Genomic DNA, 57,671 nt, shown 5'->3' with positions numbered 1-57,671 from the left:
TGTAAAGTGCTGATAGACCCAGAAAACTAAGCCTCCATACGACCCTGCTTACCTTTAATAGTTCGGTTTTCCCCTTCAAATGCGTCTGATAGCCACCAATGATCCCAAAGGCGATGAGCAGCACGAGCGCAATTAGCCAGAAACCAAAATTCGTATGAAATAATTGATTCCACATTAAAGAAACAGAGCCTAGCAGAAATAACGTCGTCACGTCCATGGTAAGTCTTGTTGTCATCTTCTTATCTCTAAGAAAAAGAAAGACTAGAAACCACATCAGGATAAACGTAATAAACGGTGCCACTGCTAAGACCGCATATATCGTAGATATCCAACTGGCTAGCACATTCATCATTAAGGATCACCTACTTATTCTAGTGCTTTCACTAATTGGTACACGGTTTGGTGAGTCGGAATCTCAAGTTTTAATTCTTTTGCCATTTTTACTAGGCTTCCGTTAATATAGTCGATCTCGGTAAGTCGGGACTGTTCAATATCCTGGAGCATAGATGAATGGTTTAAGCTAGTGGCTTCACAGACACTAAGCAGCGTGTCCCATAGCTCATCAGGTAGTAAAATCCCCTTGGCAGCCGCCACCATACGAGTTTCTTGATAAAGGTCATTCATGAGAGAGCGCGTCCAGGTTGAAAGCAGCAGATCTCCGTTCTTTACACGTAAAATCGCCGTAAGCGGATTAATTACTGCATTTATCGTCAGCTTGCTCCAAATCCTCACATCCATGTTCTTCGACATCATTGTTTGAAATCCTGCCTTCTCAAGCATCTCAACTAACAAAATATGTGTTGAATTTACTATATGATCTGAATCTTCCGATGTTCCTATATAACTGATACCATGTCCAGTGTGAGTAACCGCCGTTAAGCCCTCTCGTCTAGCCCCTTCCGTCGTCACAGCGAGCAGCAAGCGATCCCGCCCAAGTTCTTCGCCCAACCTCTCTTCGTGCCCTATTCCGTTCTGAAAACTTATTAGGTAGGTGTCTTTGGACATTTGAGACTTCAAATTGTTTATTAGTTCTTGGGTAATTGCAGGCTGCTTGACCATGAGAAATAGGTAATCAAAATGATGTAAAGACGATTTAGCCGTTTTTGCCTCTTCTATATAATAGCGAAAATCTATGACCCCACTACGAGTAGTCCTAATTGCTTCTGCAGTTCCAACCAATTCGATCCCCTTCTGATCTAGCTTATCTGCTTGTTCTATCGTTCTTGCAATGACAGTCATATGTTCACAAAAAGCAGACAACTTGGCAGCGAATAGCAATCCTAAGGAGCCTGCACCAATAATCATAATGCGCATCTCATATCCCCCTTTACATACAATTCCCATTATACAACAAAAAAGCCCCAGTCCAAGGGCTCTCCTTGTTCTGAAGCTTCTATATGTAAGGACCGACGGGAACTCATTCTACTCTTTCTAGGTTACCATTCGCATCCATCTTGAACCGCGGCTTCTCTTCTTCCTCTTCTTCAACAAGGAAGGCCATTTTCCGAGCACGATCCATAATTTGGATCAATGCTTTATAATCATCATTCACAACACGATAATCCGTCTCAACTTCATTCACTTGTTTATTCAGCTTGTTGTTTTCTCTGCCAAGTCTATCTAGTTCGTCCTCTTTGTCTTGCAGTTCTTTTTCCAAGTTTTTAATATGACGATTCATATCTTGATACGTGTTTCTCCATTGTCTTAGAAACCGGATAACAGCATCAATCGATAATGTTTCTTCAGTGAATGTCTCTACTTTGCCCGTAGACAACTCAGGTCCATCCAGCAGTCCAATGGAAGAAGAACCGGAAATCGAGACGGCTGCATGCTTTTTGAGCTGCGTTCTTTTCTGGCGCTGCGCTTTGGCAATCTGAATAGCCGCTTCATATTTTTTCCTTACAAAACTGTTCCATCGGAATCCACATGCTGCCGCTGTACGCCCGATGCGCTCTCCAACTTCTTCGAATGCTGATAATTGTGTACTTCCCTCTCGTATGTGACGCAGTGTCACTTCCGCTAAGATTAAGTCGTCTTCATCGCTCCAAGCATCTTGTCTAATTGCTGACATATGGTCGAACCTCCTAACATAATATAGGGATCTTTGGCGTAGACAAAGTCTCTCCTTTGTGGGATCTTTGGCCCGTAGACAAAGTCTCTCCTTTGTGGGATCTTTGGTTCTTGCTCAAGACTCACCTATTGGGATGCATCATAATAAAGAATCAATTCGTAGAGAGCAGGGATAAATTGATTCGTGCCATTATTATTATTTCTATGCCCGTACTAGAGTTCATAGAATCTATTTGATACTAAATGGTATTGCCAAATTTTTTGTCACTCATACATGGGATCCCGATAAAAAGACATACTACTACTATCTGATGAAATGTTTTCAATTTCGTCACCGTTTGACGGTTTACACCGCTCATTTCAAACGGTATAATGTGTTGTAGTTAAAGTGCAACGTGGTATGAGAGGGGGATGTTACGAGAATGGATCGCATGTTTCGGGTTCTAGGTTTTTGGACACTTGTTATCGCACTAATGAGCTTAGCTGGCGATATGATACCTATGTCTCTGATTTTCTTTTTTCAAACTGCCGTATTCGTCATTCTAGGCTATATGCGCTTGTCAGAACGAACTTACATATTGTTGTTCTGGGGATATATGATTATTTCCTTCAGCGGATTTACGTATTGGTCATTTTTCAAAATGTCTGTCTAATACCTACAACAATAACAACAAGCAAAAAGGTGAACCGCCTGTTACTCAGCGGCTCACCTTTTTTTCATTGGGAAGAGATTGTTTGCTTGCGATGAACACTTTGAATAGCTCACTCATTTGATCACTTAGAAGCAACTGCCTGATTGAGCGATTTCGCTTAGACACTTCACTGAAAGGATTCGGATCAAAGTGGTCTTGAAGCCTTTGCAATATCCCTTGCTCCACCAGAAACTCCCTTTGCGTCTGAAGTTTGCAGTGAGTAAAGCCACCCTGCCTTGCAGCTATTTGACAAGAACTAAAGTTAACATGAGATGTCACATCCTGCTCACCCTGGTGGATGAATGGGTCATCCTGAGCTTGATGCTTGCGATAGCACATTAATGTTCCATTATACCGGTGAGAAGCAAATAGTTCTTCTGCTGTATCGCCATAATCAATGATTATGCAGCTCCCGCTACGGATCCGTTCAGCTACACGTGAGACCCAACTCTCAGCTTCAAGGTTTATCTCCCCTATTTGACCATCCAACCATTGAACTTCGGAACGTTCTAGGAAGTCTAATATATGTTGGGAGCTGATAGGAAGCCAAATTTCCCGAAAAGTCTGTTCCTCCTCTTGCCATTCCACATAGGACTCTTGGAAAAGCAAGTCTTTATAGCGAATTCGGTGTACTGGGAAAGCATCCAGCAGTTCATTCGCAAGAACATAAACTTGATCTTGCGGCGACTGACCCAACCATTCTGTTTCACTTGTAAAGTGAATAACTTGGGCATGCTCTTCAAGCAATGATCGCTGTTTCTGACGATGATAAGCACTAGATTCAATGATTGTATAGGTTAAACGAGCATATACGGCGGGTTCAACTCGCATTATTTCGCCCATGATGTGAAGGGCCATACGCCCGTTGCCCCCTCCCCATTCAACGATATGAACGGGTTTAGTAGGAGGACTTTCATTATTCAGCTGCTTACAAATAAATGATGCCACCATTTCCCCCATCACCGAACCAATAGAGGAACTTGTATAGAAATCTCCTTGCTTACCGATTTTTGGCCTCTCATTTCGATAGTAGCCATACGGTTCGCTGTATAGACAAATTTCCATATAATCTCTGAATGTGATCGCTTGAAATTCTGCTGACTGAATGGACTCTTTTAAGGCTGTCACAACACTTGGGTGTCCGAGCTGATGATTCAATGAAGAACCCTCCAATTCTTTACTTAAAGACAAAACATAAGGAAACCATTATAATGAAGAAGGATTTATGGAAGGAGAGATAGAAAAGCATGTCAAAGAAGTGGATTACCTTAACAGCGGTAACGGCGATCAGCCTAATATCGTTGACAGCTTGTACAGACAACACGAAGGTCAAAGAAGCACTTGAACAATCACTAAACAAACAAAAAGAAATGAAATCTTACACCTTCGATGGGAGCACAACATTAGCCATAAGCGATGGATTGATGAAATCGTCCAACCCTTTAACTAACGGGTTGTTATCTTTGGTCAGAGAAAGCACAATCGATTGGAAGGGCATTAGCAATGTGGAGCCGCTCCAGTTCCAGACGGACTTGAAAATAACGCCTAAGGGCTCTACATCCCCTTTTGAGATTCCAATTCTCATTAAAGATAGCAAATTGTATTTTAATATGCCAGCATTAAATAAAACAGCTGACGAGTATTATGCAATCGATTTACAAAAATTAAGTCAGAACAGTACTAGTCCATTAACCGTAGACACCTTGAAAAATACTTCTCAATTGTCAACGACACTTGGTAATCTTATATTTAGCGGGATTGATCCAAAATGGTATAAAGAAGCCAAGGAACCAGTTAAGCTAAAAGACGGATCTTCTGCCAAATCCATTAGCGTTGAACTTACCAGTAAAAATGAAAAAGAATTGAATACGCTGCTGCAAACAAAGCTTCCAGAGTTTATTGGGTACTTACAAAACAATGGATTCCTTACAGCCGATAAAGCCGAACAATTCAAAAAAAATCAAGCAAATCTCTTGCAGCTCAAAGCTCCGGGTAAAATGGTTGTGGCCATAGATGACACTGGCTTTATTCGCGACCAAACGATTGATGTTGGCTTCACCATAACCGTTGACGGCAAAGCGCAGGATAACCATATCCAGTTTCATCAAACGTATGACGCTATCAATCAAGCTTCTCCATTAACGAAAGAATTGCCGAAAAACGTTAAAAGCTTCGATGAAATCCTTAAATTAATTACACCGGCAAAAAAATAGATGTAAGGCAAAATACTTATCTCTTCCCCAGAGGTAAGTATTTTTTTGTGCTTCATTTAATAGAAATATGATAATCTGTTCTTAGGGGGAGAATTCGTTCAATGACATATAAATTCGTAGCTATGATATTGTCCATTCTATTACTTACTCAAATAACACTACCACTTCAAACAATTTCAGCTGAAGAAAAGCCCCCTACACAAGACGAGGCGAAGGATCTCGTCCAAAAAGGGCTTACCATTTTCGAAATTGACAAAGAAGTTGGCCGATTAAATGAACAAGATGCAAGCATCGTTGCTCAAATCAAACAAAATGAACAAGATATCATCAAGCAGAACAGCAATGTTGAAAACACCCGAAAACATGCCGGTAAAGTGCTGAGAGCTTATTATACAGGGGATCGAGATTCGATCTGGATGCTGCTGTTTACCGTTAGTTCCTTTACGGATGCATTGCGAATGTTCGAGTATCTGCAAATGATTATTAATAATGATCATCGCGCCTTATCCGCTTTCACCGAATCGTTTAAAAAATTGAAAAGCCTGCGAACCGTACTTGATTCTTCTCGCGTCGAGCTCCAGAAAACGAAAGAGAAATTCCTCACACAGCGTGAGAGACTCGTAAAGCTTCAAGAAGAGCTGGACAAACAACTAGCCGTCAGTGCACAAGCACAAGTCATAGAAGCCCAAATAAAAAGCTTAAATGACCAATGGAAGCAAGAAGGCATCCCTTTATTCCGCGAGTACTTGAATAGTTTATCATCAGCCTTCCGAGAGCTGCCACAGTATGTAACGAAAGAAAATAAATTCATGGACTTATCTTCTATCAAAAATCCAGTCATAACGATTAGTGATACGGATTTCAATGCTTACCTTCATTCAAAAAATGAACTCTTACAGAATTTGAATTTTGAATTTGCCGATGGGTCGATCATTGCAAAAGGTAAAAAAGATCATGTACAAATCACGTTGAAAGGAATGTTTTTGTTGAAGGAACATCCCGACATGAATGAAGTCCGCTTTGTTGTGGATAAACTTGAATTCAATGGCTTCCAACTGCCTGATACCACAATTGAAGACTTTATGAAAGAATTCCAGCTTGGTTTCATCCCGAAAAAAATTGTCAATTATCTCGATGTCGTTAGTGTAGAGACGAAGAATGGCATCGCAGTTGTAAAACTCAAATTATCCCTGTAAAGTAGCAGAGGATAACGAAGTAAAGTGAGGACTACGAATGGAACCAAAAATCGGTCTGATGATGGATCTGCCCGAAGGAAAAATACCTGGATTTTATGCGCAAATCGTTAAAGCTCTAGCAGGTAAAGTTGAATTATTTGATCGCGACAAAGAAATGCTTATTGTCAGCAATAAAGAACAACAGCTTGCTGCACTCGATGTTATGGCTCATTTCAATATCGAGACGAACCTCATGGAGCTTCGGCTGCTGCCGGATGACGCTGAATTGACTGATCTATTCAGCGATTATGGCTTTACAAGCCGCGCAGAACACAATTATTTATACAATAAGCTTGTCGTACAATTCCGATTTACGGCAGATAGTCCTCAAGCTGAAATCGACCAAGCAGCCCTTCAGATCGAAGAGCACCTCCTCGCACAGTACCAGGCTCAGGATCACACTGTGTACGTCGTGGATCGACAGCTCGAAGAGCTCATGCAGGGAATTGCCAAAGCTTATCGATGCCGCATCGAGATGCTGCCTTAAAACACGCAAAGAAGCCCACAACCCCTTATCGGTGGTGTGGGCTTCTTGCATTATTCAGAGCAGATCGGCTGCTAATTGCGCTAGATGCGAGCGTTCACCACGCTCAAGAGTGATATGTCCACTAATACCTTCCTGCTTGAAGCGTTCAACCACATAAGTTAATCCATTACTCGATGCATCGAGATAAGGATGATCAATTTGATCTGGATCGCCAAGAAGAACTATTTTACTGCCCTCTCCTACGCGGGAAACGATCGTTTTCACCTCATGCTTGGATAAGTTCTGCGCTTCATCAATAATAATGAATTGGCCGGGAATCGAGCGTCCTCGAATGTACGTCAGAGCTTCCACTTGAATACTACCGAGACCTGCTAGTATTTTTTCAATGTCCCCTGGTTTTTTGGTATCAAACAGATATTCCAAATTATCATAGATCGGCTGCATCCAGGGACGCAGCTTTTCATCTTTTTCACCAGGCAGATAACCAATATCCTTGCCCATTGGAACAACAGGTCGAGCAATTAGCAATTTTTTATATTTACGATCATCCTCAATCTTCATAAGGCCCGCAGCTAACGTCAGCAGCGTCTTACCTGTACCCGCTTTCCCAGTAAGGGTGACGAGCGGGATGTCGTCATTGAGCAGGAGCTCAAGAGCCATTCGTTGCTGCGCGTTACGCGCGGCAATCCCCCAGATGGGATCGTTACTCATGTAGAGCGGCTCCAGCTTTTTGGCATCGGGCGTCACTTTCAATAAAGCTGATTTGGAAGAACCTAACTCATCCCGTAAAATAACAAATTCGTGAGGATGCAGCATATAGCCCAAATTAAGCGATGTCACAGTCAAGAAACGGTAAGAATAAAACTCATCGATGATAGAAGGATGTACGTATAACGTTATATATCCTGTGTACATATCCGTTTGTGCAACAATGCGATCAGTTAAATAATCCTGTGCAGGTATACCGAGGACATCTGCTTTAATACGAACTAATGTATCTTTACTCACGATTACGACAGGTCTCGGATATTCATTAGCCTGCTCTTCTAGATGATAGTTGAGCGCGACCGCGAGAATTCGGTTATCATTCGTTAATTCTGCAAATGTATCCTGCAGCTTCGCGAAGCTGCGATGATTGAGTTCCACTTTAATGCTGCCGCCACGATCGAGCGTGATGCCATCGGACAAATTGCCTTTGGTTCTTAGTCCATCCAGCAATCTCGAAACATGTCTCGCATTACGGCCTATTTCGTCCGCATTTCGTTTCTTAGAATCGATTTCCTCCAACACCACGGCGGGTATGACTACTTCATTATCTTCGAACGCGAATAAAGCATTAGGGTCCTGAAGCAGAACATTGGTATCCAACACGTAAATTTTTTTCATTGGTGTGTCCCCTCCCAGATTTGGCGTTAGATCATTGGTTATATTAAATACATACAACCTAGCTGTGCCGGACAAACTAAACGCGAGATTTAGGAAAGAAAGGAACGATTCAAGTGAGACTATTGTGCGTAGTTATAGTATTTCTGACCCTCGCGGTTGGCTGTAGTCAAGCGCCGAAAAGTGGTGCCCCCTCTCAAGATCCGAATCAAAATCAAGTAAAAGTTCAACAAATCGCCCCACAAAAGCTCGAGATAAAAGATTCAAAGGCTGTTGCAGAACGTTTGGAAAACTTAGCCACCAGTATCCCTCAGGTTGAAAGCGCGCACTGCGTCGTCTTCGGTGATACCGCCGTTGTCGGTATCAACATTAAGAAGGATTTGGATCGCGCAAAAGTCGGCACCGTTAAGTATTCGGTAGCTGAAGCGCTCAAGAAAGATCCATACGGAGTTAACGCCATTGTTACAGCAGATTTGGACTTAGATCAACGCTTGCGCAACATTCGGGATAACATCCAAGCAGGAAGACCGATTACCGGATTCGCTGAGCAAATGGCAGATATCATGGGCCGTGTAATGCCTCAGCTGCCGCGTGATATTCGCAATATGCCAGATAATGCAGGACCTAAGGACGCGAATCAGGCGGGAAATCCAAACCCGTAATCCACTGAAGATAACAAAAAGCCTGACTGCATACGCAGATCTAGGCTTTTTTTATCGCATCAAAAACTCGGCCGACTGGATTTACAGTGACTCGGCTTGCACAAGTTTTCTCATATTCAGGCTCGGTCATCATTTGGGCGCGATCCATCCATTGCTTCGGTAAAGCTGTGTTGTGTTCAGCCATATCGCTTGCGCCTCCTACTAGGTGGTTGAAAACGCTCCTTACACTTACAGTATATCATAGCCGGTGGCAAGCGTTCCACCCTTATGTATCTATTTTCGATTCATGCGAACACTCCTTTTTCAACCAGATATACCTTAGTGTACGTCGGTTTAAAAAAGTTATGTCGTCAAACATGAACGTCTATTGATTATTGTAAATCGGATTCGAATTAATATCATTAAGCAGCTTTTCCGCCGATTCACGATCAAAGCTTTGTCTGCTCTTGACATTTTCTTGTTCATAGGCGATGTGAATTTTCATCCGATCTGATTCGTCCACAATTTCCACATGACTGACTCCATGATCTTCATGCAATATAAGCGCAAAAAAATCAAGCGTCTCTTTGGCCGCTTCGTCATCCGGTCTTGCTTGACTTACAATATACATTTGCAGCCAATTAAAAAAGGCGTCTTGCAGTTTCATTTTAACGCCCGTCCTCTCTAAGTAAAATAACATCGCAGCCTAATTCCAGCCAACGAAGCCATTGATTTTTCCAAATGATTTGTTGTGCATCTAAAGTGCTATCATCCAACGATGACACCAAATCCAAAGCTTCCTCTCGCTTCAGGAGACGATCTAGAAAGGCTTCTGCACAATGGGATAAATGAAAAGGATCACCATCAAATACAACGTCATCAGAATGCGTTAAATCAAGTTCTACGAGCTCTGAACCACATATCTCTTCATCGTCGCTTAACAGCAGACTAGCTTTAAACATAGATAGCAACCTGGGGTGTCTCCCATTCGCCATTTCACGGAAAGCTTCCAGCTTCGTGAGTGGAGAGCAGTCCAAGCGATCAGCCCCCAACACCAGAGGAGAGTAGCCTGTAATCGGAGTTAACCAGTATCGAGTCATTCGCCCCTCCTAAGAGTTATACTTTATCAAAACTATCATCGTAAGCATATTCTGAGTTTTAGCAAAAAGATCAATTGAAAAGCATTAAGTTGGTCTATTGCCGCTTCTTTTCTCGATGAAATACCGAATACGAACAAGAAACATTAACGATATGGCAACAGCCAGACAGAGCACAATAGGTAGTCCTACAATTTGAAAAACAAGCAGCATAACCGATCCAATGGCCAGAAGCACATAAATGACAGCTGTCTTAAGAACCGGCAATTTACGTGTCCGGAAAACTTTGTTATACACATAAGACATGAATATAAAGATTAACAAGTAAGTGATGTACAGGTGATTTCCAAACCACTCGTTCAAGGCAGTCAACACATACACTCCATTTCATTCAAAAAGTAAATTCAACTACCATTATCCCTCAAAATTACAAATAAATAAAGGGAAATGCGGCATTGTTGCCCACATTTCCCATATTTCGAACACTTTGTGAATTACACGTTAGCTTCAGCCGTTTTGCGGTGTTTCTCAGCACGCTCGCGCTCGCTTTTGTTCAAAATCTTTTTGCGAATACGAACGGATTTCGGTGTAATTTCACAATATTCATCATCGTTCAAATACTCAAGCGCTTGCTCCAAAGAGTACATACGAGGAGTTTTCATTTTTACAGTTTCTTCTTTGTTCGCGGAACGGATGTTGTTTACCGCTTTTTCCTTACAGATGTTAACGATGATATCATTGTCGCGCGTATGCTCACCAACGACCATGCCTTCGTAAACTTCCGTTTGTGGATGAACGAACAAGATACCGCGATCTTCTACGGAAAGGATTCCGTATAATGTAGATACACCAGATTCGCTGGAAACAAGTACGCCTTCATGACGTCCGCCAACACCAGCTCCTTGGTATGGACCATAGCTGTCAAAAGCATGGTTCATAATACCGTAACCGCGAGTTAACGTTAAGAAGTTTGTTCTGTAACCGATCAAACCACGTGCAGGGATTAAGAACTCAAGACGAACGTTACCGCTGCCGTTGTTGATCATGTTGACCATCTCCGCTTTACGGGAACCCAAGCTCTCCATAACGGAACCCATGCTGTCTTCTGGAACGTCGATGATTAGACGCTCGATCGGCTCCATTTTTTGACCGTCGATTTGACGAATGATAACTTCTGGTTTGGAAACTTGCAATTCAAAACCTTCACGGCGCATGTTTTCAATCAAAATACCTAAGTGAAGCTCACCGCGGCCAGATACGACGAAAGCATCCGGGCTATCTGTATCTTCAACGCGCAAACTTACGTCTGTTTCAAGCTCTTTGTAAAGACGCTCGCGAATTTTACGGGAAGTTACCCATTTCCCTTCGCGCCCTGCGAATGGTGAGTTATTTACGATAAATGTCATTTGCAGCGTTGGCTCATCAATTTTCAAGACTGGCAATGCTTCCGGATTCGCAGGATCTGCTACCGTTTCACCAATATTGATATCTTTGATCCCTGCAATGGCAATAATGTCCCCTGCAGCTGCTTCTTCGATCTCGATACGTTTCAAGCCTGTGAAACCGAAAAGTTTCTCGATTCTAGCTTGCTTCTGACCGCCTTCGCGCGTCATAACAGCAACAGTTTGACCTTGACGAATTTTACCACGGTTCACACGGCCTACGCCGATACGACCCAAATACTCATTGTAATCCATCAATGTAACAAGGAACTGAAGCGGTTGATCCACATCTTCCGTTGGAGCTGGAATGTGACTAACAATCGTCTCATAAATAGCTTCCATGTTGTCATCTTGTTTCTCAGCATCAAGACTTGATGTACCTTGTAGTGCGGAAGCATATACAACGTGGAAATCAAGCTGCTCATCCGTAGCGCCTAGTTCAATGAAAAGGTCAAGAACTTCGTCTACAACTTCTTGCGGACGCGCGTTCGGGCGGTCAATTTTGTTAACAACAACAACTGGAGAAAGGTTGCTTTCTAATGCTTTACGTAGAACGAACTTCGTTTGCGGCATGGTGCCTTCGAAAGCATCAACAACCAGCAAAACGCCGTCTACCATTTTCATGATACGCTCTACTTCACCACCGAAATCGGCATGTCCAGGTGTATCCACGATGTTAATCAAGTAATCTTTATAATTAATTGCTGTATTTTTTGCAAGAATGGTAATACCGCGTTCTCTCTCGAGATCGTTGGAGTCCATCGCTCTCTCTTGAATAGCCTCGTTCTCGCGGAATGTTCCGGATTGTTGAAGTAATTTATCTACGAGTGTCGTTTTACCGTGGTCAACGTGTGCGATAATTGCAATATTGCGAATCTTGTCTCTTGCGTGCATGAATGTCAAACCCTCTCTACCCTATAATTTTCGTCTCTGTTCATAAAACAAGCGTCGGACGAAAGCGCCGACGCTTGACATTTACACTTATTATACGCAGTTTCTCGACATTATGCAAGGTAAATGCCGATCTACATAAAACTTTTACAAATAAATGCCTGAAATTACCACGCATTTCGCTTGCGGAAAATCATGACAAGTCCAGCTACTACAAGAATCAAAGCGATTACATAGATCCCTAAATGGATTAGTAGAGTTAACCCGAAACATACAGCAGAAATGATTCCCAGCACCATAGCGCCTATCAAAACACCGCGATCACTTCCACGATCGAACAAGTGCATCTCATACAATCCGATGGCTACACCAAGAATGAATCCCGGCCACAAATAGCTCATTGAACCCCAACCAAATATATTGCAGTAAAAGAACATGATTGCGTAAGTCGTTAATATACCTCCAGGTACAAGAACGCCTGCGGGCAGTGATCGATTAAAGAAGAATACGTGGAACAGCAGCCCAGGAATGAGTAAAACTAGCGGCCAGAAGAACGAAAGAAGAACATGGAAAAAACCTAATTTACCTAGAAGCAATAGGGCGGCCAGGCCAATTAACAGGATACCAATGGAGTAGCTATTTCTAGCCATTCAAATCCCCTCCTAATTCACTTGTCACTAAGGGATCAACTTCGACACCCTTCAACAAATAGTTTATCGTACCTGGCGAGAAATTGCTAGGTGCTTGGCGCTATTTGCGGCCTCGCCGTTTGGCTTCGAGCAAACGGCTCATGCTGTCCGGCGGCGCACTACTCGGCGCCGGGGGTACGGGCTCTGGAGCAGCTTCGCGCTGCTCCAAGGTAGGCCGCGGCGGTGCAGCCACGGCTGGTGATGGAGCGCTGCCTACGGCAAAGCGCTCGGACTTGCGCTGCAGCTTGTGCTCCGCAAGCTGCTTGCGCTCGCGGAGACGCGCCAGCGGTGTCTCCGCCTGTTCTGGCGGGCCCGCAGAAGCGGCCCGCCTCCACGCGAACGCCCGGGCCCACAGGCCGGGCGGCAGCGCCACGCGCCGCGCTGCGATGTCCATCAGCAGCAGCGCGAGCGCCGCCATCAGCAGGTACTCGCTGATGGGGGTCAATCGCTTCTGCGCGGCAGAAGCGAAGGCGAAAGCTTCCTCCGGATGCTCTAACGAGAGCATCCGGCCGCCTGTAAGCTCAGCAAGCTGTTGGAGCTTACTGAGGCCCTGTCCGTCCGTGATCCGATATTCCATAGAATAAGGAATCACGAAGCCGGAAGTCGAGCTGCCGATGACCCGCTTCTCGGCCCCCTCTTCGCTGCCGGCTGCGAGCAGTTCTGTCTTGGCGATATAAACGCCTGACTTATCCACAGATAGCTGTGCTGAATATTCACCAGGTGCTGTGGACGTAAAATGGATCTCTTGCGAGCCGAGAGATTCATCCGTAACGATAGCTCGAAGTTCCCCTTGTTCACCAAGAGAACCATCAAGTGTGATATGTCCACTTTTGGCTTCTAAGGTCATCTCACGACCTGCCAAATGCCCGTTGAGCTCCAGCGGAGACGATTCAAATTGCGGAAACGTCCACTTTATCATGCCAGTAAGCACTTGTGAAAAGGCTGGCCATGTTACCCAGTTCGCCGACCACGCTCCTGTCACATCACCTTTCCATGCGACAGAGCGCCCAGAACCATACTGCCATCTCGCTAGAATAGGATCAGGTTCCGGGCTTGTGAGTACCACTTCAGCAGCCTCTTTAGGGGTTGTGGCAATATATCCGTTTAGCGAAGGCAGTCCTTGCCCCAAAAAGCTATGCCAGTCTGTCCCTCCTGCTAAAGCTGGAACGAAAGGCTGGTTAACCACATACGTACGTGATATCAGAACCGCTTCTCGGCTAAAAATCGCCGGGATTGTGGTCTGATCCACAGCCGCGTAATACCTCCCCTTCGCCAAATCAGCTAGCTGCTTCAGCAGCGATTGATCCGCATCTGTTCCGATGGCAACAGTGGACATCGTGATATTCTCTTTTTGCATATCGGCGGTCAACGCTTCATAGCTCTGAGTCGTGGAGGATTGTCCGTCAGTCAACAAAATAATATGTTTACGCTGAGCTTCCACTTTGGAAAGCTTGGCGAATGCTTCCGCTACGGCTGTATAAATCTCCGTTCCGCCATCAGCGGGTATCGCATTAATCTTCTGGATGACGCCTGATTTATCACTTAGCTTCTGCGGTTCTACATACCAATGTGGGGAAGAATCGAATCCAAGTACCCCAAGCGTATCTTTTTCCCTCAGTAAGTCGACTGTCCGCGAAGCGGCTTCCTGAGCCAGCTTCATTTTTTCACCTGACATACTGCCCGATTTATCCATAACAAGAACAATCCCGAGTGAAGGTATCTCCCGCTTCCCGCGTAGGTCCATATAAACAGGAAGAGCACGCTCGATCGGCGTTTTGAAATAACCTCCCAATCCATAGCTGTTATCTCCCCCAAGCATAACCAACCCTACGCTGTAATCTCGGACAGCCTGCTCCATCATTTCCATTTTCAATTGTGGAATTTGAGTGGCGGCAACATTGTTTAAAATGATACTTTCATAACGGGTATACGTTACAAAATCATTGGAAAGCAGCTCAGGTTCTATCGTTTCAAACGGGATAAGTGCGGACTGCAGTGCTCCCTCCACATTTTTGGAGATACCTGCTTTCCCTTCTACAATCAGTACTTTCGGAGGACCTTCTACTTGACTGAATGCATAATGTGCATTATTGGCCGACTGCTCGTCCCCTTCCAAATATACTTCCGCTCGATACCGATGAAAACCTGGTTCCTTTGCAAGCGATTGAAAGGCGAATCTGTTCTCCCCTTTATTCAGTTGAACCGACCCAGCTGTCATTTCTCGATTGTCCTCAAAAACACGTAATTGAGCCACCCCAGTGCTTGTAGACCGGATGACTACCTCCAACGTATATGCTTCTGCTTGATACAATTTATCTGGAACACGAACCGCTTCAATGGAGGCGTCTTTTCGCTCTTTGGCAGCGAGAGGGACCACATCTACTTGGATACCGCGGTCACGCAGCAGTTTACCTTGTCGCAATACGTCACCCACATTTTCTTCACCATCCGACATTAAAATAATACGGCCGGATTTTCCGTTCGTAAGCAATCCAGAAGCAAGCTGTAAGCCCGAGGCTATATCTGAAAATTGGGTGTTCGTTTGGGCTGTAAACTGAAATCCGTTCATCTCTCTGGCATCCAGCGACTTCTCTACGGAAGCTTTAAGGGCCATCGAAACGACTCCCGCCTCGTCCTTCTCGGAAGAACGTGCTTTGACAGCTTCGCGAATCCACTCAGCTTCCTTCATTTCTTCTTTCACACTATCAGATCGATCGATCGTGAATACGATGCTTTTATGATTTACCCTTGTATACAGTTGGGTTTCCGCAAGCGCGAGGATTAGAAGAAAGAAGACAGAGGTTCGCAGAGAAACAACAAGCTTCTTTCGCCCGCCTTGTAGACGGTGTAAGCTTTTCCATAGCCAGACCACATAAAAAGGAAGAAGTAGAATCAGCAGCAAGGCGGGCAAAAATTCAAACTGAATACCCACGGCGATACACCTCCCATTCCAGTACTAGCAGCACAAGCAAGATCACGATAAGCCAAGGAATTAACATCGTATTCCCTAGTAAGATATCTTTACTGCGATCTACACCGACATCGACTTCACTACCTGGTTTGAAGACCAGCTTGTTTTCCACTTTCCTATTCACATTGGATTCCCTGGCATCCATTACAACTTCAAGTAGACGAGTTTGTACGATATGTCCACCTGTATTGTATTCAACAAATTCATATAGACCCGGAAATTTAGGCGCAGTCTGCATACTGGATAGCGCGTCTCCATTCCGTTCTGCCTCTTCCTCTTTACCAACTTCCATGGTTGTTTTCCAGATCGCTTTCGTCGCTTCCGGATGAAGAACAATTTCTTTTCGATCCCCTGCTGTAATACGACCTAGATTGCCACCATGGTGCTGGGTCAGCCAAGCAACAGCATTTTGAACGAGAATGGGGAACTCCGAACGCAGTGCAAGATCCGATTGCTCAAGCGAGAACGTAAATGCCAGATTTGGTATGCCTTCTTCTGTACCTGCTAGAAGAAGTGGTACGGACGCTGACGAAATGATGGCCTTCTCCCATGGCTTTAGCGCTCTAGTCTGAGCCATAACAACGTTCACGTCCGACAGATGAATGTAACGCGTGATGGGGTGATCCATTATCGAAAAAGGTGATGCTGAAATGGTTTGTTGAGGCTCTAAGTCAGTTTTTGCAGAAGAAGCAAACCGCCAAACTGGTTTTGATGTAAGTAGTCGCTGCCAGTCATCTGATTGTAAAGCTGATTCGGTCACACCATCTACAATAATTAGGTCAGGAGTTAGCCCCAAGGGCGGTGGATAGGTTCCGTCATTGCTTTTTTGTATACGAAGAATATCCGTCTTTGCCAAAGTAAGTGCTTTTTCTAAGAAAAGGTTGCCTTCGCCTACATAAGCTGCTTGGACGCGACCAGTCCCTTCAGGAAAGGCGTAAGCTGTATTATCAGCTTCCAATACATCTTTTCCTTCAAGCTGCAACTTGTACACATCAGCCCGAGTCAGCTTATCTGCGTAGATTGACTTTTGCTCGCCTCCCTTAAGGTTTAGGGAATCCGTTCGAACTGCTTGCGAATCCGCGTAAAGCGTTGCTTTGACAGAAACATTCGTAGCCCCCCAATTTTGCAATACGGCAACAGCCTTAAATTCCGCTGCATCCTGAACTTCTTTAACACCGAATTGAGTAATCGCCACATTCACAGGTTGATTGGTGACATCGTCATCTGCTCGTCTCTGAATCTCAGGTTCCTGAATGCTGACTGGGATTGAAAAGATAATCCCTTCGGCATTATCGACCCATTGGTTATCCGTATAAATACGTACTTCCCCATCGAATTCTTCCCTCGTTAGAGCAGAGGCTAGAGACAAGGCTTCCTGTACATTCGTTTTGCCGTAAAAGGGAGCAACTTTATTCAAAGCGGCTTGTAGTGAGGACAGATTTGATTCACGTTGTAGAAGCAATTCTGGTTGATCTTTCATGACTAAAAGCGAGTAGCTACGATTCTGGGCTTCCTCGCGTGCGTAAGTTAAGATACTTTGCTTCGCTTCTTCTAACCTTGTTCCTCGTTCCGTTGATGTTTGCATACTCGCTGAAGCATCTAATACGAAAAAAATATGTGATTTCGCAGTTTGCTGGCCACGGATAATCGGCTGCATCAAGGCAAGTACCAGTAATGACGCTGCAAGCAGCTGAAGCAGGAGTAATAATTGTCGGCTTAGACGCTGCCATGGCCGATTGGCCTCCTGCTCACGAAGAACACGCCGCCAAAGCATATGGCTGGATACTTCTGTATCGATATAACGGCATTTTAACAAATAAAGCACCAGGATAAAGGGGATTGAAAGCGAGAACCATAACCCGCTTAACGATGCGAATTGCATAAGCACTCACCTTTCCAAGAGCGAAGGACATCGCTTTATCTTGCGTTCAAATTCCTTAGCATGGGCATACTACTACGCGTGCAACCCGTATTCCCCCTGTCAAACAGGTTTGCTTATGGATAACTTGGGAGGTAACATGGAATCGTTATTCGTCGATGAAAAGAAAAGAAAACCGCTTTGGACCAAAGCTTTTCTAATTACATCTCTATCCAACTTACTGCTTTTCTTTAGTTTTCAAATGCTCATACCAACAATACCTACACATGTGTCGCAATTAGGCGGAAATGATATTCATGTCGGTCTCGTCATTGGCATTTTCACGATTTCTTCACTGCTTACCCGCCCTTTTGCTGGTCGAGCACTAGATTTGTTTGGAAGAAAACATGTGCTTCTGGTTGGACTCGCGATCTGTGCGCTAACCATTGCCGGGTACTCTTATATGGCTGTTGTTACGCTTATTCTTGCTGCACGCTTTGTTCATGGTATCGGTTGGGGTATGTCCACAACCTCCTTAGGCACTGTTATAGCCGACATCATCCCGGCTGAGCGCCGTGGAGAAGGTATGGGTTATTACGGGTTGTCCAACACGTTCGCCATGGCACTCGCACCGCTTACAGGCCTATGGTTGATGCAAACCTATGGTTTCCCCCGCGTACTTTTAATCTCGACCCTATTAGCACTACTTTCTTTGTTTAGTTCTCTTTTTATTACCTATACCAAGCCGATGCCTGTGAGAAAACCTCTATCGAGGCCATCCAAAGATGAGCGACCGCGTTTAGAGGTAGATTTTATCGCCAATAAGAAAGCGGTTTTCGGGAACCGAAAACTTATATCTTATGTGGACGAAAAGTCGGCTCAAAGGCCGAAGCTTATGGATCGTTTATGGGAACGAACCGCGATGCTTCCCTCCGTTTTATTGCTATGTACAGCAATTTGCTATGGAGGAATTGTGACCTTTATTACGCTGTTCGGCCACGAAGCCGGCATTTCAAATGTCGGTTGGTTTTTCCTATGCAATGCCTCCATGGTGCTTATTGTTAGACCTATAACCGGTATGCTGTTTGATCGAAAAGGACCCGAATGGGTGCTCCTGCCCGGCGCTCTCTTTACCCTTGCTGGTCTCCTGCTTCTTTCTTATGCTCACTCAGAGGCCAGTTTGGCCGCAGCAGCGATATGCTATGGCATAGGCTTCGGATCCTTGCAGCCGGCGCTGCAGGCTTGGACCATTGCACGTGCTGCTCCGAATCGCCGCGGTGCAGCCAACGGTACCTTCTTCTCGGCCAATGACCTCGGCATTGGGTTAGGAGCGATGGTTTTGGGAGCTCTCGCTAACCTAAGCGGGAGTTATGCGTTGATGTACCGTTACTCGACTGTACTTATTCTTGTTTTCATCCTTATTTATGGATGGTGCTTTTGGCAAGCTCGACGAGGCGTTCAGGTGGCACAGCACTAACATGATTATCGTCATCTGACGTTGACTAAGATAGTTCTGAAACGGGAGTAAACATATTACGTCAACGAATCAATCCGCTGCGACGAAGCTCACCAAGTAGAAAATCACCTGGAGGAACATTGGTAACGGCTAGCAGATAAGTGATGCCGCGTTCATAACAAAATGCCCTTAGCGTTTGCGTATATTGCAAAGCAGCTTCTCTGTAGGCTTGCAGCACTTTACTGCTCATCGCTACTTCCCTGGCTGCTCCAGACTCACTGTCAATTAAGCGCAACTCCCCTGTAAGGTTTGGGTTAAGTTCCTCGGGGGCAAGGACTTGGACGGCAACCACTTCTTGCTTCGCAGCAAGCAAGTATTTTAACGATTCTTCAATGCCCTGCTCATACAAAAAATCTGAAAATAACCAAGTCATCCCCGCTTGCCGCGGTAAAATGGATGGATTTCGAAATACAGCCCCAATATCTCCGGTTCCCTCCGTTTGACAACTAGCCAAGAATTCAAAAAGCCTTAAAGAGCTGCCTTTTCCACGAAGTCGTTTCTGTTGCTTGGTCATCTGTGTTGTAAAAGCAGCCGCGCTTACACGGTCAAAACGGTTCAATGACATATAACCAACTCCTGCTGCCAATTGTCTTGCATACTCCCATTTGGAGAGCCGAAGGCTGGCTTCCCCCTCTCCTCTGCCAAAATCCATCGATTTGGATGCATCTAACCACAAATTGACCTGCAGCTCCTGTTCATCCATAAAAAGCTTGATAAACGGCTTACCCGTTCTACCAAAAGCATGCCAATCTAGCTGCCGTGTATCATCACCAGGCGTATATAAACGATAATCCGCAAACTCCATGGAAGTACCCATATCCCTTGATCGCCTTTTCCCCTGCATCGTCCCACGTATTCGGTTTTTTGCAGCTATACTCATTTGATCCAGCCGACGCATAAGCGTAGGGTCAAGTAAATTCGCTCCACTGCTCATGGTCTATTCTCCATCGAACTGATAATTGCTTGAATGATCTTATCTGGTGAAATCCCCATAGCTTGACCTTCAAAGTTCAGAAAAAGACGATGACGCAAGGCAGGAACAGCTACCACATTCAAATCATTTTTGGAAACATGAAAACGACCCGCTAGAAAAGCTCTCACTTTCGCTACCGCAATCATAGACTGAACGCCTCTGGGACCTGAGCCAAAACGAATATATTGTTTGACCTCTTCGGGCGCCGTCGCTTCTTCAGGATGCGTATTCATCAGCAGTTGAACCGCATAATCAAGTATGTCTTCAGCGACAAGAATTTCTTTCAACCCCAGTTGAATATCTCGTAAAAGAGCGCCATCCGCCACTTTCTCCGCTTGCTGCTGCTTCGCTGATGTTGTGCGCAGGACAATTTCTTTCAACTCGCTTTTAGTTGGATAGGTTACGTTAATTTTTAGAAGAAACCGATCAAGCTGTGCTTCCGGCAGCGGATAAGTACCTTCCTGCTCTAGCGGATTTTGCGTAGCTAAGACGAAAAAAGGAGAAGGCAGCTGGTAGGTTTCTGAACCAACGGTAACTGTTTTCTCCTGCATTGCTTCAAGGAGGGCACTCTGAGTCTTCGGTGTTGCGCGATTAATCTCATCAGCGAGCACAACATGGCCGAATAGAGGACCTTTTTGAAATTTATAGGACGTCTCGCCTTTCGTACCAAACTGAATGACATTCGTCCCCGTAATATCGGCCGGCATCAAATCAGGCGTAAATTGAATACGTGTAAAGCTAAGGTCTACGGTATCTGCGATCGTTTTTATGAGCATCGTTTTGCCGAGACCGGGAATTCCTTCAATGAGAGCATGTCCTCCTGCCATTATGCACCATAGCAACTGTTCCACAACCTCTTGCTGGCCAACGATGACACGACCGATCTGTTCCTTCATCTGGGTGACTGCTGATCCCCACGCATCTAATTTTTCTTTCGAATCGACCATCTATTACTGCTCCCCCTTCATCGTTCATTCCTCTTAACGCTGTGGTTGAATTTCAAGGAAATAGTCTCTTACTAAATTTTGCATATGCTGTGGAAGTTCGGAACGATTCAATGCACTGGAAGCCTCTGCCGCGTAATCAGCATAAACATCTTCATACGGCCGAGACGCTCCATCCAACGCCGGTGCTGAGCCGCCTTGGCTCACTTCTCCGCCACTGCCACGCGTTGGCCCGCCGTCGACGTACGTGCCGCCGGTGCCTGAGCGCTCGCGCGGTGTCGCCACGAGCCCTCGCGAGCCCGCTCCGGTGCCGCCCTGCGTGCCGCCTGTTCCACTGCCACCGCCCGCACCACCACCGGGGCTGCCGTTGCCGTTGCCGTTGCCATTACCACTTGCACCAGCGCCCGCGCCGCCTGCTCCTGCACTCCCTGTACCTCCGCTACCCGCACCCGCGCCTGCGCCTCCAGTTCCTGCACTGCCCGCACTGCCCGCAGCTGGCGACGTGCTCGGCGCAGCAGCGCCAGCCGCGGCAAGCTGCTCCGCTCGGCCGCCGGGCGCCCAAGCTTGCCCGGGCTGCGCGCCGCTCGCAGCAAGCTCGCGCGCATGCGGCAGCGCACCCGCGGCGAGGCTAGCCGCGGCCTCAGCAGCCTGCGCCTGCTGCTGCGCTAAAGCTTGCTGCGCGTTGCTCGCGGCAGCTAGCCCGGCTTGCAGCTTGGCCAGCGCAGCACCAGCGTCTTCGCCGCTTCGCAACGCGCTGGCGGCCTGTTGGAGCTGCTCGCGAAGCTGCTGCTCGTCTTCTGGCGACGCGGCCGCAGCGGAGGCCGCGAGGCGCTCCAGATCACTTGCGAGCTGCTGTTTCTGCTGCGGTGTCATCTTCTGCACCTGCTCGCCAAGCTTCGCTGCCTCGCGCTGAATACTCTCCGCGCTCTGCTGTTGGAGCGCTTTGCCTAATTCACGAAGCGCTTCCGTTCGCTGCATCGACTCCGCCCATTGCTCCGAGCGTTGTTTTTGTTTCTCCATATGCCCAATACTCGTTTCCATCTTCTTCAATGATTTTTCCAGTTCATCCAAAGCCTTGGCTGAAGTTGGCGTTTGACTTAATCTACGCTCCAGCTCTTTTAGATCCTCTGTCATCTGCTTTATGACTGGGAGTGGAGACGGCTTCGCTGCCAATTGCTTAACAAGTTCATTCACCTGTTTTTTCTGCGCTTCTACCCAGGCTTTATCTTTTACCGCATCACGTAGAATCGCATCTTTAGGATTAGTCAGAAGGAACAGCAAAACCAGTACAAACAACGCGCAGGCTCCGGGCAACCATCTATTTCTCGGAACCCTCATGGAAACAACCTTACTTAACTTTTCCTCTACAAAAAGATTCCCTTTCTCAAGGGCATCCTGCCTTTGAAGAGAAGCTACCAATGAAGTTTGATCCTGATGAATGAGAGCTGTTAATATCCGATCTTCCAACCCATGCTGATCAAGCAGTCTTGCCGCATCTACATCAGTAGGTCGACGAAACAACAACCAAATGATCCCAATCCCAATGATTGCTACCAAGCTGAGCAATGCGCCATAACGATACCCACTAATCAGGAAGAGGCGTCCACACACCATCCACATGCAAGCAAGCTCTATACCCATTGTCAAACTACGAATGAAATAGTCCAGTCCCTTTGCTTTTAACAACCGCATTCGTACAGGCTTTAGCAGCATATCTAATGTTGCAAATTTCAAGTGCTGACAGCTCCTCTCTGATCAGATCAGATCATTTTCAATGCATTTCTTCATCATTTCATTCTTATCAAATCCTATTTCTTCCGTTTCATAATCGGCCTTAAATACCTCACACTAAGCCAGATTAGGAAAATCAGGAGAACCGTGTAGCTGCCAACGAAAATATGCCACATTTGCAGCAGCTTATGCCCTTTAAACAATTCCTTGGCAAAATCAGGAACCATCAAACTTGCCAGGACAGCCATCGGGTTAAAACTCAGGAAATAACCAAGTATTTCCTCATTCATCCCTTGCCTTCCTAGATTACCGAAGAAAAGGCCAGCAAGAGCTGTAAACCCAAAAACAAAAAGTACAAAACCATAGGTCGCTATCACAGAGATAACCGTCTTCTTTAGAATTGTAGAGAAGAAAATCCCAACAGCACCAAAGAGAAGCATAACAAATACATAAAAAACAAATACAGAGAGAACTTGTTTTGGAGAGACGCCCCCATATAAGAAAACAATACTGTACAATGGCATCGTAGCCACTACCGTCAGCAACATGAAACTAAGGGAAGCAAACAGCTTACTGAGAATAATCGTCCCCGAACTCTGCTGTGTCGTAAGCAGCATGTTTAATGTCTGTTTTTCACGTTCTCCGCTTACAACCCCAGCTGTTAAACCAGGCGTCATAAAAGCGATCAAGACAAGCTGCGCTCCGCTTAGAAAGTAAAATAGTTCACTGCTTCTCGCTGCATTAAGCACCCCTGCCTGCTGGTTACTCATGTTTATATAAGCAAATCCAAGGGCAAACAGGCCAATGGCTATCAGATAAACCAGAATTGAGATCGGAGATCGAATCGTCCGCATGCGCAAGCGAAATTCTTTTTCCATGACAGGATTAATCCAAATTAACTTGCTGTTCATCGTGCGCTCCGCCTCCTTTCGTTATTTCCAGGAAGACATCTTCCAAATTCGTCAAAGCTTCACTAAACGAAAGCAGAGGAAAGCCTTTTTCAACCAATCGTACAAGTAACAGAGACTGGTCCTCGTCCGTCCCGCCAAAGTGAACGTGCAAACCTTTCTCGTCGTTAAACACCATAGTGACATGAGGCTGTTGTTCAAGGTAGGCCAATGCTTCTTCCGTCCTATTCACCATACGTACTTGAAGTACACGATTGGCTTTCATCCTGCTTTGAATCTCTGATACTTTCCCTTTTGCGATAAGCTTCCCATATTCGATAACACCGATTTCATCAACCATTTCAGCCAACTCCGGCAAAATATGTGATGATATAATGATGGTTTTACCCATCGCTTTGAGCTCTTTAAGTATTTCTCTCATTTCGATTCGAGCTCTAGGATCAAGTCCTGAGGCCGGTTCATCGAGAATCAGCACCTCCGGCTCATGCACCAAGCATCTAGCTAAGCATAGACGCTGTTTCATACCTCTAGACAATGAATCCACATAGAAGTCTGCTTTTTCCGATAAATTGACAAGGTCAAGGAGCTGCGGAATCAGCTTCAATCGTTCGGATCTAGGAATACCATAACTTGCGCCATAGAAATCCAAATACTCTGTAGCTTTGAAATTGTCATACACGCCAAAAAAATCCGGCATATACCCAATCAGCTTTCGAACCTCTTTCGGCTTCTCCGTAACATCATATCCACCAACCTTGGCTGTACCCGATGTCGGGTTTAAAAGAGTCGCAAGAATGGACATCGTTGTCGACTTACCCGCCCCATTAGGGCCTACAAAACCAAATACGGTTCCTTTATCGATTTGCATGGTCAAAGAATCAAGAGCCGTGAAGTTACCGTATTTCTTCGTTAGTTCCGTAGTCGTAATCATCGTTTCACCGATCCTTCCAGAGAAACTGCAGGAATTCGGAACATGGTATGATTTTGTACCGTGGTTACTTTCATGCGAATCGATTTCCCCTCTAGCAAGTATGGCTGCAGTTTGTCTCCCTCCCAGGATTGGAATGATTTTAAGGTGAATGGCTCCCAGGCCTTGGACTGTGAATTCCATAAATCCAAGGTTACATCGGGATTGGGATCGCCCGTCATTTCCATCGTTTGATAACTGGCACCCGCAATGAAAGGCAATTGATAATTGAGCGTAACATCTCCGCTGCCCATTTCCATGAAAGGACCATTTTGGATTTGAATGGCGCTCATTTTCAAATGATTATCGATCAATTCAGGTACCATCGTCGTGCTTGGAATTATTATTTTACCGTCAGGTGTCACATAATCAATCTTCATGTCCTGGGCTATAAGCGTTAACTGCTCAGCAGGTATACTGCCGTTTGAAGGTAGGTTTAAGGAAGTCTGTTCCATTAACCACCCGATAATCATCGGATCAAACCCTCCCGAAAACGTGGACTTGCGATGTAAATACGCACTTAACATGGAACGCTGATGCAAGCCCGTATCATACCCGTTATTCGTACTAGGATGTGGATAAGCAAGCTGCGCAACATCGGGACCGTTGGAGATTGCCAAACCATTCGCCGTATCAAAGCTGGCTGAAGCTCCGGCCTTTACGGAACCGATTTTGATAAACGATTGATTCACCAGCACGGCTACATCTGTCAAATCCTTTTTCGTATTGTTCGTTATTTGCCCTTTTGCTCCTTTGGCAGATAACTCCGAAATATTGTAGTCAAGCATCCCTAACTGAACTTGCTGCTCATCGTCCATTGCCAATTTGCTGATCGAAGAGTAAGGAATATCCTGTAATTCTACGATTGATGCTTCCTGCTCTTGTCTAATAATGAGTTCACTTCGATCATGAAGCTGTAAGCTAGGATACACTTCTCCTTGCATATAAGGAGATACGGCTGCTTTTCCAGGGAATTTAAACTCCATGCTGCCCCCCTTAGGTAAAAATACAGACAACGTGGACTGCTTTATCCCTGTGCCAGAGCCATTTAATGTAATCGTATTAAACGTTTGAGCCATTGTACTCCCACGATTGGACGCCCCAAATTGAAAGATTCCGATACTTGTCACGATAGCAGCAATTGGAATGACGAACCAAGCCCATTCCCTTCGATCTAGCCGACGTAAAATCATATAGAGTAAAGGTCCAACAACAATCGCATAAAGCAGTAAAACCAATGCCAGAATAGCCAATTTAGGCGGCTGCAAGGATGGGAAGTATTCTAATGCCCGGTCCAACTCATAGTAGGGATCATTGCCGTACTTTTGATTTATATTAGAGGCATTCGCAGTTTCTAATGGTCCAGACAGCATTTGCTCCCATAATCTAGCATTCCCGTTCCATGAGGCAAGTGGATTTAGAGATAAATCATACGCCACGTAGGTCACGAACCCGCTCCCATACGCACCTCTCGCATATATAGGAAACGCTCCTTCAGTAACAACCGATTCTGCTCCTTTAACAAGATTTGCTTGTGAAAGCGTAAACGGCTGTGTGAGGATCAGCTCCTTCTCCCCCAACTTCGCGAGCTCAGTAAGCTCTTTCACTGTCGTTGTACCTTGATATGTCACAGGAGAAGCTTCTACGAAAGGTGCAGCAGTCTTCGGATAGCCAGCACCGCCAGCTAACAGAAGGGTACCACCCCTTTTTGTCCATTGCAGGATGGCTTGTACTTGCTCCCCAGTCAGTGTATCCGAGGCAAAATCGTTCAAGGCAAGAACATCTAATCCATCTAAACCCAAAGCTTCACGCGGAATATCTGCTTGTTTGAGATGAAGAAGATTGAGCTTCTTGCCCGACTGGCCGAGCAGCGAAAGGAAGTTCAGTGTATCTATATCTCTGGCTAGAACGCCAACCTGCAAAGTCTCTTTAGGTAAATGGAAGGCTTCCAGATAGGTTTTGCCATCTAACGTTTTTTTCTTTCCGTTTTTTAGTGATTTTTCATAAAAGGCAATTGTATTATTGCTTTTTGTATACGCGTAACCAGGTATGAGCATGGTTACCATTTTCGTGCTGCCTTTTGGAAGCTCGATATGCTGTACATAGCTAAAATCCTTACTCCGATTCGGATTGGCTACCTGTATCACGAGATCGCCGGATAAATCTTCTCCTTGATTATGCAGTGTCATTGTAACAGGCGTCCAACGCCCCTGTTTGACATTTGAAGCTCCGAATCCAACTTCCGATTGAATCTCAATCATCGCTTCATCTGCACGAACTACGCCGGAAAATGGAACAAAAGCTTGGAAACATAAAGCAAGGATCGAACACACTAGAAAACAAGTGAGACGAAATGTACGTGTCTTAAACGAACTCAATTTCACGCTGTGAACTCCCTTCTATTCATAACCTACTTCATAACTAGACGACAGAATTGGAAGAAAGTTTCAAATTCTAACATAAAAAAACAAACCGCTTCGCTGATTACTTCAGCTTGGCGGTTTTCCATATCGTCTATTCATTTCTTGCCTTGAATTGCAGCAATCGTACCCATTTGAAGGTTAAGCCAATCGTAATAACAAGCGAAGCCGCTACAATAGGGATCCATACATGCAGCATTTCATAATCATGCAGCAGCCAATCAATCATTTTCTCATCTTTAACAAACATTTCTCCCGCTGTATATCCGAGAATGCCTGCACCCATAAATACGAGAATCGGAAATTTCTGCAGCAGTTCCATCACTAGCGTACTTCCCCATATAATGATGGGGATACTGAGCCCTATACCGAGAATGATGACTGTATTGTTCCCATTCCCTTTAGCTGCAATCGCAAGAACATTATCCAAACTCATAACGAAATCCGCTACAACAATCGTCCATATCGCTTTACCAAGCGTCGAGGCTTCTTTCACATTTGAATGACTGTCATCATCCGTAAGAAGTTTTATTGCAATCCAGAACAGCAGAAGGGACCCCACGGCTTGAATATATGGGATATCGAGCAGACTTACAGCAACTAAAGTCAAGATCAACCGCAAGGCAATTGCCCCGAAAGCTCCCCACCATATTGCAAGCTTACGCTGGGCAAGCGGCAAATTTTTGCTCGCCAATGCAATGACAACGGCATTATCACCGCTAAGCACAATATTGATCAACATAATTTGTAAAAACAAAATGAGCGCATCAATCATGCTTTACAACCTCCCAAGATGCATGGCAAGCAGGTGACGATATCTGCGATCATAGCGGCGAATAAGTTAGAAGCGGAGAGACTTTGAGCTACACTCAAAGATCCCTATATTAAGTCCGACACCTTCTTCATTTGTCCATGAACAATTTCAATCGTTTCTGTTTGTAAAACAGCTTTCTCAATTAATTCAGGTAAGAAGTCCATGCTGTTCTCGATTTTCTCAACCATACGCAGGTTAGGATTGGTACTTGGAGATGGAGGAAGAAATAAGGAACAGCAATCCTCATAAGGCAAAATCGAGATCGGGAAAGTGCTGATCGATTCAGCTATTCGAATAATCTCTTGCTTGTCCATCATCATGAGCGGCTGTAAAAGCGGCAGCGTTACAACGCGCCCTATGACGTTTAGGCTCGGCAACGTTTGACTAGCCACCTGTCCTAAGCTTTCACCAGTCACTAACGCACTTAGACCTTCTCGGTCTGCAATCTGTTCGGCAATGCGATACATCGCTCTCCGTATAAGCGTTACTAATAAATTATCTTGATACTCACGGTGGATAGATGTCTGTACTTCCGTAAATGGAACTAAATGAAGCTTCAAGGAATCTGTATAAGCAGACAACTGGTGTGCCAGTTCAATCACTTTATCCTTTGCACGCTCGCTGGTGTACGGATAACTATGAAAGTGAATGGCTTCGATGGAAAGTCCCTTACGCATCGCTAACCAGCCGGCAACCGGACTATCAATACCCCCAGATAGCATCAGCAGCGCTTTTCCACTCGTTCCAGACGGGAATCCTCCTGCCCCCTCAATAACCTCTACATACATGAGTACTTGTTCTTCGCGAATCTCCACCCGCAGCTCAACCTCAGGATTATGAACATCCACTTGAAGACCCGGTGATGCTTGGAGTACATAGCCTCCAACCAAATAATTCATTCGCTGTGAATCAAATGGAAATGATTTGTTCACTCTGCGAACGGTCACTTTAAAGGTTGCTGGTTGTTTCGGCAATGCCTGCATCATGCGCAGCGCCATCTCTTGAATGGCTTCGACCTCCATAGGAGCATGATAGGCAGGACTGAACGACGCAAGTCCAAAAACGCGCTGCAAAGCTGCTGAAGCTTGTTCATGAGCTGCTCCCCCTAGCTCCACATATACGCGTCCAAACTCGGGAATATACCTTAAATCAGGAAATGGGCCTAAAACTTTACGAATTTGAGTCATGACGCTTCGTTCAAAACGCTTACGATTTTTTCCTTTGAGCATCATCTCGCCAAAACGCAAAATTAAACAATCCGGTTTCATCTACGGTTCCCCCTTCTGACTGATGATTTGCCGAGCATGGGAGCGAGTTCCTTCACGACCTCCCGCAATGCGAAAACCAATAACTCTATCTCTTTTTCTTGCTGTTCGTCAGAGAAGCTAACTCTAAGTCCACTGACAGCTCTTTCTCGACTACAGCCTAAAGCTAGCATCACCGTGCTTGGATCTGATTCCTCTGAAGCACAGGCTGATTTCGTAGAAATGTATATTTGCCTCTGTTCGAGAGCATGAACAACAACCTCAGCCTTCATACCCGCGAAGGCAAAGTGAACAATATGGGGAGCCATCTCCTCTTGCTGCTCGGATCCTGTAAGGGTGAGCTCAGGGATTGATGAGATACCATCCACAATCATACGTCTTAACCGATACATATGCTCTGTTTTCGCTGTAAGGTTCTCTACGGAAAGTCGGAGCGCTTTGGCCATTCCTACAATAAGTGGAACATTTTCCGTACCGGAGCGAATGCCATATTCTTGACCGCCCCCTACAAGCAAAGGCTTGAGCTGCACACCCTCTCTGCGGTATAGAAACCCAACTCCCTTAGGACCTCTGAATTTATGAGCAGATGCACTGCATAAGTCTACGCCCCACTCTTTAGGGTGAAAAGGAAGCTTTGCAATGCCTTGAACGGCATCAACATGAAATAGCACCTTTGGATATTGAGCTAACCATTGGCCAATTTCTTGGATAGGCTGAATCGTACCTACTTCATTATTGACATACATCACACTAACAAGAATGGTATCCTCTGTTATTGCTTCTTGAAGGGTCTCTAGCTCAACACACCCCTTACTATTCACAGGTAAATAAGTAACTCGAAAACCCTCACGCTCCAGTTCAAGAAAAACTTCCTTCACCGAAGCGTGTTCGATTTGCGTTGTAATGAGATGCTTGCCGCGGTTTTGATAGCTGTAAACGGCACCTTTAATCGCCAAATTATTACTTTCCGTCCCGCCGGACGTACATATAATTTCAGCAGGCAGCACACCTAATGCTCCGGCAATCACCTCTTTGGAGCTGTTTAGGAGCTTCTCCGCTTGTATCCCTAATCGATGAATCGATGATGGATTTCCATAATGTTCCTTCATCACTTCGGCTATCGTATCAATGACTTCTTTATAAAGTGGCGTTGTCGCCGCGTAGTCCAAATATAGCATTTTTTGCTGATTCCCCTTTATCACGCTCTTGCTGCCGCGCACAATCAAATTAAATTCCTTTCATCATTAAAGCTTAAAACAGGGCATAACTCAAGCATCCTCGGGTAACACAAAAAGCCGACCTCCGCTTAAACATTCGGAAATCAGCTTGTTAGCTAATGATTATAATGAAAAATTCTGCCTGTGACCCATCACTTTAGAGATGTAGCCTTGCGTTTCCCTTGGCAGTAAATGGAGCTTGTTAGCCAGATCCTGATCGGTCTTGATGCCTAATCGGTCAACACGTCCAGGCCCGGCATTGTAAGCTGCAAGAGCAACCCCTTCATTTCCGTTGTACTTCTTAATTAAGTTGCTAAGGAAATGAGTACCTGCATCGACATTTTGCTTAGGATCAAATGGGTTCGTTACACCGAAGCCTCTGCCTGTCCCATCCATCAGCTGCATCAAACCTTTGGCACCTGCCGGCGATACGGCCTGGTGATTGAATTCTGATTCTTGCTGAATGACCGCCTTGACTAGCGAGGTATCCACACCGTATTTATGACTTGCCTCTTGGATAAGACCGTCATACTGCGAGACCGAGGATGCTTTACTCACGGTTTGTATGGGTGTATAAGCCCTATTCAAAGCCCCCAAAGAACTTGGCATACTGTTAGTCGAGTTACCTAGCATGGAAGATAAAGTGTCTTGGTTTGTAACGCTAGTTCCACCAGATTGTCCCATAATCGTGTCGAGCAGCGCACTAAAATCGCCTGAATCATCCGTACTTGATGTCGCGGTTTCACCGGATAGCAAACTCATTTTACCCATCAACTGAAGCTGGAGCAATTCTTTCATTACTCTAGGATCAATGCTGTTCGTGCTGTTCATCCGTCAGACCTCGTTTCTATCCATTCATCGTTGTCTTCATTGTACACGTTTTGTGCCCTGACGACCATCCCCAATTTATAAGGAATCATTAAAAAAGAGACCGTCATTTGACAGTCTCTCTTCCATCTCAAGAAATGTTTTGCTGCAGTAACTCATTCTCATCCGACAATTTTCTTACCATGACACGAGAAATCCGTAGATGATCTGTCTCTTCAACAATAAATATGAACTCATCGTTGTAACTGACCTGCTGGTTCTTGCTTGGCGGTATCTCCGTTTTCGAGTAAATCCATCCGCCGATTGTATCATAATCATCCGACTCAATTTCAAGTCCGAAATATTCATTCACTTCATCAATTAGCAGCAATCCATCAATGGAATAGGTGTTTTCATCCTTGATTTCAATTGTAGGACGCTCTTCATCGAACTCATCTTGAATTTCTCCAACAATTTCTTCCATAATGTCTTCCAGTGTCACAAGACCTGATGTTCCACCGTACTCATCAATGAGCAATGCCATCTGGCTTTTCCTTTTCTGCATCATTTTTAACAAATCACTGATAAGAATCGAATCTGGAACTGTCGTTATCGGTCGGATAATCTTCTTGATCCCTTTCAGGTTCGCATCCGGCTTGAGTAAATCCTTGATGTGGACGAAGCCAATAATATTGTCTTTGTCCGGATCACATACCGGGTAGCGCGTACGCATTTCTTTAATGGCAATCGCAAGATTCTCAGAATAGGTAAGTCCGGCATACAAACATTCCATTTCTGTTCTTGGGATCATAATTTCCCTGGCAGTCGTCTCTGCAAATCCAAATATATTATCAACAAGCGTAAGCTCTGTATTATCTATAAGTCCGTTTTTGTGACTTTCTTTCATAAGGACACGAATCTCGTCCTCCGTATGCGCCGATTCATGTTCAGTTGCAGGCTCGATTCCTGCACGTCGTAACATCCAGTTCGATATACCATTCAATAACCAAATAAACGGATACATCACTTTGTAGAAAAATACCATGGGCCCTGCAGATAGCAGAGTTATTTGTTCAGCTTTACGAATCGCATACGTCTTAGGGAACTGTTCGCCTAATGTAATATGCAATGTGGTCATTAAGGAGAAAGCAATAATGAAGGTAATCGTGTGGAACACCGTATCTGGCAAATTCAGCGGAGCAAATAATGGCTCCAGAATTCTGGCGAACGTCGGCTCCCCGACATAACCAAGTCCCAACGAAGTAAGTGTAATCCCGAGCTGACAAGCTCCTAAGTAGGCGTCGAGATTATTCATAATTCCTTGTGCAAATTTTGCATTGCGTCGGCCTTCACCAACAAGAGAATCAATGCGACTACCTCTTACCTTGACCATCGCGAATTCAGCTGCGACAAAAAAACCATTTAATAACACCAGTCCAAACATTAACAGAAAACTGATTAACGTTCCGGGCAAAGGATCTTCCAATACCTTACCTATCCCCTATCAAGCGCGATTACTGCACCAAGGAGAATAGGTACACCTCCCTTTATTTCGATTTAATTTAAATATCACTTTTCATTATATAATAATACTGTAATCATTCAAAGGTGCGAATATGACTCCTGAAGCCAAATAGTACGAGCAAACGGGAGTATACACATTAAAACGGTGGCTTAATGAGTCTCTACCTGCTATTTATCCCTCTGAAACGCGAATTTACGCGTTTTTTTCATAAAAAAAATAAAAACAAGCCGATCTCTCGGCTTGCTTTTAATCAGTCAAGCAAAATAGGGTACTAACAAAAAATAGGCGGCGACGGCAATAAAACCAAGCGCGACTGACCAAGACCCTAGTCTTTTATTCCCCATAAGAAACGCAATAACGCCAAGCACAATACCCGAAACACCCAATAGCACTGGCCATACAAAAAGAGAAGCCAATGCAACGAATAGTGCAACATAACCTACAGCTTTGTTACGCGTAACTGCCTCAACCAATTCCCCTATCTCTTCATCTGACACATCAGAGTGAGTCTCTGGTTTAGCCTTATACGGCTCGGCATAGTTGATTCTTCGTGTAGGTACGACAATCTCGGCTGCGTATTCTTCCTTATGGTTCAATCCGCTCTCAATACGGAGCTGATCCTTTTGGTACCGCTCCTTGGTGGCATGATCCAGAGGGACATCGTCTTTATTCATGCTGCCTCCATGTTACGCACCTTAATGTTTTTTCTTAGCTTTGAAAGTGTGGCAGCAAGTATTAGCGACTTTGTTTGCTGCATCTTGATGATCCGTATCAAATGATTCCCCTGCAAACTCTTCATTATAATTGGCGGCAGCATGCTGATCGACTTCAATCATAATCGTTCCTGCACTACAGTTGTTGCCTTGCGCCCAGTATTCGCAATTGGCAACTGCACATTTTACATCCGGCATAATCATCACCCCTTTAACAATTTGCCCGCTGTCAGGGTGATCTATGCTTATTTTAAGCTGTCAGATAGCACCAAGAACATCGCTTGAGACCAAAGCAATGGCAGCGCTGGCTCTCCCCATTTGGCAATCCATTCCGGGTGCGATGAGGGATCTCTAAGACTTTCAGCCACTTGTTCCGGTAATCGACCCAGCTTATCTGCTTTACTCATGACCCAATCTAAGCATCGCTGAGCCTCTTCACGATTACCAAGCTCTGCCTGGTACCATCCATACCATGCCGTTAGCAGCAGCCATTCTCCGCCCCCATAGTAACGGTCATCGACATATCTTTGGATGCCTTCATGCTTTAGGTCAGCTTCAATTGCTTGTACCGTCTTCAACATAACAGGATCATTAACCTCACAGACTCCGAAAGGAACAGCAAGCCACAACAGACTTGCATCTACACCATTTAAAGCCGGCTGCCATACTTCTCCCAAGCAATGAATGGATTTAACGAAACGCCCCTCATAGACTGCGTGATCCATGATAAACTTTTTAATCAACGCCGCTTTCTCAAGTAATGGAGCACGATTCTCCAGCTCACCAAGTGCCTTTAAACCGCCATATACACAAGCTAATGTTGCCGGGTGAACATAATCTGGAAACTCTTCCCAACAATCGAAATTCGGAAAATGCCAGAACGTCATCAAATAATCAACGGTAATCTCAATACTCTCACGCAATTCATACAATAGTGCGGAATGACCTGTTATACGAATATGTTCCGTAAGACCCCACAGCCACGCTCCATAACCATCCAGTTGAAAATGTCCCCACTCTGATAAATCATCACGGCCATCCAAATGATAACGTGTCCCAAAAAATTCGGAGCGGTCTATCCATTCTTTGGCTTCCTGTTTACGAATTAATGCATCCACACGCGGACGCTTGTCCTTCAAAACAAGATGCACCCAGCGATAAAAAAGCTCAGCACTTTCGGTTTCCATCGAGCGATCCATCGCATTCGCGATAAAAGTCCCATCTCTGAGCCAACTGTAAGAGTAAGGTGGGAATAACGGTGAAGCTACATAACCCCCGCTTGGATGCTGATTCAGCTTAATTATCGAGATACTGCTTTTGATTAATTGTTCACGCTCCATGCACCAAGTCTCCTTTTAAAAGAAAAAGGATGCGCTTTTAGTCGCATCCCTTTTGTATTTTGCAAAATCGATTAAAATTATACTTTTTCGCCTTGCATACGACGTTGAGTGATGTAGTCTGTTTCATAGTAAGCCAGATCTTCACGAAGTTCTTCGAATACTTTGGACAGCTCAATCGTCAAATCACGCACTTCGCGCGATGGCTTTTTGCGGAAACGAATAGCATCTTGTCCAGTATAAGCGTAGCGACCATCTTCGGAATAGCATTCATTTTTAGGGTAGAAAAATGTATTGACGCATGTATGATAAACCTCATACAGTACTTTTTCCGAAAAATCCACATTAAAAGTAGGACGTCTCAAGCTAACGCCTAATTTCTCATAAGCCACTTCACAAAATACTAATAGATGGCGAGTATCCTGCAAATAACCGCGGTAAAACTCATCCATAGCAGGATCATTCTCCACATTTAACTGTGCGAGCGAATTTTGATTCAGAAACAGCTCCATTTTAGCAGTTGTTTCTTTTAACTTCGTACGCGTTGAATCACAAATATTTTTCACATTAAAAACAGCCATTTATGAAGACCTCCTATAATTGCGCTATTCCTATCCTACCATAAATTAACCCGAAGTGGTATATGCAAAACTCCAGTTTCCATGTATAAAACAATCCTCCGCGCCTCACCCTAGTCAAAGGTAAATCATTTCGTCATTTGAAAACAAGTTAGTAAAAAAGGAGGGCCTGAGCATGTGGCGTTATCTAACTTCTATCTCTCTCATTCTTGGTTTAGGTGTCATCCTATTTCCTGATCAACAGAACCCCCAGACGAAACCAGGACCGGAAGTGTACAGTACAAAGTATGAAACAACATCCAAGCTCGCGCTCTTAGAGCAGGACGTGAAATTGACAGATGATTTATGTAGAAGCCAATGTTCCATTGATTATTCACAAATGATTAGCAAGATTGAAAGCGGAGAGCCTGTGTTAAAAGTGCTTGGCGAAATGAAAACTGAGCATGAAAAAATGGATGTGCTTATTTGGTCAAAGCAAAGTCAACCGTTGGAAAAAGGAATTACAGTAGGTGAAGTCCCAAGTTCTTATAAAGAACAAGCCACCACCTATTTAAAGGAAGCTAAAACAGCCGTCGATGAAGGAAAACATTATCAATCACCTAAATTCGGCGCCGCGCAGCAAACTTATTTTGTTCAAGGCACTCCTTCAACCAATAGAGACAGCTCTGTGGTAGGTGTTATTCACCAGGATGTTCTTTATCAAGTAACAGATCACCAGTTGAAAAACTTGCGTCTTGAACCTTATCCAAACGAAAATCGTTGGAAAGTCGAGTCTGTGGATACGGACACTTTACAAGATAAAGTTGTCGACCATCCTGAGGATAATCAAGGGACAAGCCACTATCAGCAAAATGAAGTTGTGGTTCGCTTCAAGCAGGATCCCACGGAGGCTCAGCTTGCACAAATCAAAAACGAAATAAAAGCTATTTCGGCCCAAAAGCTTGGATATACGTATGTATTCCGCACGCAGGGCATGGAAGCCAAAGCATTAATGGCTTATTTCCAGAAATGGGATGTAGCCTATGTGGAGCCTCATTTCCTCTACTTAACCAATGATTATTATGACGATCAAGAAAAAGAAGATGCAGAAGATTCCAGTCAAACCGATACGGACACCACGGCCCCGACAGATATATCAGCTAATTTTATGCCTAATGATAATTTATTCAGTAAATATCAATGGAACCTGCCCCTTATCGAGACTGTTCAGGGCTGGCAATTAACACGTGGTACAAAAGATGTGATTGTAGCCGTTGTCGACACAGGTGTTGACTTGAAGCACCCTGATTTGCGCAATCAACTTTTGCCTGGCTATAATGTCATTAGTGATAATGACAACCCGCAGGATGATGTTGGACATGGTACTCATGTCACTGGTGTTATTTCTGCATTAGTTAACAACAATCTGGGAGTAGCTGGTATGACATGGTATAACAAAGTAATACCCGTCAAAGTTCTGGACCAAACTGGCGCAGGCAGTACCTATTCTGTCGCACAAGGTATCATTTGGGCTGCGGACCATGGCGCTAAAGTTATGAATCTCAGCCTTGGCAATTACGCGGATTCAAGCTTTCTACACGACGCCGTCCGATATGCCTATGATAAAGATGTGGCACTCATCGCGGCGAGCGGCAACGACAATACAGAAAGACCTGGCTTTCCAGCTGCTTATCCGGAAGTGTTCGCTGTCGCCGCGAGTGATTCCCAGAATAACAAGGCACCCTTTTCGAATTATGGCGACTATATTGACGTAACGGCTCCTGGTGTTAGTATCGCAAGTACGTATCCTAACAATCAATATGCCGCGCTATCAGGTACATCGATGGCTAGCCCTCATGTCACCGCATTGGCAGCCTTAATTCGTTCTGCGAATCCTAGTTTGAAAAACACGGATGTTTACGAAATCATTAGAAAAACCGCACAAGACCTTGGTACAAAAGGTAGAGATAAATATTTCGGTTTCGGATTAATTGATGTCGTGAAAGCTGTAAAAATGGCCGAAGAGAACTCAAATCAGGTTTCTTACTTCCCACAAAGCCTATCTCGTCAAATGCATCTCATTACGAAAAAGTATGCCTATTAGAGTTTAAAGGTTGATCAGCCTGTTGTGCTGATCAACCTTTTTTTGGTGAATATCCTCTAAAATGATACAAACGAAAGTTCTATTATTTCTCTTCTTTTAGAAAAGTAAGACTCGTTCTGAGAAGTCGAATCAATTCCTTCGTGTCCTGATCACCTAAATGTTCCGCAAGCCCTTTGAATACATCGAAGAAATGAGCCTCCGTCTCCTTGATTTGCTCCTCACCTTTTGGCGTGGAACGTACAAGGACTATTCTACGATCTGAGGGGTCAGAGAGCCTCTCCAGGTATCCAGCTTGTTCAAGGGCATCCACGAGATGTGTCGCTCCGGCTGGTGTCATTTCGAGGGCACGGCTGAGCTCTGAAATCTTAATGCCAGAGGAATCAGTACTCGTATAGTAGGAGACGGTAGTAAGCAAGGTGAATTCACTTTGACGCAGTCCTTTGAACGATTTACTTTTACTGCTTGATCTTGCTAATTGACCAAATGTGCGTGCTAATTCTTGTACGATAAATATAGAATTTTGTGGGGAATCGGACATGAGTGGATACCTCCTCAAGTTAAATTAGTATTTTACTAAGTAATGTTTATCAAATAAATGTTTACTAGGTAAACATTTATAGCTACTTAACTAAGGTCTTTAAATTTAATCCCAGTAAACCTAAAAATCGGACTTTCTGAAGCAAGTACAAGTCGATAAGTGATGTACATGTATGCATGGTTTCAAAGATCACCTATATCTTTGCCGCTTCGTAAAGCTTGAACTCTTTTCTAAAGTTAAATAAGAGTCTCTAGGGACTCTTATTCCAACTCAATACCCACCTTTTGTGGAAATAGAAGCTTCTAAAGGCTCTTATCTCGTATGAAATTATCTAAAAAGCTGATCTCAGTATGAAAAAAGAGTCTCTAAGGACTCTTATTTCACCTCTATACCCACTTTTTTGTGGAAATAGAAGCTTCTGGAGGCTCTTAAATTTTCTTCTAGAAAAATTAAATACCCGCAAGGCCTAAGCCTTGCGGGTAACCGACAGTATGGAAAGTTTGCCGTAAGCCGGGTTCTGTACTTCCAGTGGTCATAGCGGGCGTCTGTCCCCTGCCACCATTGAAGTGACAATCATCTATCTAGGCCATACATTGCTGTACAGCTCAAGCGACCAACCCGAACGCGTCTCAGGCTAAGACTGCCACCTCGAAAGCGGCTTGCGTTCCTCTAGGTCTTGCTCCAAGTGGGGTTTACCAGGATCTATGTCACCATAGAACCTCGTGGTCTCTTACACCACGGTTCCACCCTTGCCTGTGAATCCCTTGCGGGAAACCATCGGCGGTCCATTTCTGTGGCCCTATCCTTCAACTCGCGTTGACTGGACGTTATCCAGCACCCTGCCTTATGGAGCCCGGACTTTCCTCTCGCTGTGGCTTACCCACAGCCAGCGATTGTCTGTCAAACTTTCCGATGCATTTGCTAGTATACTAGGAATGCCTTCGGAATACAACTGCTGTTCGTTTCCTTAATTACCATTTGCAACTCAGCAAGTTAATAAGGCTTAAAAAGCAACACCTTCGCGAGCAAACTAACCCTCATCCCTACAGGAACTGGAATGGTTCTGTATCTACTTCGGATGCAAGCACCTGCGTTTCCGTCTTAACCAACTGCGCGGCGAGATAATCCGCCACGCCGCGCTTCATGATCTTCTCGACGTTATGACCAACATCGATCAAAGTTAAACCCGCCGCAAGCGCATCATGCGCGGTGTGATAGTCGATGTCGCCGGTGACCAGCACATCGGCGCCTGCGAACAAGGCGTGCCGCATGTAGCGGCCGCCAGAGCCCCCCAGAACGGCCACCTTACGGATGGGCCGTTCCAAATCGCCAACGACGCGCACTGCCGGCACGTCGAACACCTGTTTCGCGAGCTCCGTCAGCTCGCGAAGTGTCGTAGCCGCGGGCAGCTTGCCGACGCGGCCCAGACCGAACACTCTACCCTTGAGGTCCATCGGGTAGAGGTCATAGGCCACCTCTTCGTAGGGGTGGGCCTTCAATAGAGCCTGAACCGCCTTGCGCTGGACGCTGGCGGTTACGATGGTCTCTACGCGTACTTCCTGTACGCGTTCAAACTTGCCTACTTCCCCGATAAACGGGTGCGTCCCTTCCTGCGGCAGGAACGTCCCCGTGCCGGGGATGTTGAAGCTGCAGTGGCTGTACTGCCCGATTCCACCCGCTCCTGCGGTGAAAAGGGCATCCAGTACAGCCTGGTGATGCGTCTCAGGGACGAAAACAACCAGCTTTTGTAGCTTCTCCGTGTGCATATCCTCTAGATGAGTAAGCTCCGTCAAACCGAGCTTATCCGCCATCATATCGTTCACGCCGCCCTCAGCCACATCCAAATTCGTATGAGCAATATAGACAGCGATATCGTGCTTAATTAATTTTTCATATAAACGACCAGCAGGCGTATCCGTTTGCAGATGAGCGAGCGGTCTGAAAATAATCGCATGATGAGCAATAATGAGATTAGCACCTTGCTGAATCGCTTCTTCAACCACTTCATCTGTGACATCCAAGGCAACAAGGACCTTCTGGATTTCCTTCTGCAAAGACCCTAGCTGTAAACCTATTTTATCATCAGGCATCGCATAATGCTTCGGCGCCAACTGTTCGAACAGCTGGATTACGGTTTGACCTTTTGCAAACAAGCGAGTACCTCCTTTATTTCCTTCATTTCTTGACCGACCTGCTCCGCCTTCGCTGCAGACGCTTCTGCTGAAGACAACTGGAGCTGCCCTTCAATCATGGCCAGCTTCTTCAGTTCGCTCTCCCATTTGGCAAACCATACTTCTGGAGCCTCGCTGATGAAGTAGGGCCCCATTTGAAGCAAGCGTTCCTTCGAAACCCTAACACCGCCTGGCAGTTGACGTTCAGCGTAAAGAACCTCCAATGTATGTTTTTCCTCATCCGGCACGGCTATGGCTGTCAATATCTCATAAATCTTGCCGTCTTCCTCTAGAATCGTTTCGGATTCCAGCTTCCAGCTCTGCTGCAGTAACCAGCGCCGCACATGATCTTCGCCGACATTTGGCTGCAGAATGAGATGAGTGACGCCTTGCAGCTTATGCTTTCCAGCTTCCAAAATACTCGCCATCAAACTTCCGCCCATTCCGGCGATCGTAATGACATTCACTTCTCCAGCCTCAATAACAGCGAGTCCATCACCGGATCTTACACTGATTTTTTTGGACAATCCGCTTTCAAGAATCTGCCGTGTTGCTGCTTCAAAAGGCCCTGGATTCACTTCGCCAGCCACAGCAAACAAAATAATACCCTGTTGTGCCAAATATGTTGGCAATAGGGCATGATCCGAACCAATGTCCGCTACCTTTGATCCTAAAGGAACTCGATCTGCAATCATTTGAAGTCTTTTCGATAATTTCACCATATGCTACATTACCCACTCTACCCATTTTTTACGCAGCAAAAATAATGCCACGCCTGCAGAAACTAACTTGCCTGTAAACGATAATTGAATGACGCGAGAACTCATATCTACATCTGTCAGAAACGTCATTGCTTCAGGAGCAAACCAAACGATGCTTCCAACTAATAAAAGGACACTAGCTGCTTGCTTATTCGTATGATGCGCAAGCCAAGCCATCCATATAAGTACAATACTAACCGGAATCCAACTAATTTCAAGTGAGAACCATCCGGGGCTGTCCAGCTTGTGCAGCAATAGCCACCCGTATGTACCGACTAGCCCCAGCCATCCACATATTTGAAAAATAGCCATACGGCCAACTAACCCATTAAACAGCCAGACACTACTACAAAAGGCTAAATAACCAACATATGCATTAGAAGAACTCACAGTGTATAAATCTAATAAATACAAACCGACAAAAAGCAAAGCAATCGAAGAAACACCACAAAGCAAATAAGAAATAACAGGTGCTTTCTGATACTGCCGATATGCAAATGCATAACAAATGATGACAAAAAGCGTGGAAATTCCAATTTGCATTGGCAATCCAAAAGAGTTAAAATTAAGAGCAGATAAGGCCAAAGCGGCAATCACCGCCATGATGGCCAACCATATTTTCCAATTACTGTTTGCTACCGAGGATGCGGATACCCCCATTAATGAAGCAGGTTTAGGCGTTGATTCATCCACATACAAATTCATTAGGAAATCGCAATAATGCTCAGGAAGCAATTTGCTTCTGCGCCAATGATGGATTTCCCTTACAATCACTTTTCGTTTCTCTGCATCCATTTATTCGCTCACCTTCCTAGCTACTTTATCGGTGAATTCGTCCTCTCGCTTTAGTAGTAGTTTTAAAATGAAAAAAGACCCCGCCGAATTTGGCAGGGCCCTCTCACAGCGTCTTTATTCCAAGAAATCCTTTAATCGTTTGCTACGGCTAGGGTGTCTCAATTTCCGCAAAGCTTTAGCTTCAATCTGACGAATTCGTTCCCGTGTAACACCGAATACTTTACCTACTTCTTCAAGCGTACGTGTACGTCCATCATCTAAACCAAAACGTAAGCGAAGTACATTCTCTTCTCTTTCCGTCAACGTATCTAGAACGTCCTCAAGTTGTTCCTTCAGAAGCTCATACGCGGCAGCATCAGCTGGAGCCAACGCTTCTTGATCCTCAATGAAATCTCCCAAGTGGGAATCGTCTTCCTCACCAATCGGTGTTTCTAACGACACAGGCTCTTGTGCAATCTTCATGATTTCGCGTACTTTATCTGTGCTCAAATCCATCTCTTTGGCAATCTCTTCCGGCGTAGGTTCGCGCCCCAATTCTTGCAGCAATTGACGGGAAACACGGATAAGTTTATTAATCGTTTCGACCATATGTACCGGAATACGTATCGTTCTCGCTTGGTCAGCTATGGCACGGGTAATCGCCTGGCGAATCCACCATGTTGCATACGTACTAAACTTATATCCTTTGGTATGGTCAAACTTTTCTACAGCTTTAATAAGCCCCATATTACCTTCTTGAATCAAATCTAGGAATAGCATGCCTCGACCTACATATCTTTTGGCGATACTGACAACGAGTCTTAGGTTAGCTTCTGCTAAACGTCTCTTCGCTTCTTCGTCCCCATTTTCAATCCGTTTGGCTAACCCTACTTCATCTTCCGCGGAAAGAAGCGGTACTCGACCAATTTCCTTCAAATACATCCGAACTGGATCATTAATCTTAATCCCTGGCGGTAAGGCCAGATCATCATCGAAGTTAAATTCATCGCGCTCATTTTCTTCTGGATTCATGGAATCCTCATCGGATTCGTTCCCTACGTCGATCCCTTGCTCCGAAAGCTGTTCGAAAAACTCATCGATTTGTTCAGGATCCTGATCAAAGGGAGCTAATTTCTCCATAATATCCTTGTAAGTTAGTGAGGACCGCTTTTTCCCCTGCTCAATAAGCTGGTCCTTCACCTGGTCCAGGGTCAATTCTGTCTCTAGTTCTGTACGCTGATCATTCGCCATGGTACGGACTCCCTCCTCCCTAGTCGTTGCAGTAATTCTAAGTTGACTTCAATCGTTTTTCTAGGGCAATAATTTCAATAGCAATTTGTGCAGCTCTAAGATGGTCGCCCGCGCGTTCAGCACGAACTCGTTCTTCTTTCTTACGTTCAACTTCTTCTTGCATTGGAACTTTGCGAATTTGGCGAATATAGTCGTCAATCACTTGTTCGTTAATTCCATGACCAGCACCCATCATTACAATGGAACTAGCCAAGCTCTCCAGCTGTTCGTCTTGCAGCATGGCAATGTATCGGCTTGCATCCGGCTCAGCATTCTGAGCGTAGTAAGCATATAAATAAGCAGCTAAGACTGCGTGAGCTTCAACATTGAATTGATCACCTAATTGTGCTTCCACTAGTGAGCAGACCTCACGGTCATGCATCATTACCGCCAATATTAACCGTTCTGCATTATGATAAGCGGGTAAAAGTGAAGGTGATTTTTTGAGTGTTCGTTCCACTGTTCTCCCATTATTCATAACATTATTCCACAGAATTGGTTTATTATCCCCCTCTGGTCGGTTTTTTTCCGATTGCAGCAAGATTTCGTGAAGGTCTAACTTCATCGCCTCATATGAAGATTCAGGGAATTCAGAAGCCAACTGTTTCAAATAATGTTCACGTTCCATCGGAGATTGAAGATGACTAATTAATTTGACAGCGGATTGCAGATAACGAAGTCTGTCACCGTCCTCATGCAACTTAAAATTTTTACGGATGTACAATAGCTTATATTTCATCGATGGCACGGCTGGCTCAATAATTTCCCGTACGAATCGGTCAAAACCATAATTTCTTACATAATCATCTGGATCCTTGCCGTCTGGCAGCATAGCTACCGTGACTCGACTGCCTGTCTCTTCTAGAATAGGGATGCTTTTGAAAGCCGCTGATTGTCCCGCGTTATCTCCGTCGTAACAAACGACGATTTGGTCGGCGTTTCGGTTCAGCAGAGCGGCATGTTCCTTCGTTAATGCTGTCCCCATCGTGGCGACACCATTACTAATCCCCGCTTCCCATGCTTTAATAACATCCACATAGCCTTCAAAGAGAACTGCTTGTTGAAGTTTACGCATATTAGGTCTAGCCAAATGTAAGTTGTACATCGTCCGACTTTTATTAAAAAGAATGGATTCCGGACTATTTAAATATTTGGGCTGCGCATCGCCCATCGATCTGCCTCCGAACGCGATAACTTTGCCAGTAGAGTCGCAAATAGGGAACATGATGCGTTCCCGGAATTTATCCACATAGCCGTTACCTTCATGTTTGGCAGAGATTAAACCGCCCTTCTCCATCTGGGCTAAGTCGAACTCTCGTTTATCTAGCTGTTGAACGAGTGTGTCCCACATGGCCGGTGCATAACCAATTTGGAAGGTATCGATCAGCTTATCCGATATTCCTCTTGAGGCCAAATAGCCTTTAGCCACTTTGCCTTGTTCCGTGTTGCCAAGTATATAATGATACAATTTCGCGGTAAAATCATAAGCTTTTAACAAAGTTGCTTTCTCTTGCTGCTGCTCATTTTGCTCTTCTGTCGCTTCTTCCCAAGTGATTGGGATATCCGCTTCTTCAGCCAGCTTGCTAATGGCCTCAGAGAAGCTAAGTCCTTCGATTTCCATTACGAATCGAATCAAATTCCCACCCACATTACAACCAAAACAACGATAAATTTGTTTTTCTGGTGTGACAGTGAATGAAGGACTTTTCTCAGAGTGGAATGGGCATAGCCCCTTCATATAATGCCCTTGCTTGCTCAAATGTACGTGCCTACCAATGACATCAACAATGTCATGGCGCTTTAGTACAGCCTCAATGACCTCTTCAGGTATGCGTCCGTACCTCATTTTTGTTCCACCTACAATTCAGGTCGCTTTTCCGACTAATTACTATTCGCTACTTGTTTTCGATTTCCTGCAAATATTTTAAAAGTTTTGTCAAACCATGTAGAAAATTTTGCCGATCTGCCTCCGTAAATGGTTTTGGCCCCTTCGAATGCTTTCCGCTTCTGCGCATTTTTGCCGATGCGTGGCGACGATCCAACAGGAAATCAATCGAACTATCGGTATATTCCTGCCCTCGATTCGTTAAGCAAATAGATCCCTTAGCCAATCCTAAGGCGGCGAGTCCAAAATCTTGTGTCACCAAAATATCACCTTGCTGAATCTGATTGGCAATATATAAATCGACAGATTGATCGGAACGGTCCACTTGAACGACCTTCACGCCAGGGTTCTCCTTCATCCGATGATCGAAAGAAGCAACTAGTACAACTTGTACACCAAACTGCCTACCTGCTTGCTCAATTTCGGATTTTACTGGACAAGCATCGGCATCAACGATAATACTTCTTGCTCGCATACAGTTCAGCCCCTGCTCTCTAGACGAAATCTCACCGTACTATTATATACGATGGACTTACAAAAAATCCTGCAAGGGTAAACATAAAACCTTACTGGACTCTTTCGATATGGTCCATGATTAAACTTGCAGTCTCTTCAACGGCACGGTTGGAAACATCAAAGATGACGCAACCTATTTTGCTCATAATATTGTCAGCAAAAGCCAGTTCTATTTTAATACGTTCTACATTTGCGTAGGTTGCATTTTCTGCAAGCCCAAGTGTACGCAGCCGTTCTTGGCGAATAACGTTCAATTTATCCGGGTCGATCCTTAGTCCAATGATCTTATCCTTTGGAACGGTATAAATGGCAGCAGGCGGCTGCATTTCAGGTACCAATGGAACATTAGCGACCTTAAATCTTTTGTGCGCTAAGTACATAGATAAGGGTGTTTTGGACGTACGAGAAACGCCCAATAAGATGATGTCTGCTTTTTGTATGCCGCTAAAATCCCGACCGTCGTCATATTTGACCGCGAATTCAACTGCTTCAACTTTTTTGAAATAATCCTCATCGAGCGGATGAATCATTCCCGGTTGTCGGCGAGGCTCTTGCCGTAATGCTTGCCCTAAGGTAGCAACAACCGGCCCAAGCAAGTCAATATGCGGGATATCGTACTCCTTCGCCTTGGCAATCAGATCATCTCGCAGTTCCGGTATAACTAGAGTAAACACGACAATTCCGCCATGTATTCTAATGGCATTAATGACTTTATCTATTCCTTCAAAATCATGGATAAATGGAGCTCTCATAATTTCAACGGGTACAGGATGAAACTGCATCGCAGCTGCACGTACGACTGATTCCCCCGTTTCCCCAACTGAATCCGAAACAACGTATACGCGAGTAGGTAGTGGGTGGTCCATTCCCTAAGCCCCTTTCAGCAGGGACGAGGCCCTACATTAGTCATTTGTATGTAAAGTAGACGCAAACAGAACGAAAGCATGAGAAAAACCTCACCGATATGCGGACAGCACAAAGGCGAGGTGTTTTCCACCACATCATATCAAAGCCGAAATCACATGTCAAATTAGTCATCATCACTATATATTGTATTTTTCCATTTGTTCAATAAAGCCTCTGGATTTCCACTGAATACCAATGTGAATATCCATATAAGCTCGCATACAGGTCTTCAACTGCGCTTTCGTTTCATCCTTTACCTGAACGGCACCAAGTCTGCGCATATCCATGCGAGGAAATATTTTCAGAAGCTTAAGCGCTCCTTCACCGATTGGAATAGCCGCAGCATCTTTGTATCGACAGCGAGCACATAAAGCCCCCCCCATTGCAGGGCTAAGGGTCGTAATCCCCGAAGTTTCTCCACAGGAAACACAAGCATTTGTCACAGGAAGATAACCGGCTAGATCAAACATCTTCATTTCGTAGAGGTGAACGACGATCTGCATGTCCTTGCCCTCTTCAATAGCCATTAGTCCAGCTTTCAGCTGCTCAAATATATAAGTGCTGCCCTCTTCATCGCCAAGCATTCGGTCTGTCATCTCCACCAAATAGGAAGCATGCGCAGACATATGTAAATCTTCTCGCAAAGCATGATGGGCTTCGATAATCTCCGCACTATTCAGAGACCCCATCTGACCCTTTTGTTTGAAAAAAACAAAATCGCCGTACGTAAAAAGCTGCGTAACGGCGGCATGTCGACTTTTCACTTTTTTAGCACCCCGAGCCATGACACCAACTTTACCTAGCTCGGGGGTGAATAAACTAATAATCTTGTTTCCCTCTCCATAGTCCATACTACGGAGTACAATCCCCTGTACGCTGCGCAGCAAATGACTTCCCCCATGAATGCCGCTCTGAAACTTACGAGCCAATGAATATGACTTTACATATTCAGCCCTTCGAGCGGCTCTTCGTTACTTTGATCCTCTTCCTGTACATCAGTGTCCATACCCGGTTCTCCGGAAACTTGTTTATACAGCAGATAGGCATCTACATCACCGGTCTTTGAAAAATACGTCCACGAAAAATCTTTCATGTTCAGCATCCTCCCCATTGAACGTGATGTTTATTAGGATGCGCAGAGGAAGCTTCTCTATACGAGATAAAAACTGGAACTGTTAGGAAAAAACCTGTTAGTCGTGGCGGAAGCCAAGATCACGCAGAACTCTGTCTTGATTTCTCCAGTCTTTTTTCACTTTAACCCACAGCTCCAAGAAAGTTTTGGAACCAAGCAGCGTCTCGATATCACGACGAGCCTGCCGTCCAATTTCTTTGAGTAAACTTCCTTGTTTGCCAATGACGATACCTTTTTGCGAATCTCGTTCAACAAATATGACAGCTGAAATATGGACTACACCATTGGGCTCGACACGCATGTCTTCAATCTGGACGGCAATGGAATGCGGAATTTCTTCCCGCGTCAAATGCAAGATTTTCTCACGTACGAGTTCAGCACATACGAATTGTTCGGGGTGATCCGTAATTTGGTCGGCTGGATAATATTGTGGACCTTCCGGCAAATAACGAACAATTTGTTCCAACAGTGTTGTTACATTGTTACCCTTGAGAGCAGAAACAGGCACGATTTCAGCAAAGTCATACAAATCTTTGTAGTTTGTAATAATCGCCAGCAGCGCTTCAGGCTGAACAAGGTCAATTTTGTTTAAAACCAGAATAACAGGCGTTTCAACATGCTTCAGCTGCTCAATAATATAACGGTCACCGCCGCCAATCCCTTCGGCAACATCCACCAAAAACAGCACCGCATCCACTTCCCCAAGCGTTCCATGCGCCACTTTACTCATGTAATCGCCTAATTTGGAAGTCGGTTTATGAATACCTGGCGTATCCAGGAAAACAATTTGGCCGTTATTGGATGTATAAACCCCATGGATTTTGTTTCTTGTTGTCTGAGGCTTATCTGACATGATAGCAATTTTTTGCCCGATGATTTGGTTCATCAGCGTTGATTTCCCAACGTTCGGACGTCCGATGATAGCGACAAAGCCTGATTTAAATTCTTTTTTAGCCACTTCTAGTTATCCTCCATTTATATGCAAATCTTTCGTTGTGAAAGCACCCGGTAATAAGGCAGACACGGTCGTTTCTGCAACATCACCTTTCAGATTGCCTAGGTAAACTGGCATATCCGGTTCACACAGTTCCACTAATACCTGACGGCACACACCACATGGAGAAATAGGACCTTCTGTGTCCCCCATAACCGCAATAGCTTGAAAGGAACCTGCCTTATGACCATCCGCGATGGCACGGAATAACGCGGTTCGTTCAGCGCAGTTGGTCGGTCCGTATGCGGCATTTTCTACGTTGCAGCCATAGTGTATATCACCGTTTGCATCCAGAAGCGCCGCACCAACTTGAAAATTCGAATAAGGCACATAGGCTCTTTTCATGGCTTCTTTCGCGTGTTGAATGAGTTCTTGTTGATTCATAACCATCAACCTACTTTCATTTTATATTACCGTTATAGCATGTTAAGGCAGGATAAAGCGAGGATTGTGACCATGATGCCAATGAGTGCTCCTAGAATTAGTGCTGGAAATGGTCTCTTCCTTTTGTCATACAGCATAATAAAAATAAGTACAGATAGCGTGTATGCAAGCAGTGCAACTATCGTTTGCGAGACGAAAATCGTAATGACAGTAGCAATTGCAAAGGCAATAGCCGTCAACAAGCTAGGTCGCACCAATTTTCCTTTATCTGAGAAACGTGTCTCAATTACGATGACCGTTAATACAACAAGGGCAATAAGGACCCATATCGTTCCCGCGGATACCGGAGTATCCTGCATTCTTGAATTTCGCAGCAAGAGATCGATAGGCTCATAGAATACAATCATGCCAACAATCACTGCAAAACCTGCGGACACCAATACGGACGCCGCGGCGACGTCCTTCGCAATTTTGGCTAACGGATGGCGATCAGGCATAGCCAGATCCACGGTTTTCTCCACAGCCGTATTGATGAGCTCAGTTACAATCATTAGCGTTACCGCCAGCAGAATAAACAGAATGTCCGTTTTGGGCAGATGGATTAAAAGCGCTGCCAACAAAACAAGAAAAGCAACGCAAAAATGGAATTTCATATTGCGCTGCGTATCTAAAGCATATTTGATTCCTTCATAGGCATACCGGAAGCTCCTGCGCCATTTACGGAAGCCGTCCGACATTAGCGGGTCAAACCTGCCTTCTGCAAAATGTCCTCCTGCTTAGCGAACATAATCTTCTCTTCCTCTTCACTTTGGTGATCATAGCCGATCAAGTGTAGGAACCCATGAACGAATAGAAATCCGAGCTCACGCTCAACGGAATGCCCATAATCCTCGGCCTGAGCGATGGCACGGGGAACCGAAATGATAATATCCCCTAAAGGCTCAATGAACCCTTCAGAAACCGTCTCACCGTCTTGAAGATCATCTGGGTCGCCTTCACCCTCATCCTCGTAGTTGATCCGAATTTCATCCTCTCCGAACTCGCTCATCGCAAAAGAGAGCACATCGGTCGGTTTATCTAAATCACGGTACTGTTTATTAAGCTCTTGAATCGCTTCATCGTCTACGAAGGTAAGGGCAACTTCCCCCTCCGTAACGCCTTCAAGCTCGCCTGCTAAGCGCAGCAGATCTTCAAGCTTTTCAATAAAAGCAGGCGTGATTTCTTTCACTTCTTGCTCACTGCTCCACTCTAGCGTTAAATCCATACTTGCCATTATGTGCCCTCCTTTAATTCGTCGTTGATATCATCAAGCCCCTGATTTCTTTGGAGCTAGCTCACTTGGATATTCGATCCTTGCGTGAAAGATTCCTAGCAAGGTTTCGTTTAATGTTTTGGCAATCTTATCGAGCTCTTTGAGCGTGAGATCACACTCATTAAATTGGCCGTCGTCCAAACGAGACTTAATAATTTTGTGCACCATTGAATCGATTTGTTCAAGCGTCGGATTACGCAGTGATCGAACAGCTGCCTCCACGCTATCCGCTATCCCCACAATGGCTGCTTCTTTGGATTGCGCTTTGGGCCCTGGGTAACGAAAATCCTCTTCGCGGATTTCTTTCTCACTGCCTTCTTCTTCAGCTTGTTTCACCGCTTTATGATAGAAAAAGTGCAGCAGTGTCGTCCCATGATGTTGTTCAGCAATGTCTCGTATCGGCTTAGGCATTTTGAAATCCTTAAGCATTTCAACGCCATCACGAGGGTGTGCTATGATGATGGACTTACTTAGATTGGGATCAATTCGATCATGCGGATTCTCAATGTTCGTTTGATTTTCTATAAAGTAGCTTGGACGCTTTGTCTTGCCAATATCATGATAATAAGAACCAACTCGGCACAGCAGCCCGTCAGCTCCGATGGATTCAGCTGCAGCCTCCGACAAATTACCCACCATGACACTGTGATGATAAGTCCCCGGTGTCTCCGTAAGCAGCTTGCGCAGTAAAGGATGATTCGGATTAGAGAGCTCCACCAATTTGAGCGGAGATAGAATCCCGAATGCGACCTCGAAAAAGGGCAGCAGCCCAATTACGAACACAACCGTTAATAATCCGCCTGCAGCCGCGAAAGAAAGCGACAGAAGGGCTTCTCTCTGCTGAAAATGATCTTCCATCAACAACATCGAAGTAATCGTTAGCATGGAGAAGAAGGCAATCATGAGACCAGCTTTTAGAATGGTAGCCCGTTGGCTTGCCCTTTGAATCGTAAACACTGCACTAAAACAAATAGCCAAGCTAACTAAGCCGTACCGGTAGTCAAAAAGCAACACATGCTCCGTATTAAAGATAATACTTGCCATTAAGGAGAATAAGACCGATGCAATAAACGCGAGCGGAGCATCCAGTAAAATGGCAATCAGGATGCTTCCTAACGCGGTCGGAGCCAGATAACCAATATAAGGATAATCTAGATTTTGCACAAGAGAGATCATTTTCATTCCCATGACATTGATAAGAAATATAAGAATGAGCATCACGAGCTGAGAATTATTGTACTTGATCGGCAACGTGCTTTGTCGGACAAACATATAAATGGCGAATGACAAAAGAGCCGAAAGAATACTGAGCCCTAATTGCGGCAAATAGTTCGCTTTATCCTTCAAAAGCTCTAGTTTATCCAGCCTAGCGTATATCTCTTCCGTTATGACATCCCCGACTTTAACGAGAACATCATTCTTATTGATATAAACTGGTTTCACGCTCTCTCTGGCTTGTCCTTTAGCATCATCGGTGCCCTTTTGATCAAAAAATTTATTTGGCGTTATTAGCGCTCTGGCGATTTCGGTAACCATTTCACGGGACGTGTTCTTCGTCAGATTCGATGTATTTACAAGCTCAGCAACTTTAGCTCGGGCCGTCTGCGCATCCAAGATTTGATCATTCATCAATTTGCTAATGATGTCTTTCGTCACAGGACGCATAGCCGCTAAATCATCTTTGGTCAACCTCGGAAGCTTAAAAAAAGTTTCCTCCGGCAGCGGGTAGTGCTGTTCGGCAAGCCCCTGCTGGATCTGTTCAAGCAGCAAATCGTTATATTGACCGCTGATACGAAGTGACTTAATAGATTGATTTTGCATATCGCTGATTAGCTGTGGAATAGCCCGACGATAAATGCTGACTTTGTCATCGAATTTCACTTCTTCATCCGCATTGATTTGCAACAATTTATCATAAATAACATCAATCAGCGTATCATTTTTGAGATTCACAATTCGATAAACGGGTTGGACGCGCTTGGCAGCGTCTTCTTTCGCTTGTTCAGTAGCAATTGCGTTTTCAATCTGTCTAGGTGCATAAATCGTTTTTTCACTGGTCGTTCCTAACACTATGTCATAGACTTGCGGCACAAGCTTGGCATAAAGGGACATATAAAAAATTAAAGCCAGCAAGAGAAACAACAGTACCCGTATACCTGTACTGTATTTCCATCCGTTCAGCTGGTAATGAAATTTGCCTTTCATTTGCACTTCATTTTTCTTCACGGAAGGTCATTCCTCTCTACCTAACAACCCTGCTCAGTTACTTATCATTTTCAGCATTGTACGCAACAATGATTTTCTGAACAAGTGAATGTCGAACCACATCCTGCTCATCAAAATAAATAAAGCCAAGTTCCTCGATATCACTGAGAATACGGTTAGCTTCTACGAGACCGGACGATTTACCACGCGGTAAATCAATTTGAGTAACGTCCCCGGTAATCACCATTTTGGAACCGAAACCAAGTCTTGTCAGAAACATTTTCATTTGTTCAGGCGTTGTATTTTGCGCCTCATCCAGAATGATGAAAGAATCATCTAACGTTCTACCGCGCATATAAGCCAGTGGCGCAATCTCGATAAGTCCTCGTTCTAATGACTTGGCTACCTGATCAGGTCCAAGGACATCATTAAGAGCATCATACAATGGGCGTAAATAGGGGTCAACTTTTTCCTGCAAGTCCCCCGGCAGAAAGCCCAGACTTTCCCCAGCCTCAACAGCAGGGCGTGTTAATACAATCCTTTTGACAGCCCCTTCTTTAAGTCTCGTCACGGCAAGTACAACAGCCAAATAGGTTTTACCTGTACCTGCGGGTCCAATTCCGAAGACGATATCTTTTTTCTTGATCGTCTCGACATACTTCCGTTGTCCGATCGTTTTGACCCGAATAGGTTTACCCCGATGTGTTGTAGTAATTTCACCTTTGAACAAATCAAGCAATTGTTCCGTTTTCATCTGCTTCGCAAGTTCAACCGCATACAAAACATCCCGTTCTGTCAACGTATAATTATTACGGATGAGCTGTAAAAGAACCTCAAAAAGCTGCTGAAGTGAGTTCACTTCCGCAGCAGCCCCTTGTATCGTTATTTCGGCTTCACGCGTATAGATTTGTGCGGGAATCTCCCGTTCGATGACATGCAGAAATTTATCCTGCGGTCCGAACAAGGCTAGTCCTTCAACCGGATTTTTCAATGTTATTTTCACAGATTGCGCGTATTCTACCAACAGGCCTCATTCTCCTCGTATCACAATTGGTTGTTCTTCGGCGATATTTTCTTCGACTTCAAAATGCACGTCTATATAAATTTTACCATTCTCTGTTTTTTCATGCAAAATTTTTTCGCCGACAATTCTAGCATCTGCTCCTTCGGCTCCAAGTAATTTAGCTTTAGCCTGCTCTAAACCAGCCTTTTTAGCATTCGCCGGATCAATAGGTTCCTCAACAATCTGAACCTCCATCACCTTTTCATGAAGCCAACCGAGGGGAAGTGAATAAGACCGCCAAACCAGCGTTTTACGCTCTGGAATCGTTTCGAAATGTTCGAATTTCTGCTTACCATAACCACTTACTTGCACTGCTCTTGTCCCAAAAACAAGGTAGTTGCGAGTCATAACTTCACCTGAATATACCCTATATGTTTTTGTAAGGGGAGTTTCGATTCGGGAGGTATACCAAACGATGCCCTTTACTTTACCACTTGCAACCACCACTTGGCTATTTTGTTCATCGCCGATGGTTCCCGAGATCAGCACGTCCCCTTTTCGCACATATGTATTCGGCTTCACCATGGGTTTGCCTTTATCTGATAAAATCTCAGTAACAAGCGCGTTTTTGGCAGCAATCAAATTACGAGGATTCAAAGGCGGTCCCTTGTCTGGAATGGTTGCTTCGACAACCTTGATCGTGATATGGGTACCGCGAATTTCGACACCAACCCAAGCCGCATGGGGCAGCATTCCTTGAATTTCGCGCGATAAATCCTCTGTTTTCTTCAACTTAAACTTCCATTGAAACGTATGTATGCCCTGTTTGGAAGCAGCTTGCAAAATTTCCGACTCAGAGATACGATCATTCCCTTCCACACTAACTTGCCATACGAGCGAAGTCAATAAATAAAGACCTATGATGAAAGAAGCCATTCCTGTAAAAAAAACTTTTCTACGGCCCAGTCTGCCCATAAAAAAAGGCAGCCCGTGCCTTTCCGTAACATGCACCCTGCAGCCTGTCCGTTTCAACAGCGGTCTAAGTCTGAAAAAGTCTTTGATCAGGATATAAAGTTCAAGCTTCCCCGCATCTCCAGCTTGAATATCCCATATGGAAAAACCCTTCTCCAACATGGGATTAATTAATCTTTCACAGCCTTCACCTCGTATTTGAATGCGCACATACCCTCGCAATCGAGCAATGAAAAGGGATTGTTTCATGACTCAGCCTCCTGTTCTCAGTCCATACTCTCATCTATGGTTCATATTTCACATTATCGATCAAGCCTTCAATAAACACTTCTTCTGAAAGAATAGCTCGAATGACTAATTGCTTCCCGAACACCTCTAGCGTCCCCTTCGTTAATTCGAGCTTCAAGTTTTCACTTGAAAAATGAAGTACACCCCGATGATTCTCTACATAAAGCTGTACGTTGCCGATCATCGTAATTCGCGGCAAGTCCTGTACCACATCCTGAGGAAGATCAAGGATTTTGGCCGTGAACTGGTTCCATTTGCGGGTCAAGCGACGCATAGCTGGGAGTACCCCCTCTAACTAGATGATCATGTATACAGAAAAAGCGCAGAGACTTTCTACCAAATTATGCGGAGAGAGCCAGTTTTATGTGAAAAACCTGTAAAGCAAAGAACGCCCTCTCGATCCATCGAGAGGGCGTTCTTACATACTTTTATTTGCGATAAGGCTTCTTCGACCTAGGCGGGCCGAGAATTTCTGCCCACATGATACCTTGCAAGAGCTGTTCTTGGCTCGGTTGTTCAGGAAAAGGACTCGGCGTAGAGAACGCATCTGCGTAAACAGGTGAGCTTTCATTTATAATCTGTGTAGATGAGCCGAATGGAGAAGCCTTTTGATTGGATATAGTCGAAACCACCTTAGCTGCGTTAGAACGACCATACTCGTCTTGCACGCGTCCGGATTGCAGGGTCGATCCAAATCCCTTCTGGCTTGATTTCTTCGCTTCTACTGGTCGCGTAGCGCCATTGGGAGCATCACCAAAGGGTGGCATTCCCGGTCTCCCCTTCGTTTCCTGATTCGCTCGCCGGCCCTTACTTCGAATTTGATAAAAAAAGGCGAATGCAATTATAACCAGATACCAGTTCTTCAATAAAATTTCAATGAGCTGTTCCACCTGATCACCTCTTCAAGACTACTATTCTTTCTCACTCTTACCATCATTTATTTTGCCAAGCGAAGAACGCATTTGTGTATCTGCATCAATATTTTTAAGATTCATATAGTCCATAACACCTAGTTTGCCATTTCGAAGTGCTTCAGCCATCGCAAGCGGCACCTGCGACTCCGATTCGACAACCTTCGCACGCATCTCTACAACTCTGGCTTTCATTTCTTGTTCGGCAGCAACAGCCATCGCACGTCTTTCCTCAGCTTTAGCCTGAGCGATTCGCTTATCAGCTTCTGCCTGTTCCGTTTGTAAATGAGCACCAATATTTTTACCTACATCCACATCAGCGATATCAATCGATAATATTTCAAAAGCTGTTCCGGCATCTAACCCTTTACCCAGAACCGTTCGAGAAATCAAATCCGGATTCTCTAAGACATCTTTGTGAGAGTCACTGGAACCAACTGTAGTTACAATCCCCTCACCTACACGAGCGATAATCGTTTCCTCGCCCGCACCCCCTACAAGCCGGTCAATGTTGGCTCGAACCGTAACCCTGGCAATAACCTTTACTTCAATGCCGTTCTTCGCCACTGCTGATACATTAGGTGTTTCAATGACACGTGGATTTACACTCATTTGAACGGCTAACAAGACATCCCGCCCTGCGAGATCGATAGCTGCTGCACGTTCAAACTCCAAGTGAATCTTCGCGCGGTGAGCGGCAATTAAAGCATTGACAACCCGATCAACATTACCGCCTGCAAGAAAGTGGCTTTCTAGCTGATTGACACTTAAATCAATACCCGCTTTCGTAGCCTTAATCATCGGATTGACGATCCTACTTGGGGTCACGCGGCGAAGCCTCATAGCAATTAAAGTAATAATGCTAATTCTTACACCGGAAGCAAGTGCTGAAATCCAAAGCATGACAGGCACAACGCTCAGCAATACCGAAAGCGCAATAATAATGATGGCCGCAACAATCAGCAAATATAAACCAGATTCTATATTCATTTATGTTCCTCCTAATATAGGGATCTTTGAGCGTAGCTCAAAGTCTCTCCGCTTTGGGATCTTTGAGTACATCTCAAAGTCTCTCCGCTTTGGGATCTTTGAGTACATCTCAAAGTCTCTCCGCTTTGGGATCTTTGAGTACAGCTCAAAGTCTCTCCGCTTTGGGATCTTTGAGCGTAGCTCAAAGTCTCTCCGCTTTGGGATCTTTGAGTACATCTCAAAGTCTCTCCGCTTTGGGATCTTTGAGCGTAGCTCAAAGTCTTTATGCGTTATTGGTATCATTCTCTCGTACTACAACGCGAACTCCTTCTACTTCCACTACGACTACATTCCTTCCCGTGGGAATAAAGCTGCCATTCGTCACCACATCAACGCGCTCACCATGAATGATTGCAGTCCCGGCCGGACGCAGAGGAGTAATCGCCTCTCCCGTCATTCCAATCAAATAGGATCGATCTGGGCTGGATGTAAATCCTTTGTTCGTCGTTAGCTGCTCCTTAAGAATAAAACGGTTCCAAATCCCGCGGTGCTTAAAGGTTTTGATCGCGAAAGAGATCGCAACGATTGCCAACAACAAGGCGATACCTAACATTATCGCTGCTTGTGTGGGATCTGAAGATGCCATCAGAACCCCGCCAAAGAGGCATATTGCGCCTAATACACCTAGAATCCCAAAACTTGGAACGACTAATTCCAGGATAAGAAGAAGTAACCCGATTCCGAAGATAGCCAAATCACCGAAACCAGCAAAACCAGCTAAATAAAACCCGAGAAAATAGAGTGCAAAACCAGCTACCCCCGCTAAAGCGAGCAATCCACTGCTGAAAAAAAGCAGCTCCAATGCAATTCCAATGATCCCAACCACTAATAGTACCGTCGCTGTAACGGGATGAGTCAGAAAGGCAGATAAGTTTTCTACAAACATCATCTTTCACTCCTTTCCTTGAATCTTCCTTATCACTACTATGTACGTTACAACACACAAACTGTTTCGTTTTTGGTGAAGAGAATGAGAAAACCTCTATCGAGGCGATTCAGGGATGCGCGACCGCGTTTAACGAGGAGAGACTTTGGTCTACGACCAAAGATCCCTATATTAAGTTTTATCGCCAATAAGAAAGCGGTTTTCGGGATCCGAAAACTTATACTTTCTTATTAGGTGGTAACAAAAA

The 57,671-nt window shown here is 44.9% G+C and carries 56 protein-coding genes and 1 other RNA gene (1 of these 57 cut by a window edge); 7 read left to right on the top strand and 50 right to left on the bottom strand.

From position 1 onward, the window contains the following. The 3 genes from QFZ78_RS37485 to QFZ78_RS37475 all read right to left on the bottom strand — a co-directional run. Positions 1 to 352: the 5' portion of a DUF3397 domain-containing protein gene (locus tag QFZ78_RS37485; RefSeq protein ID WP_307555123.1), read on the bottom strand. 50 nt of this gene lie to the left of the window's left edge; only the first 352 of its 402 coding nucleotides appear in the window; its start codon is at positions 350 to 352; the stop codon falls past the left edge of the window. 14 nt (positions 353 to 366) lie between these two features. Further along, positions 367 to 1,314, bottom strand: coding sequence for a ketopantoate reductase family protein (locus tag QFZ78_RS37480; protein WP_307555121.1), 948 nt, complete (start codon positions 1,312 to 1,314; stop codon positions 367 to 369). 103 nt (positions 1,315 to 1,417) lie between these two features. After that, positions 1,418 to 2,071 carry an RsfA family transcriptional regulator gene (locus QFZ78_RS37475; protein WP_171648365.1) on the bottom strand — a complete coding sequence of 218 codons (654 nt, stop codon included), beginning with the start codon at positions 2,069 to 2,071 and terminating at the stop codon, positions 1,418 to 1,420. A gap of 421 nt (positions 2,072 to 2,492) precedes the next feature. Between QFZ78_RS37475 and QFZ78_RS37470 the strand changes: the two genes are divergently transcribed. Then, the gene (locus QFZ78_RS37470; protein ID WP_029196536.1) at positions 2,493 to 2,723 is read left to right on the top strand and encodes a DUF2626 domain-containing protein; all 231 of its coding nucleotides are present in this window, start codon (positions 2,493 to 2,495) and stop codon (positions 2,721 to 2,723) included. Positions 2,724 to 2,768: 45 nt separating this feature from the next. On the opposite strand, the gene QFZ78_RS37465 is transcribed toward QFZ78_RS37470, so the two are convergent. After that, complete coding sequence (locus QFZ78_RS37465; protein ID WP_307555118.1) at positions 2,769 to 3,920, bottom strand: class I SAM-dependent methyltransferase; 1,152 nt, start codon at positions 3,918 to 3,920, stop codon at positions 2,769 to 2,771. 89 nt (positions 3,921 to 4,009) lie between these two features. Between QFZ78_RS37465 and QFZ78_RS37460 the strand changes: the two genes are divergently transcribed. From QFZ78_RS37460 to QFZ78_RS37450, 3 genes are all read left to right on the top strand, one after another. Next, the gene (locus QFZ78_RS37460; protein ID WP_307555116.1) at positions 4,010 to 4,975 is read left to right on the top strand and encodes a hypothetical protein; all 966 of its coding nucleotides are present in this window, start codon (positions 4,010 to 4,012) and stop codon (positions 4,973 to 4,975) included. Positions 4,976 to 5,076: 101 nt separating this feature from the next. Beyond that, positions 5,077 to 6,171 (top strand): coiled-coil domain-containing protein, encoded by a 1,095-nt coding sequence (locus tag QFZ78_RS37455; protein ID WP_307555115.1) that lies wholly within the window; start codon positions 5,077 to 5,079, stop codon positions 6,169 to 6,171. 37 nt (positions 6,172 to 6,208) lie between these two features. Beyond that, positions 6,209 to 6,697 carry a hypothetical protein gene (locus QFZ78_RS37450; protein WP_307555111.1) on the top strand — a complete coding sequence of 163 codons (489 nt, stop codon included), beginning with the start codon at positions 6,209 to 6,211 and terminating at the stop codon, positions 6,695 to 6,697. A gap of 54 nt (positions 6,698 to 6,751) precedes the next feature. Here QFZ78_RS37450 and QFZ78_RS37445 read toward each other — a convergent pair whose 3' ends face one another. Next, on the bottom strand, positions 6,752 to 8,083 hold the full coding sequence (locus QFZ78_RS37445; RefSeq protein WP_307555110.1) for a PhoH family protein: 1,332 nt from the start codon (positions 8,081 to 8,083) through the stop codon (positions 6,752 to 6,754). A gap of 113 nt (positions 8,084 to 8,196) precedes the next feature. On the opposite strand from QFZ78_RS37445, the gene QFZ78_RS37440 reads away from it, so the two are divergent. Further along, positions 8,197 to 8,742 (top strand): YhcN/YlaJ family sporulation lipoprotein, encoded by a 546-nt coding sequence (locus tag QFZ78_RS37440; protein ID WP_307555108.1) that lies wholly within the window; start codon positions 8,197 to 8,199, stop codon positions 8,740 to 8,742. Positions 8,743 to 8,782: 40 nt separating this feature from the next. Here QFZ78_RS37440 and QFZ78_RS37435 read toward each other — a convergent pair whose 3' ends face one another. The 8 genes from QFZ78_RS37435 to QFZ78_RS37400 all read right to left on the bottom strand — a co-directional run bounded on the left by QFZ78_RS37435 (position 8,783) and on the right by QFZ78_RS37400 (position 17,693). Beyond that, a complete protein-coding gene (locus QFZ78_RS37435) occupies positions 8,783 to 8,926 on the bottom strand; it encodes a hypothetical protein (protein WP_307555107.1) in 144 nt (47 codons plus the stop codon). A 180-nt stretch (positions 8,927 to 9,106) separates the two neighbouring features. Next, positions 9,107 to 9,388, bottom strand: a complete 282-nt coding sequence (locus tag QFZ78_RS37430) for a hypothetical protein (RefSeq protein WP_307555105.1) — start codon at positions 9,386 to 9,388, stop codon at positions 9,107 to 9,109. A 1-nt stretch (position 9,389) separates the two neighbouring features. Then, the gene (locus QFZ78_RS37425; RefSeq protein ID WP_307555103.1) at positions 9,390 to 9,821 is read right to left on the bottom strand and encodes a hypothetical protein; all 432 of its coding nucleotides are present in this window, start codon (positions 9,819 to 9,821) and stop codon (positions 9,390 to 9,392) included. An 84-nt stretch (positions 9,822 to 9,905) separates the two neighbouring features. Next, entirely contained in the window at positions 9,906 to 10,181 is a 276-nt protein-coding gene (locus QFZ78_RS37420; RefSeq protein ID WP_307556102.1) for a YlaH-like family protein, read from the bottom strand. A 131-nt stretch (positions 10,182 to 10,312) separates the two neighbouring features. After that, complete coding sequence (gene typA / locus QFZ78_RS37415) at positions 10,313 to 12,154, bottom strand: translational GTPase TypA (RefSeq protein ID WP_307555101.1); 1,842 nt, start codon at positions 12,152 to 12,154, stop codon at positions 10,313 to 10,315. Between the two features lie 164 nt (positions 12,155 to 12,318). Then, the gene (locus tag QFZ78_RS37410) at positions 12,319 to 12,801 is read right to left on the bottom strand and encodes a hypothetical protein (RefSeq protein WP_307555100.1); all 483 of its coding nucleotides are present in this window, start codon (positions 12,799 to 12,801) and stop codon (positions 12,319 to 12,321) included. Positions 12,802 to 12,901: 100 nt separating this feature from the next. Further along, positions 12,902 to 15,772 carry a VWA domain-containing protein gene (locus QFZ78_RS37405; protein ID WP_307555098.1) on the bottom strand — a complete coding sequence of 957 codons (2,871 nt, stop codon included), beginning with the start codon at positions 15,770 to 15,772 and terminating at the stop codon, positions 12,902 to 12,904. After that, the gene (locus QFZ78_RS37400; protein WP_307555095.1) at positions 15,756 to 17,693 is read right to left on the bottom strand and encodes a vWA domain-containing protein; all 1,938 of its coding nucleotides are present in this window, start codon (positions 17,691 to 17,693) and stop codon (positions 15,756 to 15,758) included. The genes QFZ78_RS37405 and QFZ78_RS37400 overlap by 17 nt, the downstream gene beginning before the upstream one ends. A gap of 136 nt (positions 17,694 to 17,829) precedes the next feature. On the opposite strand from QFZ78_RS37400, the gene QFZ78_RS37395 reads away from it, so the two are divergent. Next, positions 17,830 to 19,146, top strand: a complete 1,317-nt coding sequence (locus QFZ78_RS37395) for an MFS transporter (RefSeq protein WP_307555093.1) — start codon at positions 17,830 to 17,832, stop codon at positions 19,144 to 19,146. Positions 19,147 to 19,207: 61 nt separating this feature from the next. Here QFZ78_RS37395 and QFZ78_RS37390 read toward each other — a convergent pair whose 3' ends face one another. From QFZ78_RS37390 to QFZ78_RS37320, 15 genes are all read right to left on the bottom strand, one after another. After that, on the bottom strand, positions 19,208 to 20,119 hold the full coding sequence (locus QFZ78_RS37390) for a DUF58 domain-containing protein (RefSeq protein ID WP_307555091.1): 912 nt from the start codon (positions 20,117 to 20,119) through the stop codon (positions 19,208 to 19,210). Next, complete coding sequence (locus tag QFZ78_RS37385) at positions 20,116 to 21,105, bottom strand: AAA family ATPase (RefSeq protein WP_307555089.1); 990 nt, start codon at positions 21,103 to 21,105, stop codon at positions 20,116 to 20,118. The genes QFZ78_RS37390 and QFZ78_RS37385 overlap by 4 nt, the downstream gene beginning before the upstream one ends. A gap of 33 nt (positions 21,106 to 21,138) precedes the next feature. Continuing rightward, complete coding sequence (locus QFZ78_RS37380) at positions 21,139 to 22,836, bottom strand: coiled-coil domain-containing protein (protein WP_307555087.1); 1,698 nt, start codon at positions 22,834 to 22,836, stop codon at positions 21,139 to 21,141. A gap of 74 nt (positions 22,837 to 22,910) precedes the next feature. Then, positions 22,911 to 23,744 carry an ABC transporter permease gene (locus QFZ78_RS37375; protein ID WP_307555085.1) on the bottom strand — a complete coding sequence of 278 codons (834 nt, stop codon included), beginning with the start codon at positions 23,742 to 23,744 and terminating at the stop codon, positions 22,911 to 22,913. Further along, the gene (locus QFZ78_RS37370) at positions 23,719 to 24,672 is read right to left on the bottom strand and encodes an ABC transporter ATP-binding protein (protein ID WP_307555083.1); all 954 of its coding nucleotides are present in this window, start codon (positions 24,670 to 24,672) and stop codon (positions 23,719 to 23,721) included. Before QFZ78_RS37370 ends, QFZ78_RS37375 begins: the two co-directional genes overlap by 26 nt. After that, positions 24,669 to 27,092, bottom strand: a complete 2,424-nt coding sequence (locus QFZ78_RS37365) for a hypothetical protein (RefSeq protein WP_307555081.1) — start codon at positions 27,090 to 27,092, stop codon at positions 24,669 to 24,671. Before QFZ78_RS37365 ends, QFZ78_RS37370 begins: the two co-directional genes overlap by 4 nt. A 130-nt stretch (positions 27,093 to 27,222) precedes the next feature. Then, a complete protein-coding gene (locus tag QFZ78_RS37360) occupies positions 27,223 to 27,903 on the bottom strand; it encodes a TerC family protein (protein ID WP_307555079.1) in 681 nt (226 codons plus the stop codon). A 104-nt stretch (positions 27,904 to 28,007) separates the two neighbouring features. Beyond that, entirely contained in the window at positions 28,008 to 29,210 is a 1,203-nt protein-coding gene (thiI, locus tag QFZ78_RS37355; protein ID WP_307555077.1) for a tRNA uracil 4-sulfurtransferase ThiI, read from the bottom strand. Then, positions 29,207 to 30,385: a cysteine desulfurase family protein gene (locus tag QFZ78_RS37350; protein WP_307555074.1), complete on the bottom strand. Its 1,179-nt coding sequence runs from the start codon at positions 30,383 to 30,385 to the stop codon at positions 29,207 to 29,209. The genes thiI and QFZ78_RS37350 overlap by 4 nt, the downstream gene beginning before the upstream one ends. A gap of 162 nt (positions 30,386 to 30,547) precedes the next feature. Next, on the bottom strand, positions 30,548 to 31,255 hold the full coding sequence (locus QFZ78_RS37345; protein WP_307555072.1) for a lytic transglycosylase domain-containing protein: 708 nt from the start codon (positions 31,253 to 31,255) through the stop codon (positions 30,548 to 30,550). A gap of 127 nt (positions 31,256 to 31,382) precedes the next feature. Next, on the bottom strand, positions 31,383 to 32,675 hold the full coding sequence (locus QFZ78_RS37340; RefSeq protein WP_307556100.1) for a hemolysin family protein: 1,293 nt from the start codon (positions 32,673 to 32,675) through the stop codon (positions 31,383 to 31,385). Positions 32,676 to 33,010: 335 nt separating this feature from the next. After that, positions 33,011 to 33,430 carry a hypothetical protein gene (locus QFZ78_RS37335; RefSeq protein ID WP_307555070.1) on the bottom strand — a complete coding sequence of 140 codons (420 nt, stop codon included), beginning with the start codon at positions 33,428 to 33,430 and terminating at the stop codon, positions 33,011 to 33,013. Between the two features lie 21 nt (positions 33,431 to 33,451). Continuing rightward, positions 33,452 to 33,667 carry a DUF1540 domain-containing protein gene (locus QFZ78_RS37330; protein ID WP_171688477.1) on the bottom strand — a complete coding sequence of 72 codons (216 nt, stop codon included), beginning with the start codon at positions 33,665 to 33,667 and terminating at the stop codon, positions 33,452 to 33,454. 47 nt (positions 33,668 to 33,714) lie between these two features. Beyond that, complete coding sequence (locus tag QFZ78_RS37325) at positions 33,715 to 34,809, bottom strand: glycoside hydrolase family 15 protein (RefSeq protein ID WP_307555066.1); 1,095 nt, start codon at positions 34,807 to 34,809, stop codon at positions 33,715 to 33,717. A 77-nt stretch (positions 34,810 to 34,886) separates the two neighbouring features. After that, a complete protein-coding gene (locus tag QFZ78_RS37320) occupies positions 34,887 to 35,387 on the bottom strand; it encodes a YpuI family protein (protein ID WP_307555064.1) in 501 nt (166 codons plus the stop codon). A gap of 172 nt (positions 35,388 to 35,559) precedes the next feature. Between QFZ78_RS37320 and QFZ78_RS37315 the strand changes: the two genes are divergently transcribed. After that, complete coding sequence (locus QFZ78_RS37315; RefSeq protein WP_307555062.1) at positions 35,560 to 37,467, top strand: S8 family peptidase; 1,908 nt, start codon at positions 35,560 to 35,562, stop codon at positions 37,465 to 37,467. 82 nt (positions 37,468 to 37,549) lie between these two features. Here the strand turns inward: QFZ78_RS37315 and QFZ78_RS37310 are convergent, their stop codons facing one another. From QFZ78_RS37310 to QFZ78_RS37205, 22 genes are all read right to left on the bottom strand, one after another. Beyond that, positions 37,550 to 38,005, bottom strand: coding sequence for a MarR family winged helix-turn-helix transcriptional regulator (locus QFZ78_RS37310; RefSeq protein WP_307555060.1), 456 nt, complete (start codon positions 38,003 to 38,005; stop codon positions 37,550 to 37,552). 491 nt (positions 38,006 to 38,496) lie between these two features. Beyond that, positions 38,497 to 38,914: RNase P RNA component class A (gene rnpB / locus QFZ78_RS37305), an RNA gene on the bottom strand. 134 nt (positions 38,915 to 39,048) lie between these two features. Continuing rightward, positions 39,049 to 40,158, bottom strand: a complete 1,110-nt coding sequence (locus tag QFZ78_RS37300) for a Nif3-like dinuclear metal center hexameric protein (protein ID WP_307555059.1) — start codon at positions 40,156 to 40,158, stop codon at positions 39,049 to 39,051. Continuing rightward, a complete protein-coding gene (locus QFZ78_RS37295) occupies positions 40,134 to 40,898 on the bottom strand; it encodes a tRNA (adenine(22)-N(1))-methyltransferase (RefSeq protein ID WP_307555058.1) in 765 nt (254 codons plus the stop codon). The genes QFZ78_RS37300 and QFZ78_RS37295 overlap by 25 nt, the downstream gene beginning before the upstream one ends. Before the next feature lie 3 nt (positions 40,899 to 40,901). Beyond that, a complete protein-coding gene (locus tag QFZ78_RS37290) occupies positions 40,902 to 41,732 on the bottom strand; it encodes a hypothetical protein (protein WP_307555057.1) in 831 nt (276 codons plus the stop codon). A 114-nt stretch (positions 41,733 to 41,846) separates the two neighbouring features. Beyond that, a complete protein-coding gene (gene rpoD, locus QFZ78_RS37285; RefSeq protein WP_028558036.1) occupies positions 41,847 to 42,962 on the bottom strand; it encodes an RNA polymerase sigma factor RpoD in 1,116 nt (371 codons plus the stop codon). Positions 42,963 to 42,999: 37 nt separating this feature from the next. After that, positions 43,000 to 44,847 carry a DNA primase gene (gene dnaG / locus QFZ78_RS37280; protein ID WP_307555056.1) on the bottom strand — a complete coding sequence of 616 codons (1,848 nt, stop codon included), beginning with the start codon at positions 44,845 to 44,847 and terminating at the stop codon, positions 43,000 to 43,002. A 49-nt stretch (positions 44,848 to 44,896) separates the two neighbouring features. Beyond that, entirely contained in the window at positions 44,897 to 45,361 is a 465-nt protein-coding gene (locus tag QFZ78_RS37275; protein WP_057303088.1) for a YaiI/YqxD family protein, read from the bottom strand. Between the two features lie 91 nt (positions 45,362 to 45,452). Next, on the bottom strand, positions 45,453 to 46,268 hold the full coding sequence (locus QFZ78_RS37270; protein ID WP_307555055.1) for a pyruvate, water dikinase regulatory protein: 816 nt from the start codon (positions 46,266 to 46,268) through the stop codon (positions 45,453 to 45,455). Between the two features lie 177 nt (positions 46,269 to 46,445). Beyond that, positions 46,446 to 47,195 carry a DNA repair protein RecO gene (gene recO, locus QFZ78_RS37265; protein ID WP_307555053.1) on the bottom strand — a complete coding sequence of 250 codons (750 nt, stop codon included), beginning with the start codon at positions 47,193 to 47,195 and terminating at the stop codon, positions 46,446 to 46,448. Between the two features lie 53 nt (positions 47,196 to 47,248). Next, on the bottom strand, positions 47,249 to 47,401 hold the full coding sequence (locus tag QFZ78_RS37260) for a YqzL family protein (RefSeq protein WP_082562144.1): 153 nt from the start codon (positions 47,399 to 47,401) through the stop codon (positions 47,249 to 47,251). A gap of 97 nt (positions 47,402 to 47,498) precedes the next feature. Then, entirely contained in the window at positions 47,499 to 48,398 is a 900-nt protein-coding gene (gene era, locus QFZ78_RS37255) for a GTPase Era (RefSeq protein ID WP_307555051.1), read from the bottom strand. A gap of 6 nt (positions 48,399 to 48,404) precedes the next feature. Next, the gene (gene cdd / locus QFZ78_RS37250; protein WP_307555049.1) at positions 48,405 to 48,818 is read right to left on the bottom strand and encodes a cytidine deaminase; all 414 of its coding nucleotides are present in this window, start codon (positions 48,816 to 48,818) and stop codon (positions 48,405 to 48,407) included. Positions 48,819 to 48,850: 32 nt separating this feature from the next. Continuing rightward, the gene (locus tag QFZ78_RS37245) at positions 48,851 to 49,555 is read right to left on the bottom strand and encodes a diacylglycerol kinase (protein ID WP_307555047.1); all 705 of its coding nucleotides are present in this window, start codon (positions 49,553 to 49,555) and stop codon (positions 48,851 to 48,853) included. Continuing rightward, the gene (ybeY, locus tag QFZ78_RS37240) at positions 49,555 to 50,082 is read right to left on the bottom strand and encodes an rRNA maturation RNase YbeY (RefSeq protein ID WP_307556099.1); all 528 of its coding nucleotides are present in this window, start codon (positions 50,080 to 50,082) and stop codon (positions 49,555 to 49,557) included. Before ybeY ends, QFZ78_RS37245 begins: the two co-directional genes overlap by 1 nt. Positions 50,083 to 50,124: 42 nt before the next feature. Next, positions 50,125 to 52,356 (bottom strand): HD family phosphohydrolase, encoded by a 2,232-nt coding sequence (locus tag QFZ78_RS37235; RefSeq protein WP_483874839.1) that lies wholly within the window; start codon positions 52,354 to 52,356, stop codon positions 50,125 to 50,127. A 37-nt stretch (positions 52,357 to 52,393) separates the two neighbouring features. Next, a complete protein-coding gene (locus tag QFZ78_RS37230; RefSeq protein WP_307555045.1) occupies positions 52,394 to 53,359 on the bottom strand; it encodes a PhoH family protein in 966 nt (321 codons plus the stop codon). Positions 53,360 to 53,365: 6 nt separating this feature from the next. Beyond that, the gene (yqfD, locus tag QFZ78_RS37225) at positions 53,366 to 54,559 is read right to left on the bottom strand and encodes a sporulation protein YqfD (RefSeq protein ID WP_307555043.1); all 1,194 of its coding nucleotides are present in this window, start codon (positions 54,557 to 54,559) and stop codon (positions 53,366 to 53,368) included. Between the two features lie 34 nt (positions 54,560 to 54,593). Beyond that, positions 54,594 to 54,872, bottom strand: a complete 279-nt coding sequence (yqfC, locus tag QFZ78_RS37220) for a sporulation protein YqfC (protein WP_047672305.1) — start codon at positions 54,870 to 54,872, stop codon at positions 54,594 to 54,596. A 154-nt stretch (positions 54,873 to 55,026) separates the two neighbouring features. Beyond that, a complete protein-coding gene (locus QFZ78_RS37215; RefSeq protein ID WP_307555041.1) occupies positions 55,027 to 55,488 on the bottom strand; it encodes a hypothetical protein in 462 nt (153 codons plus the stop codon). Between the two features lie 21 nt (positions 55,489 to 55,509). After that, positions 55,510 to 56,499 (bottom strand): flotillin-like protein FloA, encoded by a 990-nt coding sequence (gene floA, locus QFZ78_RS37210; protein ID WP_307555039.1) that lies wholly within the window; start codon positions 56,497 to 56,499, stop codon positions 55,510 to 55,512. Positions 56,500 to 56,761: 262 nt separating this feature from the next. Then, complete coding sequence (locus QFZ78_RS37205) at positions 56,762 to 57,427, bottom strand: NfeD family protein (RefSeq protein WP_307555038.1); 666 nt, start codon at positions 57,425 to 57,427, stop codon at positions 56,762 to 56,764. Positions 57,428 to 57,671 lie beyond the last annotated feature (244 nt).

Origin of the sequence: Paenibacillus sp. V4I5 (assembly GCF_030817255.1) — a bacterium.
Lineage (GTDB): Bacteria > Bacillota > Bacilli > Paenibacillales > NBRC-103111 > Paenibacillus_E.
The sequence above is the reverse complement of the archived record's forward strand: the minus strand, read 5'-3'. Positions and strand labels throughout refer to the sequence as shown.

Excerpts from the sequence above, each read along its gene's own strand:
- QFZ78_RS37480 (WP_307555121.1), bottom strand. The coding sequence starts at position 1,314 with ATGCGCATTATGATTATTGGTGCAGGCTCCTTAGGATTGCTATTCGCT.
- QFZ78_RS37475 (WP_171648365.1), bottom strand. The coding sequence starts at position 2,071 with ATGTCAGCAATTAGACAAGATGCTTGGAGCGATGAAGACGACTTAATC.
- QFZ78_RS37470 (WP_029196536.1), top strand. The coding sequence starts at position 2,493 with ATGGATCGCATGTTTCGGGTTCTAGGTTTTTGGACACTTGTTATCGCA.
- QFZ78_RS37460 (WP_307555116.1), top strand. The coding sequence starts at position 4,010 with ATGTCAAAGAAGTGGATTACCTTAACAGCGGTAACGGCGATCAGCCTA.
- QFZ78_RS37455 (WP_307555115.1), top strand. The coding sequence starts at position 5,077 with ATGACATATAAATTCGTAGCTATGATATTGTCCATTCTATTACTTACT.
- QFZ78_RS37450 (WP_307555111.1), top strand. The coding sequence starts at position 6,209 with ATGGAACCAAAAATCGGTCTGATGATGGATCTGCCCGAAGGAAAAATA.
- QFZ78_RS37445 (WP_307555110.1), bottom strand. The coding sequence starts at position 8,083 with ATGAAAAAAATTTACGTGTTGGATACCAATGTTCTGCTTCAGGACCCT.
- QFZ78_RS37435 (WP_307555107.1), bottom strand. The coding sequence starts at position 8,926 with ATGGCTGAACACAACACAGCTTTACCGAAGCAATGGATGGATCGCGCC.
- QFZ78_RS37430 (WP_307555105.1), bottom strand. The coding sequence starts at position 9,388 with ATGAAACTGCAAGACGCCTTTTTTAATTGGCTGCAAATGTATATTGTA.
- QFZ78_RS37425 (WP_307555103.1), bottom strand. The coding sequence starts at position 9,821 with ATGACTCGATACTGGTTAACTCCGATTACAGGCTACTCTCCTCTGGTG.
- typA (WP_307555101.1), bottom strand. The coding sequence starts at position 12,154 with ATGCACGCAAGAGACAAGATTCGCAATATTGCAATTATCGCACACGTT.
- QFZ78_RS37410 (WP_307555100.1), bottom strand. The coding sequence starts at position 12,801 with ATGGCTAGAAATAGCTACTCCATTGGTATCCTGTTAATTGGCCTGGCC.
- QFZ78_RS37400 (WP_307555095.1), bottom strand. The coding sequence starts at position 17,693 with ATGCAATTCGCATCGTTAAGCGGGTTATGGTTCTCGCTTTCAATCCCC.
- QFZ78_RS37395 (WP_307555093.1), top strand. The coding sequence starts at position 17,830 with ATGGAATCGTTATTCGTCGATGAAAAGAAAAGAAAACCGCTTTGGACC.
- QFZ78_RS37390 (WP_307555091.1), bottom strand. The coding sequence starts at position 20,119 with ATGAGCAGTGGAGCGAATTTACTTGACCCTACGCTTATGCGTCGGCTG.
- QFZ78_RS37385 (WP_307555089.1), bottom strand. The coding sequence starts at position 21,105 with ATGGTCGATTCGAAAGAAAAATTAGATGCGTGGGGATCAGCAGTCACC.
- QFZ78_RS37375 (WP_307555085.1), bottom strand. The coding sequence starts at position 23,744 with ATGAACAGCAAGTTAATTTGGATTAATCCTGTCATGGAAAAAGAATTT.
- QFZ78_RS37370 (WP_307555083.1), bottom strand. The coding sequence starts at position 24,672 with ATGATTACGACTACGGAACTAACGAAGAAATACGGTAACTTCACGGCT.
- QFZ78_RS37360 (WP_307555079.1), bottom strand. The coding sequence starts at position 27,903 with ATGATTGATGCGCTCATTTTGTTTTTACAAATTATGTTGATCAATATT.
- thiI (WP_307555077.1), bottom strand. The coding sequence starts at position 29,210 with ATGAAACCGGATTGTTTAATTTTGCGTTTTGGCGAGATGATGCTCAAA.
- QFZ78_RS37350 (WP_307555074.1), bottom strand. The coding sequence starts at position 30,385 with ATGCTATATTTGGACTACGCGGCGACAACGCCACTTTATAAAGAAGTC.
- QFZ78_RS37345 (WP_307555072.1), bottom strand. The coding sequence starts at position 31,255 with ATGAACAGCACGAACAGCATTGATCCTAGAGTAATGAAAGAATTGCTC.
- QFZ78_RS37340 (WP_307556100.1), bottom strand. The coding sequence starts at position 32,675 with ATGTTTGGACTGGTGTTATTAAATGGTTTTTTTGTCGCAGCTGAATTC.
- QFZ78_RS37335 (WP_307555070.1), bottom strand. The coding sequence starts at position 33,430 with ATGAATAAAGACGATGTCCCTCTGGATCATGCCACCAAGGAGCGGTAC.
- QFZ78_RS37330 (WP_171688477.1), bottom strand. The coding sequence starts at position 33,667 with ATGCCGGATGTAAAATGTGCAGTTGCCAATTGCGAATACTGGGCGCAA.
- QFZ78_RS37325 (WP_307555066.1), bottom strand. The coding sequence starts at position 34,809 with ATGGAGCGTGAACAATTAATCAAAAGCAGTATCTCGATAATTAAGCTG.
- QFZ78_RS37320 (WP_307555064.1), bottom strand. The coding sequence starts at position 35,387 with ATGGCTGTTTTTAATGTGAAAAATATTTGTGATTCAACGCGTACGAAG.
- QFZ78_RS37315 (WP_307555062.1), top strand. The coding sequence starts at position 35,560 with ATGTGGCGTTATCTAACTTCTATCTCTCTCATTCTTGGTTTAGGTGTC.
- QFZ78_RS37310 (WP_307555060.1), bottom strand. The coding sequence starts at position 38,005 with ATGTCCGATTCCCCACAAAATTCTATATTTATCGTACAAGAATTAGCA.
- QFZ78_RS37295 (WP_307555058.1), bottom strand. The coding sequence starts at position 40,898 with ATGGTGAAATTATCGAAAAGACTTCAAATGATTGCAGATCGAGTTCCT.
- QFZ78_RS37290 (WP_307555057.1), bottom strand. The coding sequence starts at position 41,732 with ATGGATGCAGAGAAACGAAAAGTGATTGTAAGGGAAATCCATCATTGG.
- rpoD (WP_028558036.1), bottom strand. The coding sequence starts at position 42,962 with ATGGCGAATGATCAGCGTACAGAACTAGAGACAGAATTGACCCTGGAC.
- dnaG (WP_307555056.1), bottom strand. The coding sequence starts at position 44,847 with ATGAGGTACGGACGCATACCTGAAGAGGTCATTGAGGCTGTACTAAAG.
- QFZ78_RS37275 (WP_057303088.1), bottom strand. The coding sequence starts at position 45,361 with ATGCGAGCAAGAAGTATTATCGTTGATGCCGATGCTTGTCCAGTAAAA.
- QFZ78_RS37270 (WP_307555055.1), bottom strand. The coding sequence starts at position 46,268 with ATGGACCACCCACTACCTACTCGCGTATACGTTGTTTCGGATTCAGTT.
- QFZ78_RS37260 (WP_082562144.1), bottom strand. The coding sequence starts at position 47,401 with ATGAAAGATTTTTCGTGGACGTATTTTTCAAAGACCGGTGATGTAGAT.
- cdd (WP_307555049.1), bottom strand. The coding sequence starts at position 48,818 with ATGAATCAACAAGAACTCATTCAACACGCGAAAGAAGCCATGAAAAGA.
- QFZ78_RS37245 (WP_307555047.1), bottom strand. The coding sequence starts at position 49,555 with ATGTCGGACGGCTTCCGTAAATGGCGCAGGAGCTTCCGGTATGCCTAT.
- ybeY (WP_307556099.1), bottom strand. The coding sequence starts at position 50,082 with ATGGATTTAACGCTAGAGTGGAGCAGTGAGCAAGAAGTGAAAGAAATC.
- yqfD (WP_307555043.1), bottom strand. The coding sequence starts at position 54,559 with ATGAAACAATCCCTTTTCATTGCTCGATTGCGAGGGTATGTGCGCATT.
- yqfC (WP_047672305.1), bottom strand. The coding sequence starts at position 54,872 with ATGCGTCGCTTGACCCGCAAATGGAACCAGTTCACGGCCAAAATCCTT.
- floA (WP_307555039.1), bottom strand. The coding sequence starts at position 56,499 with ATGAATATAGAATCTGGTTTATATTTGCTGATTGTTGCGGCCATCATT.
- QFZ78_RS37205 (WP_307555038.1), bottom strand. The coding sequence starts at position 57,427 with ATGATGTTTGTAGAAAACTTATCTGCCTTTCTGACTCATCCCGTTACA.